The organism is Acinetobacter sp. V115_6 (assembly GCF_031799025.1).
In the GTDB taxonomy this organism is placed as follows: Bacteria; Pseudomonadota; Gammaproteobacteria; order Pseudomonadales; family Moraxellaceae; genus Acinetobacter; species Acinetobacter pittii.
The window spans coordinates 1-57,671 of the sequence record NZ_JAVQNO010000012.1; the positions used below are offsets into that span (position 1 = coordinate 1).

Annotated in this window: 56 protein-coding genes and 1 tRNA gene (1 of these 57 running past the window's edge); 26 read left to right on the forward strand and 31 right to left on the reverse strand. The window is 38.5% G+C overall.

Annotated elements, in window-relative coordinates; translation table 11 throughout:
* Window positions 1–193: 193 nt before the first annotated feature.
* A complete protein-coding gene (locus RMA94_RS19380) occupies window positions 194–724 on the forward strand; it encodes an NMCC_0638 family (lipo)protein (RefSeq protein ID WP_404976515.1) in 531 nt (176 codons plus the stop codon).
* Between the two features lie 62 nt (window positions 725–786).
* Here the strand turns inward: RMA94_RS19380 and RMA94_RS01280 are convergent, their stop codons facing one another.
* Window positions 787–2,160, reverse strand: coding sequence for a dihydrolipoyl dehydrogenase (locus RMA94_RS01280; protein WP_311081517.1), 1,374 nt, complete (start codon window positions 2,158–2,160; stop codon window positions 787–789).
* Window positions 2,161–2,307: 147 nt separating this feature from the next.
* Here RMA94_RS01280 and RMA94_RS01285 point away from each other — a divergent pair, with 147 nt between their 5' ends.
* Entirely contained in the window at window positions 2,308–3,786 is a 1,479-nt protein-coding gene (locus tag RMA94_RS01285) for a hypothetical protein (RefSeq protein ID WP_311081518.1), read from the forward strand.
* A gap of 291 nt (window positions 3,787–4,077) precedes the next feature.
* Here the strand turns inward: RMA94_RS01285 and RMA94_RS01290 are convergent, their stop codons facing one another.
* The gene (locus RMA94_RS01290) at window positions 4,078–4,413 is read right to left on the reverse strand and encodes a TIGR01244 family sulfur transferase (RefSeq protein ID WP_002116083.1); all 336 of its coding nucleotides are present in this window, start codon (window positions 4,411–4,413) and stop codon (window positions 4,078–4,080) included.
* Between the two features lie 192 nt (window positions 4,414–4,605).
* Between RMA94_RS01290 and RMA94_RS01295 the strand changes: the two genes are divergently transcribed.
* Genes RMA94_RS01295 through RMA94_RS01305 form a run of 3 tightly spaced genes read left to right on the forward strand, consistent with a single transcriptional unit; the run spans window position 4,606 to window position 6,358 of the window.
* Window positions 4,606–5,502, forward strand: a complete 897-nt coding sequence (locus RMA94_RS01295) for an alpha/beta hydrolase (protein ID WP_002116064.1) — start codon at window positions 4,606–4,608, stop codon at window positions 5,500–5,502.
* A complete protein-coding gene (gene trxC / locus RMA94_RS01300; protein ID WP_003655112.1) occupies window positions 5,503–5,940 on the forward strand; it encodes a thioredoxin TrxC in 438 nt (145 codons plus the stop codon).
* Window position 5,941: 1 nt separating this feature from the next.
* Window positions 5,942–6,358, forward strand: coding sequence for an acyl-CoA thioesterase (locus tag RMA94_RS01305; RefSeq protein WP_002116010.1), 417 nt, complete (start codon window positions 5,942–5,944; stop codon window positions 6,356–6,358).
* 70 nt (window positions 6,359–6,428) lie between these two features.
* Here RMA94_RS01305 and RMA94_RS01310 read toward each other — a convergent pair whose 3' ends face one another.
* The 3 genes from RMA94_RS01310 to RMA94_RS01320 form a co-directional block, all read right to left on the reverse strand.
* A complete protein-coding gene (locus tag RMA94_RS01310; protein ID WP_130173413.1) occupies window positions 6,429–6,935 on the reverse strand; it encodes an ester cyclase in 507 nt (168 codons plus the stop codon).
* Window positions 6,936–7,009: 74 nt separating this feature from the next.
* Window positions 7,010–7,504, reverse strand: coding sequence for a DUF4442 domain-containing protein (locus tag RMA94_RS01315; protein ID WP_005804736.1), 495 nt, complete (start codon window positions 7,502–7,504; stop codon window positions 7,010–7,012).
* Between the two features lie 34 nt (window positions 7,505–7,538).
* The gene (locus tag RMA94_RS01320; RefSeq protein WP_174724061.1) at window positions 7,539–8,027 is read right to left on the reverse strand and encodes a YajQ family cyclic di-GMP-binding protein; all 489 of its coding nucleotides are present in this window, start codon (window positions 8,025–8,027) and stop codon (window positions 7,539–7,541) included.
* 91 nt (window positions 8,028–8,118) lie between these two features.
* Here RMA94_RS01320 and RMA94_RS01325 point away from each other — a divergent pair, with 91 nt between their 5' ends.
* Window positions 8,119–8,433, forward strand: a complete 315-nt coding sequence (locus RMA94_RS01325) for a rhodanese-like domain-containing protein (RefSeq protein ID WP_002116171.1) — start codon at window positions 8,119–8,121, stop codon at window positions 8,431–8,433.
* Between the two features lie 37 nt (window positions 8,434–8,470).
* Here the strand turns inward: RMA94_RS01325 and mnmC are convergent, their stop codons facing one another.
* Genes mnmC through RMA94_RS01345 form a run of 4 tightly spaced genes read right to left on the reverse strand, consistent with a single transcriptional unit; the run spans window position 8,471 to window position 11,807 of the window.
* A complete protein-coding gene (mnmC, locus tag RMA94_RS01330; RefSeq protein WP_311081519.1) occupies window positions 8,471–10,345 on the reverse strand; it encodes an FAD-dependent 5-carboxymethylaminomethyl-2-thiouridine(34) oxidoreductase MnmC in 1,875 nt (624 codons plus the stop codon).
* Window positions 10,346–10,368: 23 nt separating this feature from the next.
* On the reverse strand, window positions 10,369–10,851 hold the full coding sequence (locus tag RMA94_RS01335; protein ID WP_311081520.1) for a hypothetical protein: 483 nt from the start codon (window positions 10,849–10,851) through the stop codon (window positions 10,369–10,371).
* 4 nt (window positions 10,852–10,855) lie between these two features.
* Window positions 10,856–11,158 (reverse strand): YciI family protein, encoded by a 303-nt coding sequence (locus RMA94_RS01340; protein WP_002116400.1) that lies wholly within the window; start codon window positions 11,156–11,158, stop codon window positions 10,856–10,858.
* Between the two features lie 34 nt (window positions 11,159–11,192).
* Window positions 11,193–11,807: a septation protein IspZ gene (locus RMA94_RS01345; RefSeq protein ID WP_005064166.1), complete on the reverse strand. Its 615-nt coding sequence runs from the start codon at window positions 11,805–11,807 to the stop codon at window positions 11,193–11,195.
* 44 nt (window positions 11,808–11,851) lie between these two features.
* Between RMA94_RS01345 and RMA94_RS01350 the strand changes: the two genes are divergently transcribed.
* Window positions 11,852–12,703, forward strand: coding sequence for a PHP domain-containing protein (locus RMA94_RS01350; protein WP_017482209.1), 852 nt, complete (start codon window positions 11,852–11,854; stop codon window positions 12,701–12,703).
* 5 nt (window positions 12,704–12,708) lie between these two features.
* On the opposite strand, the gene RMA94_RS01355 is transcribed toward RMA94_RS01350, so the two are convergent.
* Window positions 12,709–13,620 (reverse strand): bestrophin family protein, encoded by a 912-nt coding sequence (locus tag RMA94_RS01355; RefSeq protein WP_005064169.1) that lies wholly within the window; start codon window positions 13,618–13,620, stop codon window positions 12,709–12,711.
* Between the two features lie 61 nt (window positions 13,621–13,681).
* On the reverse strand, window positions 13,682–14,401 hold the full coding sequence (gene radC, locus RMA94_RS01360; protein ID WP_182917784.1) for a DNA repair protein RadC: 720 nt from the start codon (window positions 14,399–14,401) through the stop codon (window positions 13,682–13,684).
* Between the two features lie 99 nt (window positions 14,402–14,500).
* Between radC and coaBC the strand changes: the two genes are divergently transcribed.
* Window positions 14,501–15,754 (forward strand): bifunctional phosphopantothenoylcysteine decarboxylase/phosphopantothenate--cysteine ligase CoaBC, encoded by a 1,254-nt coding sequence (gene coaBC / locus RMA94_RS01365; protein ID WP_002116235.1) that lies wholly within the window; start codon window positions 14,501–14,503, stop codon window positions 15,752–15,754.
* 66 nt (window positions 15,755–15,820) lie between these two features.
* On the opposite strand, the gene secF is transcribed toward coaBC, so the two are convergent.
* The 8 genes from secF to queA form a co-directional block, all read right to left on the reverse strand.
* Complete coding sequence (secF, locus tag RMA94_RS01370) at window positions 15,821–16,786, reverse strand: protein translocase subunit SecF (RefSeq protein WP_014207646.1); 966 nt, start codon at window positions 16,784–16,786, stop codon at window positions 15,821–15,823.
* A gap of 8 nt (window positions 16,787–16,794) precedes the next feature.
* A complete protein-coding gene (gene secD, locus RMA94_RS01375; protein ID WP_033850638.1) occupies window positions 16,795–18,696 on the reverse strand; it encodes a protein translocase subunit SecD in 1,902 nt (633 codons plus the stop codon).
* Window positions 18,697–18,747: 51 nt separating this feature from the next.
* Window positions 18,748–19,077 carry a preprotein translocase subunit YajC gene (gene yajC, locus RMA94_RS01380; RefSeq protein WP_002116168.1) on the reverse strand — a complete coding sequence of 110 codons (330 nt, stop codon included), beginning with the start codon at window positions 19,075–19,077 and terminating at the stop codon, window positions 18,748–18,750.
* 97 nt (window positions 19,078–19,174) lie between these two features.
* Complete coding sequence (gene tgt, locus RMA94_RS01385) at window positions 19,175–20,308, reverse strand: tRNA guanosine(34) transglycosylase Tgt (protein ID WP_002116306.1); 1,134 nt, start codon at window positions 20,306–20,308, stop codon at window positions 19,175–19,177.
* Window positions 20,309–20,460: 152 nt separating this feature from the next.
* A complete protein-coding gene (locus tag RMA94_RS01390) occupies window positions 20,461–21,030 on the reverse strand; it encodes a LemA family protein (RefSeq protein WP_199113827.1) in 570 nt (189 codons plus the stop codon).
* Between the two features lie 85 nt (window positions 21,031–21,115).
* Entirely contained in the window at window positions 21,116–22,144 is a 1,029-nt protein-coding gene (locus RMA94_RS01395; protein ID WP_311081526.1) for a hypothetical protein, read from the reverse strand.
* A gap of 92 nt (window positions 22,145–22,236) precedes the next feature.
* On the reverse strand, window positions 22,237–23,238 hold the full coding sequence (locus RMA94_RS01400) for a hypothetical protein (protein ID WP_311081528.1): 1,002 nt from the start codon (window positions 23,236–23,238) through the stop codon (window positions 22,237–22,239).
* An 84-nt stretch (window positions 23,239–23,322) separates the two neighbouring features.
* The gene (queA, locus tag RMA94_RS01405) at window positions 23,323–24,360 is read right to left on the reverse strand and encodes a tRNA preQ1(34) S-adenosylmethionine ribosyltransferase-isomerase QueA (protein ID WP_199977994.1); all 1,038 of its coding nucleotides are present in this window, start codon (window positions 24,358–24,360) and stop codon (window positions 23,323–23,325) included.
* A 182-nt stretch (window positions 24,361–24,542) separates the two neighbouring features.
* Here queA and RMA94_RS01410 point away from each other — a divergent pair.
* The 9 genes from RMA94_RS01410 (at window position 24,543) to RMA94_RS01450 (ending at window position 34,760) form a co-directional block, all read left to right on the forward strand.
* Window positions 24,543–24,629 (forward strand) — tRNA-Leu (locus RMA94_RS01410).
* Between the two features lie 522 nt (window positions 24,630–25,151).
* Entirely contained in the window at window positions 25,152–26,423 is a 1,272-nt protein-coding gene (locus RMA94_RS01415; RefSeq protein ID WP_311081531.1) for a HAMP domain-containing sensor histidine kinase, read from the forward strand.
* 67 nt (window positions 26,424–26,490) lie between these two features.
* A complete protein-coding gene (gene glnE, locus RMA94_RS01420) occupies window positions 26,491–29,241 on the forward strand; it encodes a bifunctional [glutamate--ammonia ligase]-adenylyl-L-tyrosine phosphorylase/[glutamate--ammonia-ligase] adenylyltransferase (protein ID WP_311081533.1) in 2,751 nt (916 codons plus the stop codon).
* Between the two features lie 24 nt (window positions 29,242–29,265).
* Complete coding sequence (locus RMA94_RS01425; protein WP_086265231.1) at window positions 29,266–30,192, forward strand: branched-chain amino acid transaminase; 927 nt, start codon at window positions 29,266–29,268, stop codon at window positions 30,190–30,192.
* Window positions 30,193–30,260: 68 nt separating this feature from the next.
* The gene (locus RMA94_RS01430; protein WP_311081535.1) at window positions 30,261–31,151 is read left to right on the forward strand and encodes an ELM1/GtrOC1 family putative glycosyltransferase; all 891 of its coding nucleotides are present in this window, start codon (window positions 30,261–30,263) and stop codon (window positions 31,149–31,151) included.
* Between the two features lie 22 nt (window positions 31,152–31,173).
* Entirely contained in the window at window positions 31,174–32,202 is a 1,029-nt protein-coding gene (locus RMA94_RS01435; RefSeq protein WP_017385643.1) for a glycosyltransferase, read from the forward strand.
* Window positions 32,199–32,954, forward strand: a complete 756-nt coding sequence (locus RMA94_RS01440; protein WP_069031060.1) for a polysaccharide deacetylase family protein — start codon at window positions 32,199–32,201, stop codon at window positions 32,952–32,954. The genes RMA94_RS01435 and RMA94_RS01440 overlap by 4 nt, the downstream gene beginning before the upstream one ends.
* The gene (locus RMA94_RS01445) at window positions 32,951–33,718 is read left to right on the forward strand and encodes a glycosyltransferase family 2 protein (protein ID WP_311081541.1); all 768 of its coding nucleotides are present in this window, start codon (window positions 32,951–32,953) and stop codon (window positions 33,716–33,718) included. The genes RMA94_RS01440 and RMA94_RS01445 overlap by 4 nt, the downstream gene beginning before the upstream one ends.
* A 7-nt stretch (window positions 33,719–33,725) precedes the next feature.
* Entirely contained in the window at window positions 33,726–34,760 is a 1,035-nt protein-coding gene (locus tag RMA94_RS01450; protein ID WP_311081542.1) for a glycosyltransferase, read from the forward strand.
* On the opposite strand, the gene ghy is transcribed toward RMA94_RS01450, so the two are convergent.
* The gene (ghy, locus tag RMA94_RS01455) at window positions 34,757–35,647 is read right to left on the reverse strand and encodes a glycosyl hydrolase Ghy (protein WP_233734590.1); all 891 of its coding nucleotides are present in this window, start codon (window positions 35,645–35,647) and stop codon (window positions 34,757–34,759) included. The genes RMA94_RS01450 and ghy overlap by 4 nt on opposite strands.
* Before the next feature lie 68 nt (window positions 35,648–35,715).
* On the opposite strand from ghy, the gene RMA94_RS01460 reads away from it, so the two are divergent.
* A complete protein-coding gene (locus RMA94_RS01460) occupies window positions 35,716–36,471 on the forward strand; it encodes a glycosyltransferase family 25 protein (RefSeq protein WP_069036214.1) in 756 nt (251 codons plus the stop codon).
* An 8-nt stretch (window positions 36,472–36,479) separates the two neighbouring features.
* The gene (locus tag RMA94_RS01465; protein WP_311081545.1) at window positions 36,480–37,430 is read left to right on the forward strand and encodes a lipooligosaccharide outer core biosynthesis glycosyltransferase GtrOC6; all 951 of its coding nucleotides are present in this window, start codon (window positions 36,480–36,482) and stop codon (window positions 37,428–37,430) included.
* Window positions 37,431–37,467: 37 nt separating this feature from the next.
* Here the strand turns inward: RMA94_RS01465 and RMA94_RS01470 are convergent, their stop codons facing one another.
* Window positions 37,468–37,686: a hypothetical protein gene (locus RMA94_RS01470; RefSeq protein ID WP_014207632.1), complete on the reverse strand. Its 219-nt coding sequence runs from the start codon at window positions 37,684–37,686 to the stop codon at window positions 37,468–37,470.
* A gap of 207 nt (window positions 37,687–37,893) precedes the next feature.
* Between RMA94_RS01470 and RMA94_RS01475 the strand changes: the two genes are divergently transcribed.
* The gene (locus RMA94_RS01475; protein WP_311081547.1) at window positions 37,894–38,922 is read left to right on the forward strand and encodes a stealth conserved region 3 domain-containing protein; all 1,029 of its coding nucleotides are present in this window, start codon (window positions 37,894–37,896) and stop codon (window positions 38,920–38,922) included.
* 59 nt (window positions 38,923–38,981) lie between these two features.
* Here the strand turns inward: RMA94_RS01475 and aspS are convergent, their stop codons facing one another.
* Both aspS and RMA94_RS01485 read right to left on the reverse strand, forming a co-directional pair.
* Window positions 38,982–40,766 (reverse strand): aspartate--tRNA ligase, encoded by a 1,785-nt coding sequence (aspS, locus tag RMA94_RS01480; RefSeq protein ID WP_005064200.1) that lies wholly within the window; start codon window positions 40,764–40,766, stop codon window positions 38,982–38,984.
* A 170-nt stretch (window positions 40,767–40,936) separates the two neighbouring features.
* Window positions 40,937–41,701 (reverse strand): DUF4184 family protein, encoded by a 765-nt coding sequence (locus tag RMA94_RS01485; RefSeq protein WP_311081549.1) that lies wholly within the window; start codon window positions 41,699–41,701, stop codon window positions 40,937–40,939.
* A 136-nt stretch (window positions 41,702–41,837) separates the two neighbouring features.
* On the opposite strand from RMA94_RS01485, the gene znuD reads away from it, so the two are divergent.
* Window positions 41,838–43,913, forward strand: a complete 2,076-nt coding sequence (gene znuD, locus RMA94_RS01490; RefSeq protein ID WP_130173396.1) for a zinc piracy TonB-dependent receptor ZnuD — start codon at window positions 41,838–41,840, stop codon at window positions 43,911–43,913.
* A gap of 75 nt (window positions 43,914–43,988) precedes the next feature.
* Entirely contained in the window at window positions 43,989–45,452 is a 1,464-nt protein-coding gene (locus RMA94_RS01495) for a phospholipase D family protein (protein WP_130173395.1), read from the forward strand.
* Between the two features lie 249 nt (window positions 45,453–45,701).
* Here RMA94_RS01495 and RMA94_RS01500 read toward each other — a convergent pair whose 3' ends face one another.
* A complete protein-coding gene (locus RMA94_RS01500; protein ID WP_002116392.1) occupies window positions 45,702–46,148 on the reverse strand; it encodes a hypothetical protein in 447 nt (148 codons plus the stop codon).
* A 165-nt stretch (window positions 46,149–46,313) separates the two neighbouring features.
* Here RMA94_RS01500 and RMA94_RS01505 point away from each other — a divergent pair, with 165 nt between their 5' ends.
* Window positions 46,314–46,697 (forward strand): RcnB family protein, encoded by a 384-nt coding sequence (locus RMA94_RS01505; RefSeq protein WP_005064209.1) that lies wholly within the window; start codon window positions 46,314–46,316, stop codon window positions 46,695–46,697.
* Window positions 46,698–46,735: 38 nt separating this feature from the next.
* Here RMA94_RS01505 and RMA94_RS01510 read toward each other — a convergent pair whose 3' ends face one another.
* Both RMA94_RS01510 and RMA94_RS01515 read right to left on the reverse strand, forming a co-directional pair.
* Window positions 46,736–47,218 carry a phosphate-starvation-inducible protein PsiE gene (locus tag RMA94_RS01510; RefSeq protein WP_057070605.1) on the reverse strand — a complete coding sequence of 161 codons (483 nt, stop codon included), beginning with the start codon at window positions 47,216–47,218 and terminating at the stop codon, window positions 46,736–46,738.
* Window positions 47,219–47,379: 161 nt separating this feature from the next.
* Window positions 47,380–48,090, reverse strand: a complete 711-nt coding sequence (locus RMA94_RS01515) for a glutathione S-transferase family protein (RefSeq protein ID WP_311081553.1) — start codon at window positions 48,088–48,090, stop codon at window positions 47,380–47,382.
* A gap of 123 nt (window positions 48,091–48,213) precedes the next feature.
* Here RMA94_RS01515 and RMA94_RS01520 point away from each other — a divergent pair, with 123 nt between their 5' ends.
* The gene (locus RMA94_RS01520) at window positions 48,214–49,092 is read left to right on the forward strand and encodes a LysR substrate-binding domain-containing protein (RefSeq protein WP_080973434.1); all 879 of its coding nucleotides are present in this window, start codon (window positions 48,214–48,216) and stop codon (window positions 49,090–49,092) included.
* Between the two features lie 72 nt (window positions 49,093–49,164).
* On the opposite strand, the gene RMA94_RS01525 is transcribed toward RMA94_RS01520, so the two are convergent.
* The 3 genes from RMA94_RS01525 to RMA94_RS01535 form a co-directional block, all read right to left on the reverse strand.
* Complete coding sequence (locus RMA94_RS01525; protein WP_069030789.1) at window positions 49,165–50,946, reverse strand: acyl-CoA dehydrogenase C-terminal domain-containing protein; 1,782 nt, start codon at window positions 50,944–50,946, stop codon at window positions 49,165–49,167.
* A 167-nt stretch (window positions 50,947–51,113) separates the two neighbouring features.
* The gene (locus tag RMA94_RS01530; protein ID WP_005804712.1) at window positions 51,114–52,916 is read right to left on the reverse strand and encodes an acyl-CoA dehydrogenase C-terminal domain-containing protein; all 1,803 of its coding nucleotides are present in this window, start codon (window positions 52,914–52,916) and stop codon (window positions 51,114–51,116) included.
* A gap of 289 nt (window positions 52,917–53,205) precedes the next feature.
* Entirely contained in the window at window positions 53,206–53,583 is a 378-nt protein-coding gene (locus RMA94_RS01535) for a hypothetical protein (protein ID WP_167563048.1), read from the reverse strand.
* 132 nt (window positions 53,584–53,715) lie between these two features.
* Between RMA94_RS01535 and baeS the strand changes: the two genes are divergently transcribed.
* Both baeS and RMA94_RS01545 read left to right on the forward strand, forming a co-directional pair.
* Window positions 53,716–55,374: a sensor histidine kinase efflux regulator BaeS gene (gene baeS / locus RMA94_RS01540; protein WP_270907473.1), complete on the forward strand. Its 1,659-nt coding sequence runs from the start codon at window positions 53,716–53,718 to the stop codon at window positions 55,372–55,374.
* Between the two features lie 21 nt (window positions 55,375–55,395).
* The gene (locus RMA94_RS01545) at window positions 55,396–56,082 is read left to right on the forward strand and encodes a response regulator (RefSeq protein WP_002116101.1); all 687 of its coding nucleotides are present in this window, start codon (window positions 55,396–55,398) and stop codon (window positions 56,080–56,082) included.
* A 70-nt stretch (window positions 56,083–56,152) separates the two neighbouring features.
* Here RMA94_RS01545 and RMA94_RS01550 read toward each other — a convergent pair whose 3' ends face one another.
* Together RMA94_RS01550 and RMA94_RS01555 are read right to left on the reverse strand one after the other, a co-directional pair.
* Window positions 56,153–56,734: a L,D-transpeptidase family protein gene (locus RMA94_RS01550; RefSeq protein WP_311081557.1), complete on the reverse strand. Its 582-nt coding sequence runs from the start codon at window positions 56,732–56,734 to the stop codon at window positions 56,153–56,155.
* Between the two features lie 71 nt (window positions 56,735–56,805).
* A protein-coding gene (locus RMA94_RS01555) for a protein adenylyltransferase SelO family protein (protein WP_311081558.1) crosses the window boundary here: on the reverse strand, window positions 56,806–57,671 show its 3' portion. The gene runs 577 nt beyond the window's last position; 866 of the gene's 1,443 nt are visible here — the last part of the coding sequence; its start codon lies off the right edge, out of view; it ends in the stop codon at window positions 56,806–56,808.

Below are 57,671 nucleotides of genomic sequence, written 5' to 3' on the forward strand. Positions count from 1 at the left end.
CCTCTTAGCGCTGATGGTAGTGTGGGGTTACCCATGTGAGAGTAAGTCATCGCCAGCTCATTATTCTAAACACCCCCATTCCAATGAATGGGGGTGTTTCTTTATGCGCTAAAAAAATCTAAATCCCCAAGTAACTTTAGAATGAATTATGATATAAATCACATTATTTAAAATAATAATAAGAGTATTAATCATGAAATTTTCAGAATTTAAAATATTTTCCTTCATATTGTCTACAATACTCAGTTGTAGTTCTATATATGCTAATGAAACTGTGAAAAGTTTGTATAGTACAAAAGCCTTTTTAAATATTTGTGTAAGTTCTAGAGGAAACCCTGAATTAATAAATAAACAAGCAAAAAATATGGGATTTATTCAAATGCCTGATGAATATGCTGCGCATTTTTTAAAAGATTATAATGGTCATGCTTGGATGATAAGTTCCTCTGAAGGAAAATTTGTTATTACTCAACTCGATAATGGCGTATGTTCATTATTTATAAATAAAGGAAATTCAACTGAAATTCAGAAGAATTTAGAAAGCTGGCTACCTCCAGAATCTACGGGCCTAACTTATAAAAAAGAAGTATATAAAGATAAGAATTTGACCACAACAAATTATATTATTTCTAAAAATGGGAAGGCTTTAGAAACATGGATATATACTAGTTCATCTGAAAAGAATGCTTCATTAGTTGCGGTTATTTCCCATCAAATGAATTAATTAAAGCAATGTGAAGTAGAGAAGAGCCAATTTTTATTAATAAAGAGCTCTTCTAAAATCGATTATTTCAGTTGTCTACGCGCATGCTTTAGAGCAGTGCGAAGACCTTCTTCTAAAGTCGGATGATAAAAGGGTTTCTCTAGAATATCATTTAGCGTTAATTCTTCACCGATTATCCAGCTTAATAAATGGGCCATATGTTCAGTTGCTTCTGTAAATAGCTCAGCACCTAGAAGCTTTTGGCTTTTTCGTTCTATATAAACTTCAATAGCACCTTTATTTTTTCCAAGAACTATAGCTCTTCCTTGTCGTTCATAAGAGGCTTCGCCTGTAATAAAATCTATACCTTCATCTTTTAATTGCTTATAACTTTGACCTACGATCGCCATTTCAGGATGACTAAAGACAATTCCTAATGGAGTAAGTGTCTTAACTGAGTTTACCTGCGGATAATTTAAGCAGTTATAAACAACTTTTTTACCTTCATGAGCTGCTTCATGTTGTAGTGGTGTTGAGGTGTAAGCGTCACCGACAACAAAAATTGGATATGTATCTAGCTGCTTAGTTTTAGCATTTACAGGTAATAACTTAATATCTTTGAATGAATTATCAATATTTTCTAGTTTTAAAGTATCAATTAAACTTGTACGGCCGGTTGCAGCTAAAACATATTCAACTTCGAGAGTTTTCTCTGTTTCATCAAATTGGTAAGTTAATACAGCGTTTTCCTGACTGCATTTAACTTCATTCGGTAAAGTCTCGAATAGAATTGTTAATTCTTTTCCTAGCTCTTTTTGAGCAAGCTGTTGAAGTCTAGAACTAGTTAGGATTCCAATTCGTTTACTGCGAGCGAAGATTGTTGTTTCTACACCTAGACGATGCATAGCTTGTGCGATCTCAAGAGCGATCACACCACTACCAATTACAGCAATAGATTTAGGAAGTGTTTTTAACTCAAATATTTGGTCTGTTGTTATAAGCCGGTTTCCTAATTCTTGCTTCCAAATTTGATCATAATTAGGAGTTGAACCAACAGCCAGAATAAAACTTTTTGATTTATACCGTTTTCCGTTAACTTCTACAGTTTGTGCATCAATAAAATATGCTTTGCCAGAAATTTTATGCTCAGTCGGCCATTGATCTACATCTTTTAAAGTTGCTTGTGTAAATCTGTTACGTAAAGTTTGTACATGCTGCATCACTTGATCAGTATTAATATTTGCAGATACATCTAAAGCAACCTCTTGAGCATTTTGAATGTCAAACATACGGTTTGCTGTAGAGATGAGAACTTTACTTGGCATACAGCCTACACGGGCACAAGTGGTATCCCATGGTCCATCATTTATAATTAAAATATTGTTGGTATGTTTAACGGCTTCTTTGTATGCGCTAATACCAGCAGTACCTACGCCAATGATAATAATATCGAACATTATAAATTCCAATATCTATAAGTTTTTCACTTAATAAGTTACATAATAAAACACAATGTAATTTATGTTTACAGAGTATGGTGAATATGATTACACTAATAATATAAATAATTAAAAAATCTTATACCTTTAGGAAAGATTGGGGAAATGAAAAGTATGTATAAAAAACAACTTACCTTAAAGTTGTCGGCTATTGCTGTGTCAATTATGTTAGCAAGTTGTGGCGGGGGAGGCGGTGATGGCTATTACCAAAATGGTTCATCAAATAGTAACTCATCATCTGGAAGTAATAATAGCGGATCTCAGCAAGCGACTGCTACAGCTTTAAAGATAGAACTAGATAAATTATCAGTTGCTGCAACGAATGATACTTTAACTGTTACTGTTAGAGCTTTAGATAAGAATAAAGGCGGTGTTGCTGGTGCTAATGTCACTTTGGAATTAGATGATCCAACAAATAACGTATCTATAGAAGGCGTATCTACTCAAACTACTGATGCGGCAGGTAATGCTATATACATTATAAAAACACCAAAAACATCGAGTTCGATAAATGAGTTGGTGAAAAATGGTTTTAAATTAAAAGTCTCTACGAATAATGGTACACTTACTCAAGAACAGACAGTGACAGTAACAGGTAGCAACAGTACTGTCGAAGCTGATACTATGAGTATTGTATTGTTTGATGCTACAAAAACCTCTCTAAATGTTAGAGGTGATCAAACAACCGTCACATTAACAGCTGTAGATGCAAATGGTGCAACTTTAGCAAACCAAGCGATTACACTTAAAGTTAAAAATTCGGTTTTAAATGGTGTCAAATTTACTCCTAATTCGACACAAACTGATGCAAATGGTCAGATCACCTATACTTTATCTTTTAGTGAAAATCAAAGAACTTCATCATATAGTGCTGCTCAGTTCGTAACAGATGATCTTGTTTTAGAAGCAAACTTTGGCCAATCTACAAAAATTTATACTTATAAACTTGATGTGGTTAATTCTGATGTACCAGTAGCAGTAGGCGCTATTGCCGTAGCATATAATCCGACCACAATGGAAGATTCAAGTGATGGAGTCTACTACTATAAAAATATTTCAGTACAAGTGACTGATGTGGATGGTAAACCGATACCCAATCAAGATGTAGTCATGGGCGTTAATGCTCTTGCGTATTATAAGGGGCGATATGGGTTTGTTGATACTTCTAATCCAACTGATGGTAAACCAGATGAATATCTTCCTGTTATTAGAACAGCCTGTACATCACCAGTCCAAGCTGTAAATGTGAATGGGGACGTTATTAATCAATTAAAGCCGCTTAAAGAAAATTCTACAGTCCAAGTTGTATCGTATATCAACAGTGCAGGTACCGCTGCAACCAATAATAAATATACGACAGATGCAAATGGACGTTTTGATCTTAAAATTCAATATCCTAAAATTTATGCATCATGGTTAACTGTTCAGTTAACTGCTAAATCTACAGTTTCGGGAAGTTTAATTAAAGGATCTACATCTTTAACTTTAGGTTATTTATCGAAAGATGTTAATCTTACTGATCTTAATGGGCCAAATATAGAAAGCCCATATGGAATAGATCCAAATTGTTCAAATGGTAATTAATATAAAAAGAAGCAGCATTTAAGCTGCTTCTTTTTTTAGAGTTGTGTTCCCATACTAACTCCTATGGTAGGTCGGACCTGCATAGATGAGCATGCACTAAGAATAAGACAACTGACCAATAAAAATATAAGTTTATTCATAAGAGAACTGAGAAATTTAATGTGATTTGAATACTTTAGCTGAAAATTATTTATATATCTGTTGAATTGATACAGTTGTATATTTTCTTTTTATTAATAAAAGCTCTACTTTTTAGGAAAAATAGAGCTTCTCGTTGGCTCATTCAATAATTTAATCGTCTAACAAATCCATTTGTTTCGCTAATTGATATAGATTATTTGAACGGTTTCCTGTGCGGCAGAACATCAGCACAGGTTTTGGCAATTCATTATAATGATTAGCAAAAGTACGTACATCTAGTTCAGTAATTTGTCCAGCTACAACAGGTTGATACACATAGTCTAAGCCTACCTGACGTGCAGCTTCTTCAATCTGAGCGCTTGTAGGTTGTTCTGGGCCGCCTTCCATATCTGGTCGGTTATTAATAATAGATTTAAATCCTTTTTCTACAACTTGGCCAACGTGTTCTGGACCAATTTGACCTGCGAAACCAACATTATCTGACATTTCGTCACTCCAAAATTTAACAAAACCTCTTATGCTGTATCATAGCATTAAGCTTAACCTGAGATACAAGACACTAAAACGTTGTTCCTACATAGATAAAACTTATGTCATAGAACAGCTCTAGATTTTTAAAAGGCGATCAGGATGTTTTTTGTAAATTCATTACTTTGACCATAATGCCACGGAGCACATATGCACGCTTATACGGTTGAGCCTTTATATGTTCCATGTGATCAGGAAATGATCGCAGCTGACTTTTATATTCCAAAAACAAATAATAAATCTGCGGTAATTATCATGGCGCATGGTTTTGCTGGATTGCGTCAATTTAAACTTATTCAATATGCACAGCGATTTGCACAAGCAGGTTACGCTGTTATTTTATTTGATTACAGATATTGGGGCGGAAGTACTGGCAAGCCTAGAGAAATGGTCTCAATCAATTCACAATTAGAAGATTGGAAGACGGTGATTCAGTATGCTTCGACTTCTAAACTCGTAGATAACCGAAGGATTGTGCTTTGGGGAACTTCTTTAAGTGGGGGATATGCACTAAGCCTAGCTTCTGAGTTAAAGAATATTCAAGCGGTTTTAGTACAAATTCCTTATGTAGATGGCGCTGAAACTGCCAAGCTCTATCCTTTGCAGCGCTATCCGCAAGCATTAAAGCTATCGAGTCAGGATTATATGGGATCAAAGATGGGGCTTAATCCAAAGCGATTACCTGTTGTTGATCAACATAACCTATGCTTTATGCCTACCGCAGATAGTTATTATGGCTATTTATCGATTGTAAATCCTGATTATTATTGGAGTGGGGAAGTCCCAGCTCGTGTCTTCTTTAATCTGATGCGCTACCGTCCAATTCAAGTTGTGCGCCAGATTAATATTCCTGTTTTATTTATTGCTGCTCAAAAAGATTCACTTATTCCTATTGAGTCAAGCCGTGAAGCTGCCACAAATATTGCGCCTTTTGTGAGTTATCATGAATGGGATATGAAACATTTTGATATCTATCACGGTTCATGGTTTGAAAAAGCAGTGACAACCCAATTAGAATTTTTACATCAGCATATAGGAGTGATGTAAATGATTATTGTATGTGCATCGTGTGGTGCTAAAAACCGAGTTCCGGAAGAAAAACTTCCGGAGCAACCAAGCTGTGGGCAATGTCATCAGCCATTACTACCGCTTGCCCCTATTGAGCTAAATGAGCAAAATTTTAGTAACTACATCACGAATAGTGATCTACCTATTCTTATAGACTTATGGGCAGAATGGTGCGGACCTTGTAAAATGATGGCTCCACATTTTGCGCAGGTCGCAAAACAGAATCCAGGCGTTATCTTTGCCAAGATTGATACCGAAGAATCTCCTCGCTTGAGCCAAGCTTTTCATGTGAGAAGTATTCCGACACTTGTCTTAATGAATAAAACGACAGAGGTCGCGCGTATTAGCGGTGCATTACGTGCGCCTGAATTGCAACAGTGGCTCGATCAACAACTTCAAACGAATTTCGGGAGCTAAGGTGTCAGAAGCTTATACCAAACCAGAAGGAATTTTATCCTTACAAACGATTGCCATGCCAGCAGATACAAACTGGAGTGGTGATGTATTTGGTGGATGGATTGTGTCACAAATGGACTTGGCTGGAGCAATTCACGCAGAACGTTTCAGTCGTGGTCGCTGTGCTACGATTTCTATTAATCAAATGACCTTTTTGGTTCCGGTAAAAGTTGGCTTTGTCATTAGTTGCTATACCAAAATCTTAAAAGTTGGAAATACTTCTATTCAGATGCAAATTGAAGTTTGGGATAGTCATGATGACTCTCGTGAGCCAATACGCATTACAGAGGGAGTGTTTACCTTCGTAGCAGTAGATGTCAAAGGTAATAAGCGTCAAATACCTGAAGAAGCGAAACAAAAGTTTTTAGAAACTCAATAAGAATTAGAAAGCCTGAATATCCGTATTCAGGCTTTAATTTTTATTCAAAAGAAAAACTATTTTTTAGAAATTAAAACATCGTATTTGTATTTTTGCTTTGCTCAGGAATATTTTGTATCACATCCCAATGCTCTACGATTTTTCCATTTTCAACACGGAATATATCAACAATCGCTCTTCCTCGATCTTTTTCGTTTTCCGTCGAATGAACATGTAAAACGACAAGATTACCTTCAGCAATTGCACGTTTAATCTCATTTTTAGCTTGCGGATTTTTTTGGAATTTTTCAGTGAAAAAATTAACAAAAGGTGCTTTCCCATCTGGAACATTAGGATTGTGCTGAATGTATTGTTGACCAATATAGCGGTCTGCATATTCTTTGACTTTATGTTTTAAAAAGACACCTTCATAAAAGTCGGTCACTATTCTTTTGTTTTGAGCACTTACTTGATCAATAGCTTCTGATTTAGCCGAAGTTACTTTACTGGTTTTAATGTGAGGTTCAGTCGCGTGAGAACTTATTGTTGTAAATATTAAACTAGTAAATAAAGAGGAAAGAATCAGTATTTTTTTCATTTTGACCTCAAGATACAAAAATAATTTTTATATCTTGAGGTAAATAACCATCTAAAAATACTTTAGATTAGTTATTATTTCTTACGTTTAGGTAACCATGCCCACAGCATTTGACATTGAATTGGCTCATTGCCTGCGTCATCAATCACAGTAACAGGAATCACAAGTTCACCTTTCTCATTATCTGCAATAAACTTTTGTTGTTCAGCAGACAATGTCGCTGTAGCAGTCAAACCGCCTTCAACCACTTTTAAATAATCTACATGTAATGATTTGATTAATAAAATTCGATTATCAGGAATATGTAAACCGGTTAGAAAACCCGTTGCAGTTTCTGCTAAAAGCGCCATAGCCGCAGCGTGGACGCCTTTAATATGATTCTGCATATTTTTTTGGTTATCTAAACGGACAGTAACGTGGTTTGAGTCTACTTCCAGATAGCGGATGTTTGCTGTACCCACCATTGGCACGATACGACCAAACGCCTTGCTCCAAAGCGTGCTCCGAATACCTTTAGGGAATTTTGAAGTTGCTTTTACCAGTTTTGATAGACGGTTGGATTGAGACATGGGATTACCTTAGCTTTAAATGGCCGACAAGATATTAATCTTTAAAGTTATTAAACTGTAATGGCACACCGAATTGTTGTTCACGTAAAAAAGTCATAACTTGTTGTAAAGTGTCACGCTTTTTATCAGTTACACGAATTTTGTCGCCTTGAATAGAAGATTGCACTTTAACGCCACTTTCTTTAATGGCTTTATTAATTTTTTTTGCAGTATCAGAGTCAAGACCATCTTTAAGTTTAATGATTTGTACAAAATTTTTGCCTGAAGCAGAGGCTTTTTGTGGATCAAGTGCTTGAACATCAATTTTTCGTTTATAAAAATGATTTTCTAACATGTTATAAACTTGTTCACACTGGAAATCACTTTCTGTACTGATTTTGATTTCTTTATTTTTTTCATTTAATTCGATAGAAACATCGTGACCACGAAAGTCAAAGCGTGTGGCAATCTCTTTTTGTGTGTTTTGTACAGCATGATTAACTTCAAATAACTCTAATTCAGAGACAATATCGAAAGAAGGCATAGTTTAGACCTTTACAAAGGGAAAGAATATTTGAGATGCTAAGAGGGTTTTCTTCATTTGCCAAGTGTTGTTTACATCAAAGGAGTGCACAATGATCCGTAAACAAGAAATTACAACATTTGAGTTCCCAGAAAATGCTGTTATCTGGGATGTCCGTGATACTAATGCTTATGCAGAAGGGCATGTTAAAGGTGCGGTGAATCGCCCAATTAATGATTTGAATGCTGATATTTTGAACCAGGTCTCTGCGGGTCAGCCGATTTATATTTTATGTGGTGGTGGTAGCAAAGCTCCTCGTGCAGCTGAGAAACTAGAAGGATTGGATGCCTCGCGTGAATATGTCGTGCTGATGGGCGGGACACGTGCAGCTCGTGATGCCGGCTTGCCTCTAGAGCAGGGCGCATAAAAAAAAGCACCTTCGGGTGCTTTTTTATTGAAGTGAATTATTGCGGTTTAAAATAAGGCTTTTTAGGTTTCACTTTCTTTTGAAACCGTTGAGGATTCAATTTTTGTAATAGGCGGTCCGGTACCGGGCAAGCTTCTCCTAATATTTGAGCAACTAAGATTTCACTGCACAGGGGTGCAAATAAGAAGCCTTTAGAGCCAAGCCCAGCAAAAGTAGCAATTCGGCTATTCTCCTGCATTTTTCCAACCAGAGGAAAATAATCCAAGCTTTGAGCCCGTATAGATGCACGGCCTTGCCATGTCGAAGGTAATGGTAACTTTTCAGCATATTCAGGGAATACACTGTGGATTAATTCAAAGTTATGCACATGGTCTTCGGGAAGTACATCTTGATCTTCACGATTTGGGTAGAAAGACGCACCTAAAATCATTTGTGAAGCATCAAGTTGCATGCAATAGCCGCCATAGCTATACGCTTCATTTAAAGGCAGAGGAGCAAACGTATTATCAACCCAGCTCACTTGTCCACGTATTGGTTTTAACTGCGGATAGCTGTCAAATAAGGCAGCACTTTCTCGAGCACAGCACACAACGACGTGATCTGCTTCTGCAATAATTTGATTATTGGTTTGCAATTGAACTTTATTTTCAGAAGAAACAAGTGCTGTGACATGGGCAATTTTGAGATTGATATATGGATGCTGCAAAATTTCATCACGTAATTGATGTGGTGAAACGGAACCAGCCTCAGTTAGTAATATGCTTGAATAATCAGTTTCAAGTAAGTTCGTTGAGTGGGTAACAACTTCTGCTGGATACTGATTTACCAAATCGAGAAGTTCTTCTGCATTTTTCAATGCAATTTGTTGAATTTGAAGTGGACGGAATGCATTAAAATTTTTATAAAAATTTAAAGCATGTTGCCAACTTAAGGTCATGAGGTGTTCATGACTTTGTTCAATTGGGCATAGTTTCGGATTAAGTAATGCCAAAGGGTTTCCAGAGGCACCCGATAATGCATTGTTTTGCTCGTATAAGGTCACTTGGTGGCCACGTGTTGCAAATGCCCACGCCGTGCTTAAACCTGCTACACCAGCCCCTATAATCGCAATATGCTGTTGCTCTGTAGCCAATGCGTGAGTTTGCCCTAATTCTAAGGAACCTTCATCAGATTCAGGCAGATTCCAGACTGCTTTGAGCATTTCTCGTTTATGGCCAAAACCACGTGGACGAGAAATATCAATACCATGTGCTTTTAGTCCACGTTTTAGAATGCCAGCAACACTAAAAGAGGCAAATGTAGTGCCATAACCTGAAAGACGGACAATATTGTTTAAAACATTTTGTTCCCACATGTCTGGGTTGCAAGACGGTGCAAAGCCATCTAAAAACCAGGCATTCACAGCTTTAGTTTTAGCCATGCTTGGAAAAATTTCTTGCGCATCTCCAAGCCATAAATCGATGCTAAAACGTTCTTTAGGGAAAGTTAAACGATGACATCCGGCAATAGGCAGGGGATATTGTTCAATTAACTGCTCTGCAAGCGGTTTAAGTTCATCCCAGACATTTAAAGCGCGAATAAGATCAGCTTTACTTAATGGAAACTTTTCAACGCTAATTGCGTGTAAATGGCTTTGATTATTAGGGCGAACTTGTTGCCAAAGTTGCCAGAGTGCAAGAATATTTAAACCTGTACCAAAACCGGTTTCTCCTACACTGAAATATTCAAAATCTTTTAGATTGGCTAATCGTTCTGATAAGTCGTTACCATTTAGAAAAACATGTCGTGTTTCAAATAGGCCATTATCTTTAGAAAAGTAGACATCACCAAATTGTTTAGAAATGGGAATCTCGATACCATCGACAAATTCCCAGTCCAGCTCTGCTGTTTGGATACGGTTTGATACGTTCATTGAATTTAATAGATCGCTTGGTATTACCACTGGCGTCGACGTTTTGTATGAATATAACTAGCAATAAAGAAACCTAGCAATACACCACCCGCTAAGGTAACAGCACCATATAAAAACATTTGCGCACTTCGTTCACTTTGTAAGACTTGAACCTGAACAGAGAGATTATCATTTTTTAGCTGTAACTCTTGGTTCTGAGCCAATGCTTCAAGGTTGGCATGTTCTAGCTGTTTTAAGCGAGATGCTTGATCTTGAACTAAGGCTTTGATTTTTGCGTCTTGCTGTTGCTTGTTCTTTGCGAGCTGTTCTGCTGTAAGTGGTTGTGTTGCAGTTGATGCTGTCATCGCTGCTGTTTTGACTCCAGTTGCAGATGTTGGAGCTGGTTTAGCGGCTTGAGTTGAAGGCGCACTTGGGGAAGGAGTTGCTGGTGTCGCAGCAGGTTCAACTGCTCCAGCAGTTGAACATATCAAACACAAGCCAAGAAAGCTTTTGATTGCAAGCTGCATGCGATTACCCTTTTGGAAATGCTTTATTAAACGGTTTTACATCAACGTGAGCATAAATGCCTTCTTTAAGAAATGGTTCTTCTTTTAACCATTCATCTAATGCTTCGCGACTGTCGAATTCAACAATCATGGTGCTACCATAGAAGCCTGCTTGCGGATCATTAGGATCTTTTGGCATAGCACCCGCTGTAACAAGGCGGCCTTCATCATCGAGTTTTTGTAAGCGTTCGATATGCTGAGGGCGTACTGCCAAGCGTTTTTCTAAAGTTCCTTCGTTATCGGTACAGCTTAGAACAAAAAAAGGCATGTAATCGTATCTCTATAATCAATCTGGAAGCACATTAAGCGTCTGGTGACTTAAAATGTTTGCGTAAAATAATGAACTGAATAATGATAAATGAAAACATCACGATCATGTCACCAAATGCAGTAAATTCGCCCCAATATTTTCCACCGTGAAATAAAAATGCGAAGAATACATGCAGACAAGACATCACGACAAACATCGCAGCCCAAGCGAAATTGAGATTTTTCCAACCTTTTTCACTCAAATCTAAAATAGGGTCAAATAAGCGTTGAATGAGCGGTTTACGGTCTTTACCAAACCAAGGTGAAACCAAGAATGCGCCTGCGAAAACTAAATTTAAAATCGCAGCTTTGAGACGAATATAGAAATCGTCACTTAACATGAGGGTGATACCACCAAAAATGACAGTCATAAACAATACAAACCACTGTTGTTTATCAAGACGGAATTTTTGGAAAACGAATAGGGCACCATATACCACAAGCATTGAAATAATTAAGCCAGTCGTCGCTACAAGAATATTATTATTATCGGCACCACCAGCAGACCCGATCAGTTTCAGTAAAGGATGCTGGGTGTCAGTTGGATCAACTGTTTTATATAAATAGAAGAAAATAATTAATGGAACAAAGTCCAGAAGTGCTTTCATGTTAGAGTATCTGATCAGGTTTGGCGAATGGCATAGTATAAAAGATGCAAGGCATAGATTTACATACACATAGCAATATTTCTGATGGAACTTTGTCTCCGGAATTGCTGGTGCAAGCTGCTATTGATGTAAACTTGCATACGTTGGCTTTGACTGACCACGATACAATGGATGGGTTGCAGCGTGCAAAAATTGCTGCACAAGGTCATGATTTAAATATTATTTCTGGTGCAGAGATTTCTAGTCAGTGGTCGCGCCCAACCACTAAGAAGAGTTATGGTGTACATATTGTTGCTTTAAATATGCAAGATGAAGCACCAATTTTAGAAGCATTAGAACAACAAAAAAGAATTAGAGCGCAAAGAGCTAAAGTGATTTGTGAGCTATTAGAAAAATGTATTGGTTTTCAGATTTATGATGATGTTCTTGCCAAAGTAGAAAATCAGGCGGATAGGGTAACAAGAACTCATATTGCTAAAACATTGGTCGAGAAAAATGTCGTAACTCGTCCTCAACAAGCATTTGATCGTTTCTTAAAAGAAGGAAAACGTGCTTTTGTAAAGTTTGAAGGACTAGGCTTAAAAGAAACTATTGATGTGATTCATCAAAGTAAAGGATTCGCAGTATTAGCACATCCGACGCGTTATGATTTATCTGCAACCAACGTTCGTTATTTAATCGAATTGTTCGCAACTTCAGGTGGAGACGCAATTGAGTTACCTCCACCAATGGAACCTCTATCTACTCGCCAAATGATTGATCGAATGATTGAACAATATCAGTTGGCAGTTTCAATTGGCAGTGATTTTCATGGTGAAAATATGCCATGGATTAAACTAGGAAATACACCTAAACCCACTGATAAGCAGCATGGGATTTGGGAACGTTTTGTTTAAACTCTTTACAGTAAGTTGTTATCTTGAGCCTGAATGGGTGGTGGAGTAGGTTTACCGAGCGTCCCTAATAGCTCAATCTCGATACTACGTACCATTGCATCTAGCGGTAAGTCATTACTTTGCGTACCGAAAGGCTCTTCAATTTCAGAGCTTAGAGCATCCAGACCCAAAAATGTGTATGCCAAAATTCCGACGAGTAAAGGTGTTGCTAATCCAAGCAATGAACCCAGACTAAACGGCAACATAAAACAGAAAAAATAAACTGTGCGGTTAAGTAAAACTGAATAAGCAAATGGAATAGGTGTATTGGCAATTCGGTCACAGCCAGTTTGTACGACACTTAAGTCGGCAACATTCTTATTCATTTGTGCATAGATGATGTCAGAAATTTCACCTTCTTTAAGTGCCTGCAACAATTCCCAGTGAATGAGACTGAGCGTGTACTGAGGGGCATTATTTTGTTGGTAGAGTTGAGTGAGAGCTTGCTGACTCATACCACTGGTTTGAATCAACTCAGTTGGGTTCGCCGTCTGACGACGTAAACGGTCACGCAATACATTAGCAAAAACAATCACATGTTGAATAACGCGCTCGCGGCGAGCTTGAGTTAAAATACGGCAGTCACGGTCAAAATGGCGTGAAGTTGCAATTAGAACACCCCATAATTTTCGGGCCTCCCACCAACGGTCATAACACGCAGTATTTTTAAATCCTAGGAAGATTGAAAGTACGACACCAATGAGCGTGAAGCCAACCAAAGGAATCTCTGGAAAGCGATAAAGATTGATGTATTCGACTCCACCAATGATTGCCGAGATCAGCATCACAACGCCTAGGGATGGCAAAATTTTGGGTAAAATTGTGCCTCGCCAAGAGAATAATACTTTGAAAATACTAGGCTGTTCCCGAACAATCATTTTATTTTAAACGTCGCTATTTTTGTTTTGATCTTCTAGGCTTAGTAGTACTTTGTCAATATCATTGAACTGATATTGTTGCTGGGTTGAGCAGTTGTTGTTCAGCAAAGGAAAAGCTCCCTTCTGGTGAGATAATAAAGTGGTCAAGCAGACGAATTTCGACAAGCTGACAAGCCTGTTCAAGTTGCTGAGTTAAGGCAATATCTTCGGAAGACGGTTGTGGAGAACCAAAGGGATGATTATGTGCAATAACGAGCTGACAAGCATGTTGCTGTAAGGCGTAGCGTAGGGTTTGATTGACCGAAACTGCGCAATGCTGAACTGAACCAAAGAATAGCTTTTTAAAATGAAGCTTTCTTAATTCGGGATCTAGACACAAAACCGCAAAGACCTCTTGTTTTTCGCCTTTTAATTCATAGCGCAGATAATCCAAAACTAAATCTGATGAATGAAAGCTGAGATTATTTGTCTGGAAATGATGATCGAGATAACGCCGTCCAAGTTCTTTGACTGCCAGTAATTGTGAATATTTCGTTGCCCCAATGCCATTAAATTGAGTTAACTCACTAAATGAGGCATCAAACACGGCATTAAGATTACCGAAGTGCTGAATGAGTAAACGAGATAACTCGACTGCTGAATATTGCCGTGAACCTGAGCGAAGAAAAATCGCGAGTAGCTCAGCATCTGATAAACTTTGTGGACCTTGTTGTAATAACCGTTCTCTTGGCCGTTCTTGTTCAGGCCAATTTTTAATAGAAGTATTCATATTCCCCAGCATTATTCGCTTAAAATTTTATTTTGTTTGCCCAATCAATCTTGGGTCTGCGCGTATTTAATGCTATTGTGAGCGCCACTGCAACAGAAAGGTATCCTGTTCGTGAGCTTTGATCTAAGCGTTATTCCTCATAAAAACATTGTTTTAGCTGTTACTGGCGGAATTGCTGCCTATAAAAGTGCCATCTTAGTCCGCCGCCTCAAAGATTATGGCTTTGACGTGCGAGTAGTGATGACACATGGTGCTCAGGCATTTATTACACCACTAACTTTTCAGGCTCTTTCTGGTAATCCTGTTCATACTGAACTTCTAGACCCTGCGGCTGAAGCGGGTATGGGTCATATTGAATTAGCACGTTGGGCTGATTTATTACTAGTCGCACCTGCAAGTTGTGACACATTGGCTAAATTTGCGAATGGTTTGGCAGATGATTTACTCAGTACAGTTTTTTTGGCAACAAAATCTCCTGTTTGGGTAGCTCCGGCGATGAATCAGCAAATGTGGGCTGCTAAAGCTACACAACGTAATTTGCAAACCTTGGTCGAAGATGGCGTACATGTAATTATGCCGGATGCGGGTGAGCAGGCATGTGGTGATGTTGGCTTAGGCCGTATGCCTGAGCCAGAAGAAATTGCTCGCCAAGTCGCTGGCTATTTCCATCAAGCTCAACGTGCCATCGCTGAGAAATTTGGACTGTTGGCAGGTAAGCGTGTAGTTATTACTGCTGGGCCGACACGTGAAGCGATTGACCCTGTCCGTTATATCTCAAACCATAGTACTGGAAAAATGGGCTTTGCTTTAGCCGCTGCCTGTTATGCTGCTGGCGCGCAAGTGACTCTGATTGCTGGACCTGTAAGTTTAGATACGCCAAATGGTGTTCAACGTGTAAATGTTGCCTCAGCACGACAAATGCTTGACGTCAGTATGAGTTCACTAGAAACAGGCTGCGATATTTTTATTGCCACTGCCGCAGTCGCAGACTATCGCGTAGCAGAAGTTGCTGAGCATAAAATTAAAAAAGCAGGGGATGAGTTGAATGTTTCCCTTGTCAAAAATCCAGATATTGTGGCAACAATCGCAGGTCAGGAAAAACGTCCATTTATGGTGGGCTTTGCAGCCGAAACGCAAAATGTTGAAGAATATGCTGCAGGTAAACTTGTTGCTAAAAAATTAGACATGATTGCGTGTAACGATGTATCACGTGCTGATATTGGATTTGCTTCTGATGAGAATGCGATGACAGTTTTCTTTGCTGAAAGCTATCACATGAAAAAGCGTGAGTTGGAGAAAGCATCTAAACAGGAAATTTCTCAACAATTGGTTGAAGCTATTTCGGATGCATTACGCCGTAAATAATTTTTGAATCAAATAAAAAAACCGCGATTCATTCGCGGTTTTTTTATTTGTCTTGTTTTAGACAGCTTAAGGAATTTCATCCTCAAATTCAGGCTTAACCTGAACAATGAAGTCTTGACGGTTAAGACCACGCCATAATGCAAATGCAGTACCGATATAAATCGAAGAATAAGTACCGACAAATACACCAACAAACATTGCCACAGAGAACCAGTGTAGACCATCACCACCTAAGAACATCATTGCTAGTACAACCAGCAATAAAGTCATTGATGTATGAATGGTACGACGTAAAGTCTCAGTTAACGCAATATCGACGATTTCACGAGGAGTCGCACCGCGAATCTTACGGAAATTTTCACGAATACGGTCTGACACTACAATGTTATCGTTAAGCGAGAAACCAATAACAGCAAGTACCGCAGCTAACACTGTAAGGTCAAATGGCCATTGAAATAATGCAAAAGCACCAATAATAATGATGATGTCGTGGAATAAAGACATTACGGCACCCATCGCGAGTTTGAACTCAAAGCGGATGGTTACGTAGATCAACATTAAGATAAGTGCAAGCGCAACCGCGCCAGCAGAACGAACATAGAGTTCGTTACCTACCTGACCACCTACAGAGTCCACTTTATGAACTTCAGCAGCATTATTTGGTAATTGTACAGCCTTAGTGATCGCGTTATTAAGGTCTTCAACCTTAACTTCTTGTACTGGCATGCGCACAAGTAAGTCTTTATTACTACCTAAGGTTTGTACTACAGCATCTTTAAAACCAGCTTTATCGAGTGCCTGAATAACTTCAGACTGATTGGCTGGTTGAGCATAGTTAAGCTCAGCTGAAACACCACCTGTAAAGTCCAAACCGAGGTTAAGACCTTTAGTCGCAATAAAGAAAATACTTGCCAAAGTAATAAGGATCGAGAAGATCGCTGCAGGTTTGGCAATCTTCATGAACGGGATGATTTTTGCATCATCCGGACGACCATATTGTTTTGAATCTTGTTGAGTCACTTTAGTCATCATCGATCTCCTTAAATGCTCAACTTTTTCAAATTACGACGTTTGCCATAAATGATTTGTACGATTGCACGAGTTACTGTAATTGCAGTAAACATCGAACAAATAATACCGATCATTAATGTCACGGCGAAACCTTTGATTGGGCCTGTACCAATTGCAAACAAAATGAATGCAACAAGGAACGTGGTTAAGTTCGAGTCAAAAATGGTGTTATAGGCTCGATCATAACCGGCCACAATGGCCTGTTTTGGTGAGGCCCCCCAGAGCATTTCTTCTCGGATACGCTCACATATCAATACGTTGGCATCGACCGCCATACCAATGGTAATAACGATACCGGCAATACCTGGTAAGGTGAGGGAAGCTCCAATCCATGACATTACGGTTAAAATCATTGCCAAGTTAAACACAAGAGCAAAGTTCGCGATTAAACCGAATAGACGGAAGAAGACCACCATCCAGATTGCAACGAGCAAGAAGCCGATTTGAGTAGACAATACACCTTTATCAATGTTTTCTTGACCAAGGCTTGGACCAACTACACGCTCTTCAACAAAGTACATTGGTGCAGCCAAAGCACCAGCACGAAGCATTAATGCAAGTTCAGATGCTTCTTGAGGAGAACTTAAACCAGTAATACGGAAAGTCGAACCTAAAACAGCTTGAACTGTTGCAGCGTTAATAACTACAGATTCAGTGTATGGCGTACGAACTTCTGTTTGTGCACCAGTTTTTGGATCTGTGACATAGTTAATTTTTTGCTTGTTCTCGATGAACAATACCGCCATGCGTTTACCAACAGCATTACGGGTTGCATCGGACATCAGCTTACCGCCAGCACTGTCGAGCGTAATATTTACTTCGGCACCGCCAGAGTCCTGACTAAAGCCAGAGCTTGCATTTTGAACACGCTCACCAGTCAAGATTCGGTTACGTTGCAACAAGAGTTGACGGCCGCTATCTAGAGACTCATAAGCAAAAACTTCTGTGCCCGGAGGTAAAGGTTGACCATTATATTTACCGGTATATGGATCGATATATTGATCATTTAAGTCAGAAACTAAACGGAATTCGAGGTTCGCAGTACGTCCTAAAACACGTTTAGCTTCAGCTGTATCTTGTACACCCGGTAATTCAACAACAATACGGTTGCTACCCTGACTTTGTACCAATGCTTCTGCAACACCAAGTTCGTTAATACGATTACGTAATGTTGTTAAGTTCTGATTTACCGCATATGACTGAATTTCTTGGCGACGTACATCGGTATAAGTAAGCTTTAAAGTAGAACCTGTAGAGCTTGCTAATGCCTGTTGGGTATATTCATTCCCATTACGACGTAAAAAATCCATTGCTGCATCACGGTCAGCATTGTCAGCAAATTGAACAGTGATCACATTATTCGTTAATGCAAGACTGTTAAATTTGATCTTGTTTTCACGGAACTGACGACGCAAATCGGTGGCAGAGGTTTCCATACGTTGGGCAACGGCTTTGTCCATATCTACTTCAAGCAAGAAGTGGACACCACCACGTAAGTCCAAACCAAGTTTCATTGGTTTTGCCCCAATCTTTTGCAGCCATTCCGGTGTGGTTGGTGCAAGGTTTAGGGCGACAACATATTCATCACCTAAGTCACGACGTAATACTTCTTTTGCCTTTAACTGCGCTTCAGATGAACTCACACGCAATAGGGCAGCATTATTTGTAAAAGTATTGTCATGGCTCGCAATATTTGCTGTTTTTAAAATTTGCTCTGCTTTTTTCACCACACTTTGATCAATTTGGGTACCAGCTTTGGCACCGGAAATTTGAACAGCGGGCTCATCCGGATATAGACTCGGCAGTGCGTATAATGTACTGATTACCAGAACAACCAGAATCAGTAAATATTTCCATGCAGGGTAACGCATTCGCTTTCTTCTTAAATGAAAAAGCCGTGCTAAAGCACGACTGTTTTATGATTAAAGGTTATTTAGAGTGCCTTCAGGTAATACTGAAATTACGCTGGCACGCTGAATTTTTACTTCTACACCACGGCTAAGTTCAACAACTGCATAGTCACCTTCAATTTTGGTTACTTTGCCCATTAAACCGCCAGCGAAAACAACTTCACTACCAACACCTAAGCTCTCGATTAAAGAACGGTGTTCTTTAGCGCGTTTTGCTTGAGGGCGCCAAATTAAGAAATAAAAGATTGCAACGAATACAACAATCATCAAGATGTTTGGCAAAATACCATTAGTTGGGCCAGCTGCTGGTGCTGCATGAGCAGCAGAAATTAAAAAGCTCATTTTGATTTCCTAAAGTTAAAAATATGAGTCAGATAACTGACATAATCCTAATTCGTTTTGCAATTTACCTTGTCTTGAGGTTGAGCGCAAATCTGGCTTATTCATCAACCGGACATGGCGGAACTTCTAAACCACGACGGGCATAAAAGTCCTGAACAAATTCGTCAAATGTGCCATTGTCTAATGCATCACGCATACCTTCAGTCAAACGTTGGTAATAACGTAAGTTATGAATAGTACCGAGCATAGATGCTAACATTTCTCCACATTTTTCAAGGTGGAATAGATAAGCACGGGTAAAGTTCTTACAAGTGTAACAATCGCAATGTGGATCGAGCGGGCTCTGATCATGGCGATATTTACTATTACGAATACGTACCAGACCATCAGTGACAAAATAATGACCGTTTCGAGCATTACGAGTCGGCATTACACAGTCAAACATATCGACACCGCGGCGCACTGCTTCAACGATATCTTCTGGTTTACCAACGCCCATTAAATAACGTGGTTTGTCATGTGGCATTTTATTTGGTAGATAATCTAAAACTTTGATCATCTCTTCTTTAGGTTCACCTACCGATAAACCGCCAATTGCGTAGCCATCAAATCCGATTTCAAGTAAGCCATTTAAAGACTCATCGCGTAAGTCTTCATACATGCCACCTTGAATAATGCCAAATAACGCATTGTGATTCTTGAGCTCATCATGATGATGGGTTTTACAACGTTTTGCCCAGCGTAAAGAAAGCTGCAATGATTTTTGAGCTTCTTCATGTGTCGCAGGATAAGGTGTACATTCATCAAAAATCATCACGATGTCAGAGTTCAATACCTGCTGAATTTCCATAGAAATTTCAGGAGATAAAAATACTTTTGAACCATCAATCGGTGAGCGGAAAGTAACACCTTCCTCTTTGATTTTGCGCATTGCGCCAAGACTAAAAACTTGGAAACCGCCAGAGTCAGTCAAAATTGGCTTATTCCATTTAATAAAGTCATGCAGGCCGCCGTGTTCTTTAATCACTTCAAGACCCGGGCGCAAATATAGATGGAACGTATTTCCTAAAATAATTTGTGCCTGAATGTCTTCGATGTCACGAGGTAACATGCCTTTGACTGTGCCGTAAGTCCCCACTGGCATAAAAACAGGTGTTTCAACAACACCATGTTCTAAAGTTAAACGACCACGACGGGCGCGCCCCGACTGACCTAATTTTTCAAACTTCATCTAAAAATCCTGAACACGAGCAGAGGCGAAGAAACAGTTCGCTGCTAAAAAGAGGGCTATTTTCCTTGATTCTGCGACGTAGTTCTACTACTAAATGTAGCTGGTTATAAAATAGATAAATTTCCGATAACTTGGAGACTATTTTCTTCCTATTAAAAATTAGGTTTATAGTCAAAATTCTCATTAACAAGATTATCCTTAAAAGGGCGAATCGCTTTCTTGGATAAAGTTAAGGTGTTAATGAGATTATTAGGGAATACTTCAATCTGGTTGTTGAACAGCTCGACATTACGGTTAAAAATGCTAATTGCTGCACCAACATTTTCATTTTGTTCCTGAATATCATCCATCATTTTGCTATAGAGTGAATCAGCTTTAAGCTCTGGATAATTTTCAACCACAACGTTTAAGCTTCGAATAAGTTCTTGGCTCATTTTCTCGATCTGTTGTAGCTGAGAAATATCAGTGTTATTCACATTTAAATTAAGAATTTGTTGACGTAATTGAGTAACCTTTTCTAATGTCGATTTTTCAAATTGGGTATATTGATTGAGCGTTGATTCGAGAGATTCCAAGGTCTTTACTTTTTGACGCTCGAAATTGGCAACTTCAGCCCAAGCTCTTTTAGTCGCATTAAAGTAACGTACGATGGTGTTACGGATGTGAACGCCCCAGACAATCAGTACGACGAATATCCCCAAGAAAATAAATAAACCTGTCATTTTCACTCCTCTTATTTTTATTCTCTCATTGAGCCTTTTAACTTCTTATTTTTTGATAAGTTGCCAGTTCAGCGCTACGAGAGATTTATTTAATTAAATTAAGCATTAATTGCTGAAATTTTTCATATTGCGGCATAGTCATGGTACGTAAGTGTCCACGTAATGTTGAAACATCATGAATTTCAATTTGCTTGCTGGTGGTCTGAAAAAGATCTTGTTCACCGAGATAACACAAAATTTGCTCTTCATGATGATAAATTAAATCACCTTTAAAGTGCTGAAAAAAATCATTTAATTTTAAAGTTAAACTCGGACTGACTTCTTTGGCTAACTGGTGTTGATTAACCCCGAAAATATTAAGTTCTTGGTTAATTAAAATATCGCTACTTTGCCATTTACTGCTGTAGGGAGTAAAAAAACGAGAACGTTGGTTACTTATAGCAATACCTAATGCAGGTATTTGAAATATAAAAGCGCCCCATAGATCTCTATGGATCTCTTTAACTATTTTTTTATCACTATCTTGATTTTGAAGAATGGGTAAATTATTTACATAGTGATATTTGAATAGCAGAACTTGATGTTCCGTAATTCCATCATCCCACGTAGTGGAAGCAAACTGAGTAATTTCATTAGATTCATTACCCCGATTAAACAGTGGAAAGTGTTGCTTTAATTTGCTTAAGACTAAAATTGGTTGAGATTGAATAGGAAGATAGGCCGGTAACTGTTGAAACCGTAATCCATAACGTAAAGTGGTGATACGTTCTTCTAAATAGTGAATGACTTCGCTTAGAGGTTTTTGCGGTTCATAGAGCAAATAGGCCAGAAAACCAGTTAAAAATGCCCATAAGAGGCTCAAAATATATTGAATATGAGGATGAAAAAAGTATCCAAATAGTAAAGTCGTAATACTGCAAATACCTAACAAATACGGTAATACATTAACAAAACGAAGGTTAGGATCTTCACGCCATGGATGTAACGCATTTAAGAGCTCTTGATCTGTTTGTGACTTTTGTCCAGCATCCCAAAGTCGAGCAATATTGCGAAAAACCTGTGTATTTTTCTTACGTCTTATATGCAGAGCTTCTTGTAAGGTATCAATTGGCATGGAAGTAATGAGGTCATTATCATAAAGTGCTATTTTTAGATTATCTTTTAAATTGAAAGAGATAAATAGAAATAAGTTATAAATAATTACTTTTATGATTTCGGCATTTGAGTTTCATTAATGAAATGCTGCAATTTATTTGCAAATTGCTCAAACTCTGGCATTAAAAGTGTTGTAAGACATTCGGCAAGCTCGCGTACACTAGCGCCATATAAACTTTGCTGGCGTAAAAGATTTACATTACAGAGCCAACATAATGCAGATGTTTCAGGGTGTACATAGAAATCCCCAGGAAAATCTTCCAACATTTTTTCTAATAATAACAAACGGTCAGGGCTTAGAAACTTTACTAAATCCAACTCATTAATTCCGCTCTGTTGATATTTTTGATTAAAACGGATATCACTTGATTCCCAAGCTACACCTAAGCGACAAGCCTTTTTCTGTTGACTTGAAATACTGACTCCGCGAACTGGAAAATTCTCTAAAATGACGCCGTATAAATTATAGCTAACATCTTTTAGTTCCCATTTACCTTTTGAATTATAGGCCATCTCTCGATTGATATAATGGTATCTAAAGATTTTATAGGGATGAATTGTTTCTCTTACTTGCCACTTGCCGTGTATTGCAGTTAAAACTGAATTTTGTTGATTGCCTAACTTAAACAAAGGAAAGTCTGAAGCGGATGTTCCTTCTTTTGTTAGGTTATCTTCAGTTGCAAATTTGAAATTATATTTATGTTCATAATAATAAATTTGGATATCTTGAAGTAGGCAAATCAGTTCGGCCGTCGATGCTCTATGGTAAAAACCATAAAAAATCGCAAGAATGGCAAAAGGGAAGAAGTAAATCGAAATCAAAAAGCCTAAGGCCATACAAACTAAGGCGAAAATTGTAGCATTCCAAAAAATATAATTTCGAATATCAAGTTGTTGGGTGCCTGTCCAATTTTTTAATGAATGAATAAGTATTTCGGGAGGTAATTGCTGGTTAAGTAAATTTCTTAACGCCTCAATATTTCTTAAAGTGATTTTGTTATGTGTATTTTGATTATCAAAGGTACTTTGAATTTTTTGAAAAAGCAGTTTCATAAATTTTATTATTAGTCGAAATTGTAGTTGGGTCAGCTGGATTAAACTTTAAATGAGCTTATAAATTTAACCCAGCTTTAATTTTTAAACTTCTAGCTTATCAATCAGCATTGCATCGCCATAGCTAAAGAAACGGTAGCGGCTTTTAACTGCATGTTCGTAGGCAGCTAAAATGTTGTCTCGATTTGATAGCGCTGATACCAACATGAGCAGGGTAGACTCTGGTAAATGGAAGTTGGTAATTAAACGGTCCACGATGCAGAACTCATAGCCCGGATAGATAAAGATTTGTGTGTCGCCCGTCCAAGCTGCAATTCTACCGCCATGAGCTTGAGCTGCACTTTCTAAAGCACGTGTCGCGGTTGTACCAATGGCAATCACTTTATTGCCGCGTGCTTTAGTCGCCAAAATTAAATCAATAGTTTCTTGAGGAACATCACACCATTCACTATGCATGACATGATTGGTAATGTCATCAGTACGAACTGGCATAAATGTGCCAGCACCGACGTGTAAAGTCACAAAAGATTTTTGAACATTTTTTTGCTCTAACTTTGCTAGTAACTCTTCGTCAAAGTGCAAGCTCGCAGTAGGAGCGGCAACACTGGCAATTTTTTCAGGATTATGGAAAACAGTTTGATAGCGTTCAGTGTCAATTTCTTCTGCTTCACGATTAAAGTAAGGCGGAATAGGTAACTGACCATATTGCTCAAGTACAGGCAAGATGTGCTGTGAAAACTCAACCACAAATAAGTTTTCGTGACGGCCACGTACAATCACAGGAATATTATCTGCACCAACAAAAAGCTCGGCACCTGCTTTAGGTGAGTTGCTAGATTTGATATGACAATACGCTGTGGTGTGGTTTAGCATACGCTCAACTAAAATCTCAATCGCACCGCCTGTAGAGCGTTTTCCTTTAAGTCGAGCTTTCATGACTTTGGTGTCATTAAGCACCAACAAATCACCTTCTTCGAACAGATCGATAATGTCTGTGAACATGTGATCGTGATATTGACCCTTTGAGTCTAAGTGCAACAACCGCGAAGCACTGCGTGATTCAAGAGGGTAACGGGCAATAAGTTCATCAGGTAATTCAAAGGAAAAGTCAGACAGTTGCATATTTGAGAAAAAACACCACAAAAATTGGGCCTAGTATAAACTTTTTCGCTTTTTTATGGCTGTGCTTCTGACCTAAATCATGAAAAATGTTTAAATGATCTAAAAGTGAACGATAATATTCACTTAGGGTTTGACAAGTTTTACAAACGCGCTAATATACGCAACACAAACATACTTCCTCTCCCGAGGTGGTGAAATTGGTAGACGCGGCGGACTCAAAATCCGCTGTCAGAGATGACGTGTCGGTTCGAGTCCGACCCTCGGGACCATATTCAGAATCTTATGATTCTACGAAAACCCTTAAGTTAACGGCTTAGGGGTTTTTTGTTAGGTATAAAAAGTGGATAGAGCTTAAGAAATTATGAAATGAGTATTTGATCCCGAGGGTCGGACTCGAATTTCTAGCTATAAATTTAGAGTTTATAAAAATCTTTCATTTTTAAGCTCAAGAAGTTCTTGTTTAAATACCAAACACGTTTGATAAAAGCGGAACTGAGTAAGAATCTAACCTCGTGCTCAAAATAATATTTTTTGACCATCTTTTACGAGTATTCTGAACTCGCATTTCTAACATCTTACAACTGTTTACCTTCAAATATTTGTTGTATTTTCCTCAAGCATACCCACTTTATGTATCTGGAAATCTTTAATTGAAACTTCACATTTCTATTTTGAAAAGAACGTTGCTCTTTTAATGTACTGTGTTAAAGTTTGTAGTAGATCATAATGATTATAAGTACATTTATTGAGAGCGGTTCCGACCAAAAACGACATAATCTGTGAGGCGGGCAATGACATTCCAACGTTTAGAACTAAATCAGGTTGAGCAGTTAAGTGCTTGTAGGATATCTCTGTTGCTTGGATTAAACGCCGAGCAGAACTACATCGAGCAATTTTTCCGGTTTAGTCTTCGTCTTTTGAATTGTAAAAAAGCCTTATTGACTTTTAATCAGGAACCCTACTTTTGGCACCGTTGCCCTGAAGGCATGACGGCAATCTCGTTTAAACCATCAAAGCATTTAAAACAGTGCTTCGCCAAACAACAGACCATTAATCACTTACATCCTTCATATCAAAATTTAATCAACTATTTAAAAGAATTAAATATTGAGTGCAGCAGGGCATTGGCCGTGCATCTTTTACACCCTGATAAAACCTCAATGGGTTTTGCTGTCTTTTTTGATGACGATGCGGCAACGTTTGAAGATGATGATATTCAATTATTGCTCGATTATTGTTCTAGTTTTATGCAACAAGTCGAGTTGAAGTTTAACTACGAAGAGTTAAATGAATTATACGAGCAACAAGTGGCACTTAATTCGAGTAAAACAAAATTTTTCTCGATTATTTCGCATGACTTACGTGCGCCTTTTCATGGATTGCTCGGATTTTCTGAGGTACTCGCTAAAGAGCGTGAAACTTTAGATGAATCTAGTATTCAAAATATTGCAGACTATTTATATGACACCTCACAATCGACCTATAACTTGCTTGAAAGCTTACTAACATGGGCGATGGCCGAGGGAGGGCGTTTTGTTTATCACCCAATTAATTTTAAGCTTAGACAAGTCAGCAATATCGTTTGCGATGTACTGCACACATTAGCTTTAAAGAAAAATATTGAACTGGTGAATGGTGTTCCGGATGATTTAAACATCTACGCCGATATCAATATGATGACCTCTGTAATTCAAAACTTGGTGTCAAATGCGCTGAAATTTACCGATGTTAATGGATCAGGCAAAGTCTTTATTGAAGCTCAACAAGCGGATACAAATGTAGAAATTACTGTTCGAGACACAGGTCTAGGCATGACCGAACAACAAATGGCAAATTTATTCCATCCACGTATTACTGCTAGCTTTAAAGGCACTGCAGGGGAAAAAGGTGCTGGTTTGGGTTTGAGTCTTTGCAAGCGTTTTGTCGAGATTAATCAGGGGCAAATTACTGTTGATTCTAAAGAAGGGGTAGGAACGACATTTAAAGTTCTATTACCTTCAGCTCAAGAAAGTCATGAAGTACATACCGAACATCATTCTTCATCAGAAGCAAAATTAGTCTAATCCCTTTTCCTTCCACTACTCGAACTGCTATAACTAAAAACAGAGTACGAGGAAAAGAGCTTTTTATATGAATGCGGAGCAGTTACAAAAAACATTGCGTGCCAGTCAGTACGCAGAACAAGTTTTAGGTTTGCATCAAGCTGTTTTAGAACAAGATTATCAAATAGATCAATTTACTGCACCGCTCTCGACCGAACAGATTTACCAGTTTGTACAGACCACGCTAGATGGGATTGGTGATGAAACGCTTTGGATGCGCGGAATGCGCATTTTACGTAGCCGTTTAATGTTCCGCTGGATTTGGCAGGATGCCAATCAATTGACCGATGTTGTCACACTCACTCGTGAACTTTCTGATTTTGCCGATGCCAGCATTTGTGCAGCAAAAGATTTTGCGCGTGTAGCACTTGTGGCGAAACATGGTGAACCTGTGAGTTACTCTGGCAAAGTTCAAGATTTGATTGTTGTTGCCATGGGTAAGCTTGGTGCTCAAGAGCTTAACTTATCGAGTGATATCGACTTAATTTTTGCCTTTGATGAGCAAGGTGAAACCGATGGTCGCAAATGTATTGATGTACAGCAGTTCTGTATTTTGTGGGGACAAAAACTCATTTATTTGCTTGAACACATTACTGCCGATGGTTTTGTATTTCGAGTTGATATGCGCTTACGTCCTTGGGGGGATGGCTCGGCATTAGCGATTAGTCATGCAGCTTTAGAAAAATATTTAAGTCAACATGGCCGTGAGTGGGAGCGCTATGCTTGGATTAAAGCGCGCGTTGTCACTGGGGGAAAAGAAGGACAAGACTTATTGGAAATGACACGTCCTTTTGTATTTCGTCGTTATGTCGATTACACCGCTTTTGCTGCCATGCGTGATATGAAAGCGATGATTGAGCGCGAAGTCTTACGTCGTCATATTGAGGATGATATTAAACTCGGAGCGGGTGGTATTCGCGAAATTGAGTTTATTGTTCAGGTCTTTCAGCTTATTTATGGTGGGTCTAAACGTGAGTTACAAGACCGTCAATGTTTAGTTAGTCTTGAGCACATTGGTGAAGCAGGTTTGTTAGAAAGACAAGCTGTATTAGAACTTGAAGATGCTTACCTATTTTTACGCCGTGTTGAACATGCAATTCAAGCGCTCAACGATCAGCAAACCCAATTATTACCAGAAGAATTGGACTTAAGACAACGCATTATTGATACCTTAGATTTCGCTAGCTGGAATGAGTTTCTTGATGTTCTTAATGAGAAACGTCAAAAAGTAAAAGTTCAATTTAAGCAACTCATTGAAGATACTAGTTCAAATGCCGCAACTGAAAACTTTGGACAGTTAGAGCAGCAGTTAGATGAAGTGTTGGATGACAATGCGAAAAATCTGATTCATGAGTTTTGGCATGGTCATGCACTTAAAAAACTTCCTTCAAATGCTGTGCAGCGTTTAAAAACCTTCTGGCCTCATTTAATTGAAGCCATCTTGCAATCAGAACAACCACAAACTGCACTGTTGCGCTTAATGCCATTGATTGAATCAGTCATGCGTCGAACCGTGTATTTGGTGATGTTGATTGAAAGTAAGGGGGCACTGCAACGCTTAGTGAAAATGGCGACGGTGAGTCCGTGGATTTGTGAAGAGCTAACGCAATATCCAGTACTGCTGGATGAGTTCTTATCGATGGATTTTGAGTTACCAAAACGTAAGGACTTAGAAGACTCATTACGTCAGCAATTGCTTCGTATTGAGATTGATCAGGTCGAAGATCAGATGCGAGCACTTCGCCTGTTTAAAAAGAGCAATGTACTCACTGTTGCGGCAAGTGATGTCTTAGCTGAAAGCCCATTAATGAAAGTATCTGATGCATTAACTGATATTGCTGAAGTGAGTGTTAATGCAACCCTACATTTAGCTTATCAGACAGTGGCGAAGCGTCATGGGTACCCAAAGGACGTTGATGGGAAACGCTGCTCACTCGACTATAAAGCTTTTGCTGTCATTGGGTATGGCAAAGTGGGGGGGATTGAACTGGGCTATGGTTCTGACTTAGACCTTGTCTTTATTCACTATCTAGATGAACAAGCAGATACTGATGGAACCAAGTCAATTAGTGGCTTTGAGTTTGCTATGCGTGTCGCTCAAAAGTTTATGTCACTCATGACTACTCAAACCCTTGATGGCCGTGTCTATGAAATTGATACACGCTTAAGACCTTCAGGTGAGGCAGGTTTACTGGTAACGAGTCTGAAAGCCTATGAGCACTATCAGTTGAAAAGTGCATGGCTTTGGGAGCATCAGGCATTAGTTCGAGCACGCTCTATTGCTGGCGATGAAGCGCTCTGCCAGAAATTTGAAATATTTCGCCGCGAGATATTGACTCAATCTAGAGATGAGGCTTATGTTCGTGAAGAAGTGTTGAAAATGCGTCAGAAAATGAAAGACCACCTAGGTTCGTCTTCTGAACAAAAAAAACATGGTATTTTTCATTTAAAACAGGACGCAGGTGGTATCGTCGATATCGAATTTATGGCACAGTATGCTGTACTTGCATGGAGCGGGACGAAACCCGATCTCGCCCATTATTCTGATAATGTAAGAATATTAGAAGATGCTGCTAAAGCAGACTGCTTATCCAGTGAAGATGCCACAGCATTAATTCGAGCCTATCTTAGTGAACGTGCCGAAAGCCACCGTTTAGCCCTTGCAAATCAATCCATGCAAGTCAGCGCAGCGGACTGGCGTAGTACCCGTGCGGTCGTTTGCAATTTATGGCAAAGATTAATAGACCCAACCGCTTCGGTTGAGTTGGATAGTGAATGATTTTATAACAATTTGGAGTGTTCCATGAATTTGGCTGATCGTGATGGTTTTATTTGGCAAGATGGAAAATTAATTGATTGGCGTGATGCAAAGATTCACGTTTTAACCCATACATTACACTACAGTATGGGCGTATTTGAGGGTGTTCGTGCTTATGAAACGCCTAAAGGTACTGCCATTTTCCGTCTTCAAGACCACACAAAACGTTTGTTAAATTCAGCAAAAATTTATCAAATGAAAGTGCCGTATGATCAAGCAACCCTTGAACAAGCACAAATTGATGTTGTTCGTGAAAATAAATTAGCTTCTTGCTATTTACGCCCGTTGATCTGGATCGGTTCAGAGAAACTAGGTATTGCAGCAACAAATAACACGATTCATGCCGCTGTTGCTGCATGGGCGTGGGGTGCATACCTTGGTGATGAAGCGATGGCTAAAGGTATTCGCGTTAAAACGTCATCATTTACTCACCATCATCCAAACGTGACGATGTGTAAAGCAAAAGCATCTGGTAACTACACGTTGTCAATTCTTGCTCACCAAGAAGTTGCACATTCTGGTTACGATGAAGCAATGTTAATGGACCCTCAAGGTTATGTATGCCAAGGTTCAGGTGAAAACGTATTCTTAATTAAAGATGGCGTTTTACACACTCCAGATATCGCTGGTGGTGCGCTTGATGGTATTACACGTCAAACTGTAATGACAATCGCTAGAGATCTTGGTTACCAAGTTGTTGAGCGCCGTATTACACGTGACGAATTCTATATTGCAGACGAAGCATTCTTCACAGGTACTGCTGCTGAAGTAACACCAATTCGTGAATACGATGACCGTCAAATCGGTTCGGGTACTCGTGGCCCAATTACCACTGAAATCCAAAAAACTTACTTTGATGCGGTTCAAGGTAGAAATCCGAAATATGAACACTGGTTAACTTACGTAAAATAAGTTAATCCGTTAACATAAAAAGGCGAACATAGGTTTCGCCTTTTTATTTTTTGGCTAAGGGAGCTTCTATGCATATTGTCTATGTGTCTGATGGAAAGGCAGGACACCGCTCACAAGCATTAGGCTTGTTTCAGGCAATGCAAAGACAACAGCCAGAAACAACTTTTGAAGAGGTCCTAATTTCTGATTTACCTATTATTTCTCTGATTCAGGCACTTTTCTCTTCAAAAAAATCTTTGTTTAAACAAGCGCCTGATTTTGTATTTGGGGTGGGAAGCCACACACATTTTCGTGTTTGGTTACTCGGTAAAATTTTCAAAAAGGCTAAAACGATTATTCTAATGAAGCCGAGTTTACCTATAGGTTGCTTTGACTATGCTGTTATTCCAGAGCATGACGGTATTCACGCCGATAGCCATGTGATTGTCACGCGTGGTGCATTAAACCCCATCCGTAATGAAAACTGCCATCAAAAAGACCGAATTTTAATTGCTTTAGGTGGTTCATCTAAACGACATCAATGGAACCAATATAAAGTATTAACCAGTGTTCAAAAAATTGTTGAGAATAATCCAGACGCTGAAATTATTCTGACCACTTCACGTCGAACCCCAGCAGAGTTTGTCGATATTTTAAGACAACAAAGTTTTGCCCAGCATTTACGCATATTTCCAGTTGATCAAACACCCCAAGGCTGGATTTTCGAGGAAATGCAAAAAGCAGAAGCTGTCTGGGTAACAGAAGACAGCGTCTCTATGATTTTTGAGGCCCTTACTGCGGGTTGTCGAGTCGGGGTGATGGCAATGGACCGTTTGAAAGACGACCGGATTACGCACTCAGTTGATCAAATGTTAGAAACAAAATTAATTTCACAGCAGACTTGTGTTGTACAGTTACCACAACCTTATGCTTTTAAAGAAGCAGACCGTGTGGCAACATATCTTTTATCAAAAAATTAAAATTTTTATTTTGAGTAAATAAATGAAAATATTGCATATTGCAAATTTTGGCTTTAATAAACAAGGCGCCCATTTTTACTGCACAGACCGTAAAATTTCTGCCGGATTAATTGAAAATGGCCATTTCGTTTATGATTTTAGTTTTCGCGATATGGCTCGAATGGGCACCATTTTTAAAACAAAAAAACTGGGTGCCAATTGGGCTAATAAAGAAGTCCTAAAAGTCGTTAATAATATTGAGCCAGACTTGGTACTGATTGGGCATAGTGACTTAATGAGTCCAGATGTTCTAAGACAAATTAAAGAATCTTATCCAAATACTAAAATTGCATTTTGGTATGTTGACCCGCTTTATCTTGAAAACAAACTCGACTTTGTTAAAGCATTCTCTCCGTATTTAGATGCTATTTTCTGTACAACAGGTGGTGAATATCTACAAAAGTTAAAGCAACCCCATTTAAGTGTGGCCTATTTGCCAAATGTCGGTCACCGTAATGTAGAAACACTACAGCAATTTTCAAATGCTAATACGGATAAGACCTTTATTTTTTGTGGCGTGGTTTATAAAGAACCTGAGCGTGAGAAGTTCTTAAAAGATTTGGCAGATGCTTTGCAACAAGGCCATGTGAACTATCAATATTATGGTTGTTTTGAACAACCGGGTGTTTATGGTAAAGCGTATTATAAAGTTCTATCTGAAACAAAAATGGGACTTAATTACTCACGCCGTAATGATGTAACCTTGTATAGTTCTGACCGTATTGTACAGCTGACTGGTAATGGTTTACTCACTTTTAGCCCAAGAATTCCGGGCTTTGAGAAGCTCTATACTGAGCAGGAAGTGGTTTACTTTGATGATCAGTTTGACTTGGCCAAGAAGATCCAATTCTTTGATCAAAATCCAGAACAGGCTGAAAAAATAGCGAAAGAGGGCTGGGAGAAAACACGTAAATCTTTCAATGCTAAACGCATCACCCAGTTTATGGTTGAGGTAACATTTAAGCAGCCCCTTTCAGAAGATTATGAATGGTCACATGAGGTTTATGCATGATGTGGTTTTTGTACGTTGCGGTGGGCCTATTAGTACTTGCTGCACTGTTATATGTGCTGGGTAATTATACATTCTGGCTTCCGTTCCGTTCGAGTAAACTACCTCGCATTGTGATGTTGCATCAGGTTACCCCTAAAGATGCAGCCTCTGGTATGAACATGCCACCTGAAAAGTTTGAACAACTCTTACAGTTGTTGACGCGGAAGGGGACTACTTTTTGCTTTGTTTCTGAGCTTGAGCAATATCGTAATCAAAAGAATGTCGTTGCTTTAAGTTTTGATGATGGATTTATGGATAATTATCTCTATGCTTATCCATTACTTAAAAAATATAACGCAAAAGCAACGATTTATTTGGCAACTCAAATTGAAGGCATCGAAAAGCTTACTCATGAGCAAATTCATGAAATGGCGAATTCTGGTTTAATTGAGTTCGGTGCACATACCCAACATCATGTGAACTTACTTAAGCTTGACGATCAAACCGCTTTTGACGAAATGCTTCAGTCTAAGCGTGATGTTGAAGCATTAGTTGGCAAATGTCCGAGCTTTGCTTATCCATTTGGCCGTTTTAATGAAAAGCACCAGAAAATGGCGCAAGAAATTGGCTTTAAAAACGCAGTATCGACACGTAAAAAAATCGAAGCGTATGAAGCAGATAACCAATTTAATATTCCACGTGTTAGCACGCATGGCGCCATGAATGCTTTACAGATGCGTATCGCCCTTGCTAAAGGACGTTATAAGTTATGAATAAAATTCCATGTAGTGTCTATATCGTCACTTTAAACTGTGGTGCTTGGTTAGAGCGAACTTTGCAAAGTGTTAGTGAATTTGATGAAGTTATTATTTTAGACTCTGGCAGTACTGATAATACTTATGAAATTGCTCAGCACTTTGAAAATACGCAAATTTCTCATCAAGACTGGCAAGGTTACGCTGGGCAAAAAAGTTTAGCTTTAGAAAAATGCCGAAATGATTGGGTGCTGAACCTAGATGGCGATGAAGTTTTATCTAACGAGTTAAAGCAAGAGATTGTTGAGACCATTCAACAGAACAAGCTTGATGCATTAATCACACCAATTAATGATGTGTTCTTAGGTGTTCCAAACAGCAAACATACTAAAAAACATGCAAAGGTACGTTTTTTCCGCAAGTCTAAAGGGCATTATGACCTTGCTAATAAAGTTCATGAAAATGTGATTGTAGATGGTGAATCTCAGCGTGCTCAACATGATATTTATCATTATGGTGAGTCGAGTATTTTCGTTAAGGTCGAAAAAAATAACCAATATTCCAACTTAAAAGCATTAGAGAAATACCAAAAAGGAAAGTCTCCGAGCGTTGCTAAATTGGTTTTAGTGATGCCTGTGACTTTTATGAAGTCTTATTTTATTCGCCGTAGCTTCTTAAATGGTTGGCGTGGTTTCGTAAATAGTATGATTAATGCATTTTATGCATTTCTAAAAGAAGCTAAGCTTTTTGAACAAACCATGAATAAAGATAAAAATAAGTAGGCAAGCTATGAAAATTGTTCAGGTATTGGCAACGAGTGGTGGAGTTGGTGGATTAGAGCAGCACACTTTTAACCTTGTTAATGAGCTTGCTTTAAACCATGAAGTACATGTGATTGCACATCCTTGCTATGTAGACAAGTTTAGCCAACAAGTACATTTTCATGCTGTCGATTTTGCGCGTAGCCGTTGGAATATTTTTTTACTTTGGCAACTTAAAAATCTTATTCAGCAAATTCAACCTGCTATTGTTCATGCACAAGCAGGAAAGGCTGCTGAGCTGATTGCCCGCATTAAGCCATTTTTATCTGGCCCAAAATTTGTGACAACAGTACATGGTACCAAAAAGAATAAATCTGCTTATTTAGCTGGTGATGCGGTTATTGCAGTGAGCCAAGCACTAACGCAAGGTATTCCTGAGTCTAAAGCACACGTGGTTTATAACGGTGTATATCCTCAACCCGTACTTACAGTTGAAGATAAAGAAAAGTTACTTCAATCGATTCAAAAAGATTTTGCTGAGCTAGACACAAGCAAAAAAGTTGTTATGTGTATTGGGCGTTTAGAACCAGTAAAAAATATCAGTTTATTGATTGAGTCGATGCAACAGATCGATGCCAATTTATGGATTATTGGTGACGGTTCACTTCGAGCAAGTTTGGAAAAACAAGTCAGCGAATTGAATATGCAAAATCGGGTCGCTTTTCTTGGGTTTAGAACTGATGCGCGTGATCTGGTGCAACTGGCTGATATTGTAGTTTTATCATCAGACCGTGAGGGTTTTCCACTTGTTATGGTCGAAGCTTTACAGGCCGATAAAGCAATGGCTTCAACCAAAGTAAACGGTGTGGTTGAGTGGTTGCCAGAGCAATATCTAGCAGAAATTGGAGATGCACAAGGTTTAGCAAAAGCGATTGAATATGCACTGCAACCTGAGGCTCAAAACGACTTTAGCCCTTTGTATGCAAGGGCCAAGGCTGAACTCACTGTACCAGCCATGGCTGAGCAGACGCTTAATATTTATAAAGGCCTGCTGAAGACTTAATTATTTTTTGGCGTAAGGCGGATGGCATCAAGTACTACGAAGTTATCTTCGACATTAATAGTATGGCAACCGTCATCTGCTTGATTCCAGTCTGGTAAAACTACTTCTAGTAATTTTTCTTCATAAGCTGTTGGGCTAAGCTGAGTAATCGCTTTTAATTCGATATTGCCGCCATACCGCTTTAAAGAATCTTGGCTTGGTCGAACCAGCTGCCCTTTATAAATAAAAGGTTTGCCTGCCATACGGAACTGTTGACTGCCTCGGCACACTGGATTCATTGGGTGCTCTTGCCAGTTCGGATTTAAAATATCTTCGGTAAAGAACAGGTCTAAACGGTCACCAAATTTCTTACAATCACGACGCGTTGAAGTAAAAAGATACCATAAGCCCTCATGGTAAAAAGGGGTGCTATCGACTGCTTCGATATTCTCAATCAGATTAGAATGCTTTTCCCATTTCAGTGGAAATTCAGCACATTTCCAAAGTTCAATCGTCTTGTTGGCAGAAGTCTCTGGGATCATGTACCAAGTGTCTTCTAACTTAAATACACAAGGATAAGAAAGGTGATAGTCGAGCTTTAAGATTGTCTCTGGTGGTGTGTAGGTGCCATTTTTAAAGACTTCTAAAACAGAAAGAAAACCTACTGGATGCTGGTCATCGACTTCTTCAAAAAAAATGAAATGACGCTCATTTTCATAAGCATAAAAGCTATCTGCAAATGTAAACTTTCTAGGGGAATGTATCTCAAAGAGTGAATCTAATTGCTCAAGTGTAGTAAAAGGTTGCTCTAACCAGCCAAAACGCATATACCAATGGGAGTCAAAAGTTTTCGCTTTTTTTGCTTGTTGGTACTTGTACCATTTTTTTTGGATTAGGCGATTTAGCATTAAATTTTACACTCGATATAACTATAATTAGATAGACTATCCCTGACTCATTTTAACATTTGAATGAAATGAAAAAATATTTAATCAGTATTGAATCTGCTAATAGTGAACGTTTAAAAAAGTTGTACTCTCAAGCAACATTTTACAAATATCGCGATGAATTTAAGCAATTTGGGGTTATAGGAAAAAATTTAAGTGTTAGTGAGTATTTTCAACAGGGTGTAGCAGGTAAGAAGAAACCGATGACACCAGGTGAGCTTGGTTGTGCAATGTCACATATAGCTGCATTAAAAGATTTTTTAAGCTCTGATGAAGAATATGCAATTATTTTTGAAGATGATGTGATCGAACGTTTTGAAATTGATTTCCAAGATTTAGAAAAACACATTCATTCTTTGAGTTTAGGTCCTTGCTTTTTCTTAAGCTTGGGCGGTATTCAAATGAAAATATGCAATCGTGTTCGTGGAAAATTTTTACCCGAAGAATTGTATAACCAAAAAGTCTTAAAAGTTGATTACGACTATCTTGAAAAACTTGCCTATGCTTATGCCTATGTTGTAGATCGTAAAATGGCTCAAATGTTGGTTGATTATCATCAACCGATAAAAATTTATGATCATTGGCAGGACCTTGTTGGGCGAGGGGATTTTAGTTTCTATGTCAGCTTTTTATTCGATCACCCAATTATTGAAAATAATGATGCATTAAGTTACTTAGAAAAGGAAAGGAGTCTAGTGACGCCTCTTTCTCAAGATGATAGTGATTTATTACGTTACTTAAGAGTTAAACTAAAGAAATATATACTTAATAAATATATAATTTAGTCATTTTTATGGGTTTTATTGATAATTTTATGATTAAGCAAAAAAATATTATTATCGGGTCAGCTACTGGATATGATGCTGACCTCATCTCTTCTTTTGTATATTCTTTGGAAAAAGCAAACTTTGATGGCATATTGGCTTTAATTATATATAAAGAGCAAATGACAGAATTTGTTAATGCATTTTCAGATATCAAAAATTTTAAAATTGAATTTAAAGTTTCAACTATTGGAAAATTTAAATCAAAGTCAAAATATTCAGGTGTTTATAAATTCAAGTTTGTAAAAAATATTCTTAAGAAAATTATTGGCTTAACTGTAAATGAAGAAAACGCTGATTCAAAAATAAAAGCACTTAAAATCACAGGTTATCCGCATGTGAGCCGTTTCTTTGAATATAAGGAAATTGTAGAAAGCCATCCTGATGCATCACATGTATTGCTGAGCGATGTTCGAGATGTTTTTTTCCAAAGTAACCCTTTCAAAAATCTTGGCAAAGGACTATTGGTTGGGATGGAAAATCCAAATTTTACCATAGGTACTGAGCAATATAATAAAAAATGGATCTTGGATGCATACGGTGAGGACTTTTATAATCTTGCAAAAGATGAGCAAGTTTCTTGTTCAGGTGTCACTATTGGTGATCATGAATCAATTAGAGTCTATATCAATAAGATGATCGAAGAATTCTGCAAACAGCCATATCAAAAAATGTCTGAAAGAATTTATGATCAAGCTATGCATAATAAATTATTAATTACTAATAATTTAGCTGATGTAACATGCTGTCAGCCATTTGAATCCATTATTGTAACCCTAGGGTTATACCCAATAGATCAAATTGCAGTTAATGATCAGGGATTTATTATCAATCGCAATCAAGAAATCATTCCTATTGTCCATCAACATGACAGACATCCGGAACTGATTCAATTATGTGATAATTATATTGGGAAATAAATTTAAGATTTTCTAAATTTTATGTGGGATGCGGATATTAATTTTTATCCGCATTTCCTTTTAAAACCATATAAATCAATGCAACAAATATAAGCAATGCACCAACCAAGCTACTTACACAGAAAAATAAAATTCGTTGATTTGTAGTCATATTAAATAATTCATTTGCAAGAATATAGCGCATGAAAAACCATTGTGCGAGAGAGAATACAATCACGACTAAAGCATGTCGACGAACGTCAGGACGCATTGCCATAATGAATTACCAAGGGAGAAAAGAAAGAGTGGGGGTATTATGCCATTTGCCTACTACCATCTCAATAGAGTCTTAATTAAGCAAATTCTGTAGAAAAAGTAAAATTATGGATAAATTATGAAGTTTTATTAACATTAATAAACTTGGTATCCGATTTTTATCGAATTTTATCTAGTAAATTGCTGAATTTATTTGGATATATGTTTGATGCAGCCTATAGATTTTGTAATGATTTGGGTGGACTCAACCGATACGAAATGGCAGCAACAATATCTATATTATAAATCCAAAGAAACTAAAACTAAGATCGATGAACTCGCTGACCAATGTCGCTATCGTGACTGGAATAATCTTCATTTTTGGTTTAGATCTGTTGAAAAATTTTGTCCTTGGGTTAGAAAAATTCATCTTGTGACCTGTGGTCATTTCCCAGAGTTTTTAGTCAAGAATCACCCTAAGTTAAATCTAGTTACCCATGATCAAATTATAGAACCAGCCTGTTTACCGACCTTTAACTCACATGCCATCGAAATCAATATTCATAAAATAGAAGGCTTAGCAGAACACTTTGTCTATTTTAATGATGACACTTTTATTAACAGCTCTTTAGAGCCAGAGTTCTTTTTTAAAAATGGTTTACCTTGTGATGGTATTCAGCTACAACCTTTAATGGTCGTGGGTGAAGAGAACTTTTTAGGCGCAGTTGCATTGACTGATGCCGCAATCATTAATAAGTATTTTGATAAGCGGAAATTATTTCATAACAATCCCTATGCACTTTTTAATCATCGCTACTCTATGAGTAATAATTGGGGGAATTTTTTAAGTTTATATAACCGAAAATTTTCGAGCTTTTATAGTACTCATTTGCCTCAACCATTTTTGAAATCAGTGTTTGAAGAAGTTTGGCAAACTGAAGAGAGTTATTTAAAAGAAGTATCAAGTCATCGCTTTAGACAGCCTTTAGACGTTAACCAATATTTGTTTAGGTTATGGCAGTTATGTTCAGCCCGTTTTTATCCTGTAAATATATTTGAGCGCGGCCAAAATTTTAATTTAAGACTGCAAAATCTCCCCGAAATTAATCAGATTATTAAAAGTGAACGGCTTCCACAAATTTGTCTAAATGACGATGAACAAGTGGTCGATTTTGAAAAACTAAAAACAGAAGTTATTCAAATTTTTGAACAAAAATTTAATACGCTTTCAAGCTTTGAAAAAGAAATGTCTCATTAAATTTTTCTTAATAAAAAAAACCCTGCATAAGCAGGGTTTTTTCATGGAAAATATAAAAATTATTTAGATTCTTCAGCTTTTGGCTTTTCACGTAAGCGGATACCCAAGTCACGAAGCTGGTTTGCTTCAACAGGAGCAGGTGCTTGAGTAAGTGGACATTCAGCAGTCTTAGTTTTCGGGAACGCAATAACGTCACGAATTGAAGTCGCGCCAGTCATAAGCATAACTAAACGGTCAAGACCAAATGCCAAACCACCGTGAGGAGGAGCACCATAACGAAGCGCGTTAAGTAAGAAGCTGAATTTCTCTTCTGCTTCTTCATCAGAAATACCAAGCGCTTCAAAAATCGCTTTTTGCATTTCTAATGTGTAAATACGAAGTGAACCACCGCCAACTTCAGTACCATTCAATACCATGTCGTAAGCAACAGAAAGTGCTTCACCTGGATTGCTCTTCACGTCTTCTACGCTAGATTTAGGTAGCGTGAATGGGTGGTGAACAGAAGTCCATTTACCATCGTCAGTTTCTTCAAACATTGGGAAGTCAACAACCCAAAGTGGAGCCCACTCACAAGTTGAAAGGTTCAAGTCGTGACCAATCTTGACACGAAGCGCACCCATTGCGTCATTTACAACTTTAGCTTTATCAGCACCGAAGAATACAATATCGCCATCTTGCGCGCCAACACGTTCCAGCAGCTCAAGTACAATCGGTTCAATGAATTTCACGATTGGAGATTGAAGACCTTCAATTCCTTTAGCGAGTTCATTAACTTTAATGTACGCTAAACCTTTAGCCCCATAGATGCCAACGAATTTGGTGTATTCATCAATTGCACTACGTGGCAATGATGCTGCACCTGGAACACGTAAAGCAACAATACGACCTTTAGGATCTTTTGCAGGGCCAGCGAATACTTTGAACTCTACTTCTTGCATTAAGTCTGCAACGTCAACGAGTTTCAACGGAATACGCAAATCTGGTTTGTCAGATGCATAGTCACGCATTGCTTCGCTATATGGCATACGGCGGAATTTTTCAAATTTTACGCCAAGCAAGTCGTTAAATAATTTAACAGTCATGCCTTCCATCAAATCCATGATTTCATCGTCGTTTAAGAACGATGTTTCAATGTCGATTTGAGTGAATTCTGGCTGACGGTCAGCACGTAAGTCTTCATCACGGAAACATTTCGCGATTTGGTAGTAACGATCAATACCACCCACCATCAATAATTGTTTAAACAATTGCGGTGATTGTGGAAGTGCGTAGAAGCTACCATTTTGTACACGACTTGGTACTAAATAGTCACGTGCGCCTTCAGGAGTTGCACGGGTTAAAATCGGAGTTTCAACGTCTAAGAAACCGTGATCGTCTAAATAATTACGGATCAAGTTAGTTACTTTAGAACGGAAACGTAAGCGATCTAACATTTCTGGACGACGGATGTCCAAGAAACGATATTTTAAACGGTGTTCTTCTGACACGTTAATTGTGTCATCATTTAACGGGAATGGCGGAGTTTCAGAAGCAGCAAGAACTTCGATTTCTTTGCCTAAAACTTCGATTTGACCACTCACCATATTTTGGTTTTCAGTACCTTCATAACGGCGACGAACACGACCTGTAATTTTTAATACATATTCAGAACGTGCTTTATCTGCTGTTGCAAATGCTTCTGGAGTATCTGGGTCAATAACCACTTGAACGAGACCATCACGGTCACGCATATCAAGGAAAATAACACCGCCATGGTCACGGCGACGATGTACCCAACCGCATAGTGTAACGGTCTGGTCGATTTGGGCTTCAGTTAAAGAGCCACAGTAATGAGTTCGCATCATGATGAAGATTATCCAAACTATATTGGCTGAAAGGACGGATGCGTAAACCGCGCACCGTCAAAAAAGTAAGTTTTCGATTATGCCTTGTTGGATGGTTTGCCACAAGAACTAGATCAAAAAACCGCAGAAATTAAGCTGAAAATGAGCAATTTGGCAGCAACTTTAAGTATTCACCCCATTCTTTTTTGCCGATCTAAAACCAAGAATAGTAAGCATCCTAAGCTAAAGGTACTTAGCCAGCCTTGCATAAATTCATTAATAGAACGACCAGTGAAATAATAGGTATCGACATGCCAAACTTCATGAGGAATGTAGCGGGCATAATCCCAAAAAGAGAATAAACCTAACACTGTAGATAGAATTAACAGACACCATGCGAAAATTTTAATTTTATAGTTTACTTTCCAGTGTTGTTTATAGCGCTGATAATAATGAACACACATCCAAGCAATAAAAGGTAGCGCAAGAGCAGAGGAGCCTAGCTGTAAAAGACGATGTAAGGGATAAGGGTGTCCCAAAAGATGAACTGTGGTCGCTAATACATCTTTAAATATAAAAGTCCGAAAGTCAGAATGTGTTAGGCCATCCCAAATTAAATGAGTGGCAATCCCTAAAATAAGCGCGAGTAATGTTCCAACCAAAAATAAAAAAATACGTTTTAAAGAGTTGAGGCCAAGATCATGCTGAATACCGAAAAAACGGTAAATTACAGGTCGATATAGAAAGTACCAAATAGCACAAAAAATGAGGCCTAAAGTAAGGTTGGGATAAATCAGGCCTTTCCATTGATGTGTCAATATGCTGGCGTGAACTGTAAATAAGCGGTAAAGATCGGGTGTCATACTTCCAATTGCTAGAGCTGCAACTGGTAAAGTGTTTCGGCTAAGCTTTGAAAGAGGGGGTGCTATAACGGCATGAGAGATTGTAAAAGGCATTATAAAACAGAGATTACTCACATCATTTAATTGCCCAGTCTAACGAATCAGCCGATTAGAAATGTTTTTTATTGCAAAAAGACTGAAATGTTATAATATAACAAAACAAAAGGCGTAGCGATCAGAGAATCACCTCATGTTGTTCTATAAAAATATTTTGACCTTATCCATTTTAGCTGTCATATCCGTACCTTCGTTTGCAGCAGAAAGTGAAAATGTTGAAAAGCTAGAAACTATCCGAATTAAGGCTCATCCACTTGAGCAAACTTCACAAGATTTTGCTGTGGCAGATACTGTTGTTGATCAAAAGCATCTGTCGCAAGGCGCTGCTACCATTGGGGATGCACTCAGTAGTGAAGTGGGAATTTACGCGAATCAATTTGGGGCTGGTTCGAGTCGTCCAGTGATTCGTGGACAAGATGGACCACGCGTTAAAGTACTTCAAAATTCATCAGAAAATATTGATGTCTCGACGTTGTCTCCTGACCATGCTGTTACTGTAGATCCTGTGCTTGCGAAACAAGTCGAAGTAATTCGCGGCCCTTCAACTTTACTGTTTGGTGCGGGGACCGTCGGTGGTTTAGTTAACGTCATTGATAACAAGATCCCTACGCAAATGCCTGAAAATGGTTATGAAGGACAAGTTGGCTTACGTTACAACACTGGAAGTGATGAAAAACTGGCGAGCGCTGGCGTAACTGTTGGCTTGGGCAGCCAAGTTGCTTTACGTGTTGAGGGGTTAACTCGTGATGCGAATAATTATATTGCTCCCAATTATATTCATGAAGGTGAAAAAGAGCGCCGTGTAGACAATACTTTTGCGCAGGGTGACTCGGTTAATGTTGGTCTATCTTGGATTTATGACCGTGGTTATACGGGTATTTCTTATAGCAACCGCAGAGACCAGTATGGCTTACCGGGGCATAGCCATGAGTACGAAAGTTGTAGCGCTCATCTAGGTGGAAGACCGCATTTGCATTGTGGAGACCATGAACATGAAGAGGGTGAAGAAGCTCACGATCATGAGCATGAAGAACATGAGCACGAGCATGGCGGCCCATGGATTGATTTAAAATCTGAGCGTTACGATTTTAAAACCGAGTTAAATGATCCATTTGCAGGCTTCCAAAAGTTACGTGCGCAAGCGAGCTATACTGACTATCAGCATGATGAAATTGAAGAGGGAGCAATTGCAACCCGATTCCAAAACAAAGGTTATGATGGACGTATTGAGTTGGTGCATAACCCGATTGCAAGTTGGGAAGGGGTAATTGGTGCACAGTTAGGTCAACAGAAATTAGATTTAACTGGCGAAGAAGCATTTATGGCCCCGACCACTACCAAAAAGTGGAGTTTATTTGCTTTAGAACATAAACAATGGAAAGACGTACATTTTGAGCTTTCTGCCCGTGCAGATCAGCAAGAAATTGATGTAGACGACAACTCTAAACAGGATTTTGATGGTTCGGCATTCTCTTACGCAGGTGCTGCGAATTGGGAGTTTGCACCGAACTATAAACTTTCTTTTGTCGCTTCACATCAAGAGCGTTTGCCTTTAGCTCAAGAGTTATATGCAAATGGTGGACATTTTGCGACGAATACTTATGAGTTAGGAAATGATCAACTCAGTAAGGAAAAATCGAATAATGTTGAGTTAGGTTTGCATTTTGATAATGACAAACTTGATTATCATCTTCATGTGTACCATAACTGGTTTGATGACTACATCTATGCACAAACCCTTGACCGTTATAAAGACTTCCGTTTAGTTCAATACACTCAAGATAAAGCTCGTTTCTATGGTGCCGAGGGTGAAATTGGTTATCAAATTACCCCAATGTACAAGATCAGTGCTTTTGGTGACTATGTACGCGGTAAAATTGATGCAGAGGGTAATGCTCCACGTATTCCAGCGGGACGTTTAGGTACTAAAGTTGATGCAGACTTTGGCGATGGCTTTAGTGGTTCTGCCGAGTACTACCATGTCTTTAACCAAGATAAGATCGCAGCTTACGAGACCGAAACTGAAGGCTATAACATGCTCAATCTTGGTGTGGCATATTCTGGGCAGTATGGTGCAAAAACAGATTATCGTGTTTATATGAAAGCGAACAACCTGTTAGATGACACGGTTTATCAACATGCTTCATTCTTATCAAATATTCCACAAGTTGGACGTAATTTTACGGTGGGTGTTGATTTTAGTTTTTAAGGCTTTAACACGAAACTAAACTTGAAAAATCAATCCAAAAGACCTAATTTGAAAGCATCAAGTTAGGTCTTTTTTATGCGTATTTTTCAACGAATTCATCAAAAAATAAATTGGTCAGGGCGTCGTTATATGGCGGTATTACTTTGCGTTGTTGCTATTGCATATCTTGCATCGGCGATTTACCACACAGTAAAACCATTACCACAAGGGATTAACTTTAGTGGCAAGCTTAGACATGCCGATGTCAAATTTTTAGCTGATAAAACTTATCTTGATGCAAAAGGGCAACAGCAGGTTGACCAGCATATTTTTGATGAAATCTTGAAAATGATTGATGAGGCAAAAACCACGATTGTGGTGGATATGTTCTTGTTTAATTCAGAAGTGGGTGACTCGAAAATCAAGCAAAGACCGTTAATGCAAGAGTTAACCGATGCATTAGTAAGTAAGAAAAGACAAAATCGCCAAATTCAGATCGTTATGATTACCGACCCGATTAACTCGGTATACGGTGGTATCAGCCCTGAACACTACCGTCAGTTACGTCAAGCAGGTGTTGATGTGATTGAAACGAATTTAGCCCCTTTGCGTGCTTCTAACCCGTTTTGGTCTGGGTTCTGGTACATCTGCTGTCAAAATATTGGCAATAACCCTGAAAAGGGCTGGTTACCGAATCCATTCGGTGATGAAAAAATTACACTGCGCAGCTATCTAAACTTATTTAATTTTAAGGCCAATCACCGTAAGACTGTTGTGGTCGATACCGATGCTGGTTGGAAGTCATTGGTGACCTCAGCAAATCCACACGATGGTAGTTCTAGACACTCTAATGTCGCGTTGGTTGTAACAGGGGCAACAGCTGCTGATGTTCTTCAAACTGAAGCTGCAGTTGCACAAATGTCAGGCAGTAGCTCTCCATCGCTCATTTTAGGTGACTTTGAAAAAGACGTTAGCAAGCCTCAAGTGCAGGTGTTAACTGAAGGCGCAATTTATCAATCTGTATTGAAATTGATTAATTCAGCGAAGCCGAAAGAGCATCTTGATTTAAGTATGTTCTATTTATCTGAACGCAAGATTATTCAAGCGCTAAAAAATGCTCAAGAACGAGGCGTTATTGTTCGTGTTTTACTAGATCCGAATAAAGATGCATTTGGTCGACAAAAGAATGGTATTCCAAACCGTCAGGTGGCTTCAGAGCTACACGCTGCGGGCATTCCAATCCGTTGGTGTGATACACATGGCGAGCAGAACCATAGCAAAATGATCTTGAAATATAATGCCCAACACGCTGAGTTGATTGTAGGATCTGCCAACTTTACGGCCCGTAATTTAAAAAATTACAACCTTGAAACGGATATGTTGGTCATTGGCAAAGTTCAAGATCAAGTTTTTAAAGATGCGCAAGATTACTTCAATACCTCGTGGTCAAACCTAAAAGATAGACAGATGAGCGTGGATTACGCGAAGTATGCAGATGAGTCTAAAGTGAAGTATTGGATTTACCGTTTTATGGAATGGTCAGGGTTATCGACTTTTTAATCACTATCTTTGGAGTTTCCTAAAAAATGGCTGTGCCTAGAGTCATCCACAACCTGCCCAAAATCTGCGATTAAATTGTTTTTGCAATAAAATTAGATAAACGAAAACAGTGAACAGGTTTTGTGGATGACAAATGCTTTTGGTTACTTTGGGCGAAACCAAAGTAACGAATTAGCTACTACAAGTGGAACTTAAAGCGGTAAGACCCCGTCGTGCTAATTAAAAATAGAGAGTAAAACTTTGAATATTTTAAGGCGCTGGCGGAATCAATTGATCCAACGCTTTATCATCAAGTTTTTCGATTTCACTCAAATCCGTCTTAATTTTCCACTGCGACTCGTCGTCAACAGGATTTGGCAAACGCGCTTCAAGCCAATCACAGACCACATCGGGAGAAAATTCAGGATGGTTACATTGAATAATCCATGATAAAAAATCTTTGGCTTCACCATTCATGTAAGGTGGCGGTGAAACAGGGAAGAATAATGTGGGTAGGCGTTCATTTGTCGATAGATAATTTAAAACATGACCTAATTCTTGAACTGTTTGCCATGCAAGTGCATGCTCTACGTCAATACTGAACTTAAACCACCAAGCATGTTCGCCATCTGCTCCATGAGCCATAATACGGGCTTCTTGTACACTTGGAACTTTGCAAAAAAATTGATGAAGACGCTCAAAACTGATTTCAGACACAGCAATTGACCTAGTTTGAAAAATGCTAATGGTAGCACAGATACAGATTCTTCATATTTTCTTTATAGTCATTACAAAGTTTAGCAATCAAAGCGGTTTTATTCATGGTTTCTCCTTGAGTCTCTTTTAATCTAGCTTCATATCAAGATTAAAAGGAAATAGGCCATGAAAAAGCCAATCGTTCTTGTACTTTCGACATTAATGTTAGGTATATCAGCTACCGCGATGGCCGATTCTGGACACCGTTGGAACAATGACCATGGTAAAAACTATGATCGATATGAGCATCGTGATGACCGCCGTCATGATTATCGTAATGATCACCGAGCGCCAGTTTGGTCAAATGCTGATCGTGGTAAGCATTATGGTAACTATGTTGCTTTTAAACGTGGTGAACGTATTCCTGCTCAATATCGCCATAGCCGCTATTATGTTTCGGACTGGAGAGCGCACCGTTTATACGCGCCACCACGTGGATACCACTGGGTTAAAACCCCTAATCAATACTTATTAGTAGACTCAAGACACAACATTTACCGAGTTCGTTAAATGTAAAAATAAAAAGGCCTCGATATTGAGGCCTTTTTTTATGCCAACTCGTCATCTTGCGGTTGAGGGGTTTTCAAATTATTAGGAGTTTTTGCATGTTTCTCTTTCATCACTGATGGGTAGTGCCATGAAGCAAATCGAACGACTAAAATAGATAAGGCTAAAATCAAAATTGAGCCTGTAATAATGACTTGATCAATATCTGCTTTATGATCATGTTGAATATCTGAAATGAGTAGACGGGTTAAGGCCGTAATCGCAACATAAATAAGAAATCGTACAGGCATGTGATTGGTTTTAAAGTAAATTCCAACCATTGCTCCAAGCTCTAAGTAAATAAATAATAATAAAATATCATCAATTGAAGCATACTTTTTGACGGTCAGAATTTCAAAAACCGTATTGGCTGCTGACCATGCCACCATACACCCGATAATAAATAAGGCTAAATAATGGAAGGCTTCTACGGCGTAATGTCCGAAACGGTCGAGTATTCGTTCGTATTTTTTAGGATCAGGCATAATAAGATCTTTTGTTCACTTCGTAATGTTTAGAAATTAAACAAATTTTGTGCCAATGGAAATAGTAAATACAAAATAAAAAACGCCTGATTATTCAGGCGATTTTATGAAGATTTAATTCAACTCAGGTAGTAAGGCGATATCCACTATAAATACAAAGACTATTTCAAATTTTTATATTCTTGAATGACATCTTCAAATACAATATGGCCTAAAAAGTTGCCTATACTCTTTACGGATTGTTCTTGTTCAATTGCATGTGCAAATTTAACCGCCGCCTCATTTTGTAATTGTTCATAAAGACGTTTGCAGTTTGGAAATTCATCAATATCAATAACATTATGATATTTCAACCATCGTGCGATACCTGCGTAGTATCCGTCCACAAAAGACAATTGATCGCCCATTAACCAAGTTTGATTTATCAGGCTATTCTCTAAAGCTGTAAATGCTCTTTTAACTTGGGCTGCTCCATATTCACGTAATGCTTGTTTATTACTTTCTGAGGACGAGTGTTCAAGGCTATACCAGAGAGGGCTAAATGCATTGAATAAAGTCGTATTCAAAAAAGCTAGTTTCTGATTAAAGAGATTAAATTGTTCTGTTCCTTGTTCATAATGAAAAGCCGCATTCAGGCTTTTTGCCATGACATGGTTCAAGATAGCCATGCTTTCCGTTAAAACTTTACCATTATCGTAGAGCAGTGCAGGCGTTTCACCCATTGGATTAATTCTGCGATATTCCTCGGTGTTGCATTGAGCTGGCATCTCAATTCTACAGAGTTGATAAGGTAAACCTGACCATTCCAAGGCAACAATTGAACCAAATGAGCAGCCAGAAGGGACGCCATAAAATAAAGTGAAAGTTGACATGATGATTACTCTTTTTTGATGTGTAAAATCATCATAAGTCGACAGAAAAGTTTCTAGTAGTCATGTATTATGAAACTTATTGTCTACATATATGGACATTGAAGAATGCTACTTAGACAAAACTTGAATGATGTTTATCTCTTTGTTGTTGCTGTAGAGCATCAAGGATTTTCTGCCGCAGCTAAACAGCTCAATTTACCTAAATCAACTATTAGTAAGCGTGTTGCAATATTAGAAAATAAGCTGGGCTTAACGTTAATTCATCGTAGTTCACGTAGTTTTGTCTTAAGCGAATCAGGAAAACTGTTTTATCAACATGCCAAAAATGCAGTAGATGAGTTTCGTTACGCAGAAGAAAATTTATTAATACAACAACAAGAGCCAAGTGGTGTAGTCAGGCTCAGTGCTTCTGTACCCATTGCTCAGTATCTTCTATCTGATTGTTTGCCTGAACTTGCAGAACGTTATCCTAAGCTGTTATTACAAGTAGAGGTAACTGATCGTTACGTTGATGTTATGAGTGAAAACTTTGATATTGTGATCCGTAGTCATTTTCAACCATTGCCGGATTCTGGATTAATTCAACGTGTGCTTAAAAATGATAAAATCATTGCTGTTGTAGCGCCTACCTACTTAATGAAATCGGCTCCTATACATACACCAGAAGATTTGCTTAAACACGAAGGCTTATGGCCTGAATTGCAAATGAATCCATGGCATTTTCAAAATATAAATGGTCAGAAAGAGATAGTACGTCCAAACATCCGCTTTGTAGCAAATGAGTCGGAGATCTTAAAGGGGGCTGCAAAAAGGGGATTGGGTATTACGCTTTTACCTGAAACTTTTTGTATGAATGAACTATCTGAGGGTAGCTTAATTCATGTTTTGCCAGACTGGTCTGCTGGTAGCGTAACGACAAGTTTATTGATGTTGACAAGACGAGGGCTTTTACCCAGTGTCAATATTACAGCTGACTTCTTGGTCGAGAAATTAAAAACTTAAAAGTTATCTATCTTTTATGATTAGAAATAAAAAAACGCCTGATTATTCAGGCGTTTTTTATAAAGAACTTAATTAAGCTTGATTTGTAAAGTAATCTTCACTAAAGCTCATAATTAAGTCAGAACCAGCTTTGATTTTAGCAATACGCGCATCAATATCTGGCAAGATACGTTCAACAAAGTACTGAGCCAAAGCAAGTTTGTTCTGATAGAAATCACCAGACTTATCTTTAGCAGCGGCAGCAATTTTTGCAAACATATATGAGAAGCTGAGTAAACCAACCGCATGTAAATAATCAACCGCAGCTGAGTTCGGGAACTCTACATTTTCAGCAGCTTGCTCAATAATAAACTGAGTGATTGCTTCGATTTCAGTTGCAGCATCTAAAGTTGCATCTTTAATGAAGTTCAAATCAGTGTCTAAATCATTTGCAAAGTCACGAATTTCAGTGATGTATTCAGCAATGAAAGCGCCGCCACACTTAATGGTTTTACGACCAATTAAATCTTGAGACTGAACGCCGTTGGTTCCTTCGTAGATTTGAGCAATACGAAGATCACGAATACATTGTTCCATACCCCATTCACGGATGTAACCGTGACCACCGAATACCATTTGAGCATCTAAAGTTGCTTGGAATGCGGTATCTGTGAGGTAAGCTTTTGCAATTGGAGTTAAAAGCGCAACACGGTCATTGGCTTTTTTCACTGCCGCTGCATCAGTTGAGAATTTAGTGATATCGAGTTGTTGACCTACATAGACTGCAAATGCACGAGATGCTTCATTATTTGCACGCACATTTAACAACATACGACGTACATCACCATGCACTAAAATGCTGTCAGCAGGTTTATTTGGCGATTGAACACCAGCTGCACTGCGGCCTTGTAAACGGTCAGTCGCGTATTGAGCAGCATTTTGATAAGCAAATTCAGAAGCGCCTAAACCTTGAATACCCATTGATAAACGTTCGTAGTTCATCATAACGAACATTGCAGCAAGGCCTTCGTTTTCTTTACCAACGAGGTAACCTTTAGCTCCATCAAAGTTCATTACACAAGTTGCAGATGCTTTGATACCCATTTTATGTTCAATAGAACCTGGGCCAACATGGTTACGGTCGCCTAAAGAACCATCTTCATTTACAAGGTATTTTGGTACGATAAATAACGAGATACCACGTGAACCAGCAGGGGCATCTGGAGTTTTAGCAAGTACCAAGTGAATGATGTTTTCTGCTAAATCGTTGTCACCACCAGTGATGAAGATTTTAGTACCGGTAATGTTATATGTACCGTCTTCATTACGTTCTGCTTTGGTTTTGATAATCCCTAAGTCAGTACCTGCATGTGGCTCAGTTAAGCACATGGTACCTGACCATTCACCTGAATAAATCTTAGGTAAATAAGTTTCTTTTTGTTCTTGAGATGCGTAGCTGCTTAAAGCCATACCTGCACCCACTGAAAGTAGCGGGTAAAGCATGAAAGATGGGTTAGTCGCAAATAACATTTCATCAGAAAGAACGGTGAGCATTTTTGGCATGCCTTGACCGCCCCATTCTTCATCGGCACCTAGGCCAATCCAACCACCTTCTGCATATTGACGAAATGCATCTTTAAAACCAGCTGGTGTGAATACTTCGCCGTTTTCATAGCGAGCACCTTCTTCATCACCAGTACGGTTTAATGGATGAGTCACGTTCTGAGCAAATTTAGCCATTTCTTCTAAAATTGCTTCAGCTGTTGCAGCATCTACATGAGCGAGTTTCTCATTAGACTGCCAAAATTGTTCTGCTTTAAATACATCATTTAAGATGAATTTCATATCAGCTAAAGGAGCATTGTAAATTGGCATAATCGTTCACCTTTTTTGTGCACATTGGCCTGTGCTAGATATCCTGTAAAACGAAATGGATATGGAATTTAAAGTGTAAATTTATCATTGATTTTATAAAAAAAGGACCGTCAAAACTGAGCAGTCCTTTTTTGTTTTTTAACATTGCATATCGCAACTAACTATGGTTAGAAAGCGAAATGTTCAGCGTCTAATGACATTAATGGATCTAGACCACCAGCGATCACATCTACGTGAGAACGTACACGTGGCAAGATTTTCTTGAAGTAGAAACGAGCAGTAGTTACTTTCGCATTGTAGAAGTCAACATCGGTTGTACCTTCTGCTAATTTCTCTTGTGCTACAAGCGCCATACGAGCCCATAGGTAAGCTAAAGTGATATAACCTGCGAAGTAGAGGTAATCTACAGCAGCAGCACCGACTTCATCTGGGTTTTGCATCGCACGCATACCGATTTGCATAGTAAGATCGCCCCATTCTTTGTTAAGCGCCGCAAGCGGTTCAACAAATTCTTTCATAGCAGCGTTGTCTTTGTTTGCTTCTACGAATTTATGGATGATCTTAGTGAAGTCACGTAGCATTGCACCTTGAGTTTGCAATACTTTACGACCTAACAAATCAAGTGCTTGAATTTCAGTTGTACCTTCGTATAAGCAAGCAATACGTGTATCACGTACGATTTGCTCCATGCCATGCTCAGAAATAAAGCCATGACCACCGAAGACTTGTACACCGTGCTTAGCAGATTCAGAACCTGTTTCAGTTAAGAATGCTTTTGCAATTGGAGTCAATAAAGACAAGATGTTGTCAGCAAACTTACGCTCTTCTTCAGTTTCGCCTTTTTCAACGATATCTGCGTATTGAGCAAGTAAGTAAACAAGAGCACGACCGCCTTCAGCAAAAGCTTTTTGAGTTAAAAGCATGTTACGAACAGCAGGGTGAACGATAATTGGATCTGCTTCTTTTTCTGGAGCTTTAGGACCAGAAAGTGAACGCATTGCTAAACGTTCTTTCGCGTAAGTTAACGCACCTTGGAAAGATGATTCAGACGCTGCTAAACCTTGAACAGCAGTACCAATACGTGCTGTGTTCATGAAGGTGAACATACAGTTCAAACCACGGTTTTCAGGTCCAATCAAGTAACCTTTAGCTTGGTCAAAGTTAATGACACAAGTTGCGTTACCATGAATACCCATTTTGTGTTCGATAGAACCACAACGTACCGCATTACGTTCGCCAATAGATCCATCTGCATTTACATTGAATTTAGGAACGATGAATAATGAGATACCTTTAGTACCTTTTGGTGCACCAGGTAGGCGAGCAAGAACGATATGGATGATGTTCTCAGCCATGTCATGTTCACCAGCAGAGATAAAGATTTTCTCGCCAGAGATTGCATAGCTACCATCAGCATTTGGTTCTGCTTTAGTACGGATAATACCCAAGTCTGAACCTGCATGAGACTCAGTTAAGCACATCGTACCTGTCCAAACACCTGAAACAAGGTTTGGTAAATAAGTATTTTTTTGTTCATCAGAACCGTGATGCTCTAATGTACGTACAGCTCCGTGAGACAAGCCTGGGTACATGCCCCATGCCCAGTTAGAGCTACCTACCATTTCAGAAATTGCGATACCTAAAGAGTTAGGTAATGCCTGACCACCGTATTGTTCTTCTGCTGATAAAGACGGAAAGCCAAGTTCAATATATTTTTGATAAGCTTCTTTAAAACCTGTTGGAGTGGTAACTACGCCATCATTCCAAGTACAACCTTCGCGGTCGCCAACTTGGTTTAAAGGAGAAAGCTCATTTTCACAGAAGTCCGCCGCAGCTTCTAAATATTGATCAACCAATTCACGGCTTACGTTACCTTGGAAATCAGGTAATTTTGCATAGTGTTCTTCAGCATTTAATAATTCATGCAAAACGAATTGCATATCACGTAAGGGCGCTTTGTATTGTGGCATATCGGGTTCCTCAATACTGGTGAAACCAGAGTTATAATCTTAATCTATGATAATGTGCCATGAGGCACCTTGGACTATTACATCGTGCAACAACTTGCATAACTGTACAAGCACCTCAGGACCTTTACTTTGTGACTGCAAAGTCAAGAAAAAAAAGCTGAAACTATGTAAGTGCTTTGAGTGTAAATACTTTTGGTTATGTTTATATGATACAAATAGTCAAAATCGTAAACACTTATGTATAAACAAAAGGCGCCTATAGGCGCCTTTTGTTTTATGATTTTTAGAATTATTTTGCTTGAACTGGTGCAGGAACAGGGGCATTAACAGGTGGTTGAGGGCGTTTTGGTTCAAAACGAAGGTTACAAGTACCTTCAAGTGTCTTATCCCCAACTTGAACACTTACGGGTTGTCCATTGGCCTTACCATCACATGCTTTTTGAATTTGTTCAAAGCGAGCTTTACGTTCTGCGCGGTGCTGTTCCCATGCAGCTTTTTGTTCTGGAGTAAATTCACGGTGCTTCATACGGTGGTGCCCCTCACGTGGGCCATCTTGCATCATTCCATGCTCTGGTTTAGGTGGTTGAGTTGTCGATTGACACGCAGCCAAACTTCCCATTGTTACAATTGCCGCACTGAATAATGCAATTTTTGCCGTCATTTTCATATTTAAAGCCCTTTAATGTTGTGTTTTCTGATGGCTTAAAGATTAGATAATAAAGATGTAGAAACAATGGAGAGTTTTTCTTTTCGTTGTTGGTTACAATGCAAAATATAGGGTAAAAATGAGAGAGTGCTTTTGAACGTTCTACGTGTTCCCATTGCATTACGGTTATTTTTGACAGTCTTGCTCACCACATTACTTATTGCGACTGCAAGCTTGAGCGTTTTGCACTGGACAATGCAAAAGAACTTTGCCAAATATGTGGCTGACGTTGAAATGCAGAAACTAGACCGCCTCATTACCAATCTGGGCGATGTCTACACGGTGTACCATGATTGGGGGAATGCGATTCAGGCACAGATTTTACAAATCGAAGGAACTGCGGCTCCCGATGACTACGATCGTCTCTCGCAGTGGTGGCTCCGTCGTCAATATGACATTGCAATACAACAGCATTCTTTCGATGAACATGCCCTTATTAATATTTCACCGCAAGTTGCACCGACCAATAAAAATACTATTTTTAGTGATGAGGAATTAAGAGCACTCGAGCAAAATTTACCTTCCCAGTATCAACCCTTTGAAGGGCTAAGATTCCCTTTAAGCGCAAATCAGTTTCGCCCAAGTGATGATAAAAATAAATCAAAGAAGGGAAGCTTAAAAGATATTGAAACCCAAAATGGCAAGAAACGTTTTATTGCTTTACCAGACCGTTTAGGATTGAGTTCGCGTTTATCTCTATATGATGCACAGCACCAGTTTGTGGTAGGTGAACCGCCTTCATCAGATCAGATGTCATTTCGCCCAATTATTTTAAATAATAAAGTCGTGGGATATTTAGGTTTAAAGCCTGTTTTAGATAAAGAAGACGCTTTGAGTATTAATTTCTTTAGTAATCAAAAGCGTTATTTACTCTTAATCTATGCTTTAACCTTACTATCAAGTTTAGTTGCAGCACTGTTAATGGCGACTTATTTTAAAAAGCCAATTCAGCGTTTATTAAATGCAACCAATGAATTAACCAAAGGAAATTATCAACACCAAGTGGTCATTAAGCGAAATGATGAGCTAGGTGATTTATCAACCCAGTTGAACCATTTGGCAGAGATTTTACATCAGCATGAAGAGTCACGACGTCAATGGGTGGCAGATACTTCCCATGAATTAAAAACGCCTTTGGCTGTATTGCAAGCACAAATTGAAGCCATGCAAGACGGGATTCGAAAAGCCACACCTGAACATTTAGATGCAATGATGCGTCAGGTTTCAAGTCTGAAAAAATTGACCCAAGACCTTGCAGACTTGGCACAGGCAGATGCCCAGCAGCTTAAGTGTTATTTGAGTTCTGTTAATCCATGGGAAGTGGTACTACAAGAAGTTGAAAACTTTAAACCAAAACTTGAGCAGGCTGGTCTCGAAATTCAGGTTGAAGGAACAAGTTCTCCGCTATTATTAGACCGTGACCGGTTTAAACAGATTATTGTTAATTTAATTAGTAATAGTATTCGTTACACAGAAACAGGTGGCAAAATTCATATTCATACAAGTCAGAATCCTCAAGAGTGGACTTTGTATGTCGATGATAGTCCTTATGGTTTAAGTGATGAGCAGTTAAACCGTTTAGGTGAACGTTTCTATCGCGTAGATGATTCGCGTACGCGTAGTACAGGTGGAACAGGGCTGGGCTTAGCTTTGTCTTGTAAGATTGCGCAGGCGCTTGGTGGTACACTCAGTTTTGAACATTCACCATTAGGTGGTTTACGCTGTGTACTTACTTTTAAAAAGCAGAGTTAAATATAAAAGGGAAAATATCTCATGAAACATGTGATGTTGGTTGAAGATGAAGTCGAATTAGCGCATTTGGTGCGTGATTATCTTGAAGCTGCCGGTTTTGAAGTAAGTATGTTTCATGATGGTCAAGATGCCTATGCAAGTTTCCAGCAACGTAAACCAAATTTGATGATTCTGGACTTAATGGTTCCACGAATGGATGGTTTAACGATTTGCCGTAAAGTTCGTGAACAGTCAGATTTACCGATTATTATGGTCACTGCCCGTACCGAAGAAATTGACCGAGTATTAGGTCTTAACATGGGCGCTGATGATTACGTATGTAAACCATTTAGCCCAAAAGAGTTGGTGGCTCGTGTACAAGCTGTGCTACGCCGTTTAGAGCGTAAAGCAGAGCCTGAGCAAAATGATTCTTTCCGAATTGATAAAGCACAACAAAGAATTTGGTATCAACAAAAATCGTTGAGCTTAACGCCAACCGAATTTCGCTTACTTGAGCTATTTTTAGAGCATGTGGGGCAAGTTTATTCACGTGCACAATTATTGGATCATATTAATCCAGATAGCTTTGATGTTGCCGATCGTGTGATTGACAGCCATATCAAAAACTTGCGCCGAAAAATTAGTGAAGCAGCAGAAACTGGTAACCGCCATGAGTGGATTCAAGCAGTTTATGGTGTAGGTTATCGCTTCGAATATCCTGAAGAGTAAGTCTTCATAAAAGTTATTCTGTGGATAACCACAATGTTATCCACAGAAAATGTGGATAGTTTTAAAGATTTTATGGATAAATTATAATCTTGGTTTGATTGGGTACCAATTGCCAAATTTCATCTATATCTACATTTCTAACCGCGATACATCCTAACGTCCAATCCTTATGGGGCATATAAGTCGAGCTAAAAGGCATCGAGAGTAATGATTTCGGAACAGATCCATGAATCATGATATCTCCTCCTGTTGGTTGATGATGTTGCTTGGCATAAGCAATATCTTTCGCATTGGGATAGGAAATATGCAAAGATTTATAGTAAGCACTTTGTGAGTTTCGCCAATCTATAGAATAAATCCCTTCAGGTGTTCTACCATCATTTTCAAAGTGTTTATGTCCTTTGGGATTAAAGCCGAGACGAATCGGATATTGCCGAATCACGTCCTGATTACTCTTGAGCAGAAGTAGGCGTTGGTTTTTAAACACTTCAATTGAGGTGACGGGCTTTGTCTTGATTAGTTCCAAGATCTCTTTACTTGAAAGCGCTTTATGGGATGAGGTAAAAGTCGGTAAAAATTTTTCATATTTATAAAAAGCGATTCCGAGTGGAACTATAAGAAGTGTACAAATAATGATAGGTCTAATTTTCATATATTATTTTTTATACTCAATGAACTCTCTTAAGTGTTGAGAATGACTTAAGAGAGTTTAGTTTTTTAATATTAAGATGAACAGCTTACTGCTACATCTGGAACATCACTTGGTAATGGTCCTAAGTCTTGTGGTTGCTCAAGCTCTGGTTGTCTTGTGTATGGGTGATTAAGTAGCTTAAATAAACGATCTACTTCACTAAAATCATCTCGTTCAGCTGCTTCAATAGCACGCTGTGCCATATGATTACGTAAAATATAAATCGGATTTGCTTTTTGCATATTTGCATCAAGTTCATCAGTATCTTGATGTTCACGAATACTTTGATATTGGCTAAGAAACTCATCAAACTGTCGAATATCAAGGCAATCATCTCGTAGAGTTTTATATTCTTTATTTTGAAGACGAATAAAACTTTGAGTGTAATCGAGTTGTTCAGTTTGTAAGATTCTTAAAAACGCAAAACTACAATCAAGGCTGTCTTTGTGGAAATGGGGAAGTCCCATTTTTTGACATAAACCTTGTCCATAGTGTTCTAAAAAGATTGGTTCAAATTGTTCTAAGCAACGTGCTAACTCTTCTTTAAACTTATCTTTTTGTTCAGGTTCAGCGAGAGGAATTAAGTTGTTTAGCCACGTCCATAAGTTCCAATGGCCTATACTTGGTTGATTTTGGTAAGTATAACGACCTTGATAATCTGAGTGGTTGTTGATCCAGTTCGGGCGAAAACGCTCCATAAAGCCATATGGACCAAAATCGAGTGTTGAACCTGTAATATTTAAGTTATCGGTATTCATAACGCCATGAGCAAACCCAACCAATTGCCATTTCGCAATCATAATTGCAGTCCGTTCAACTACCTTTTTGGCAAAGGATAAAATTGGATTTTCAGTTTCTAAGCATTCTGGATAATGCCATTCAATACATTTTTGAGTGA

Bases quoted from the DNA above. Each gene is read 5' to 3' on its own strand.
- RMA94_RS19380 (WP_404976515.1), top strand. From the start codon at position 194: ATGAAATTTTCAGAATTTAAAATATTTTCCTTCATATTGTCTACAATA.
- RMA94_RS01280 (WP_311081517.1), bottom strand. From the start codon at position 2,160: ATGTTCGATATTATTATCATTGGCGTAGGTACTGCTGGTATTAGCGCA.
- RMA94_RS01285 (WP_311081518.1), top strand. From the start codon at position 2,308: ATGAAAAGTATGTATAAAAAACAACTTACCTTAAAGTTGTCGGCTATT.
- RMA94_RS01290 (WP_002116083.1), bottom strand. From the start codon at position 4,413: ATGTCAGATAATGTTGGTTTCGCAGGTCAAATTGGTCCAGAACACGTT.
- RMA94_RS01295 (WP_002116064.1), top strand. From the start codon at position 4,606: ATGCACGCTTATACGGTTGAGCCTTTATATGTTCCATGTGATCAGGAA.
- trxC (WP_003655112.1), top strand. From the start codon at position 5,503: ATGATTATTGTATGTGCATCGTGTGGTGCTAAAAACCGAGTTCCGGAA.
- RMA94_RS01310 (WP_130173413.1), bottom strand. From the start codon at position 6,935: ATGAAAAAAATACTGATTCTTTCCTCTTTATTTACTAGTTTAATATTT.
- RMA94_RS01315 (WP_005804736.1), bottom strand. From the start codon at position 7,504: ATGTCTCAATCCAACCGTCTATCAAAACTGGTAAAAGCAACTTCAAAA.
- RMA94_RS01320 (WP_174724061.1), bottom strand. From the start codon at position 8,027: ATGCCTTCTTTCGATATTGTCTCTGAATTAGAGTTATTTGAAGTTAAT.
- RMA94_RS01325 (WP_002116171.1), top strand. From the start codon at position 8,119: ATGATCCGTAAACAAGAAATTACAACATTTGAGTTCCCAGAAAATGCT.
- mnmC (WP_311081519.1), bottom strand. From the start codon at position 10,345: ATGAACGTATCAAACCGTATCCAAACAGCAGAGCTGGACTGGGAATTT.
- RMA94_RS01335 (WP_311081520.1), bottom strand. From the start codon at position 10,851: ATGCAGCTTGCAATCAAAAGCTTTCTTGGCTTGTGTTTGATATGTTCA.
- RMA94_RS01340 (WP_002116400.1), bottom strand. From the start codon at position 11,158: ATGCCTTTTTTTGTTCTAAGCTGTACCGATAACGAAGGAACTTTAGAA.
- RMA94_RS01345 (WP_005064166.1), bottom strand. From the start codon at position 11,807: ATGAAAGCACTTCTGGACTTTGTTCCATTAATTATTTTCTTCTATTTA.
- RMA94_RS01350 (WP_017482209.1), top strand. From the start codon at position 11,852: ATGCAAGGCATAGATTTACATACACATAGCAATATTTCTGATGGAACT.
- RMA94_RS01355 (WP_005064169.1), bottom strand. From the start codon at position 13,620: ATGATTGTTCGGGAACAGCCTAGTATTTTCAAAGTATTATTCTCTTGG.
- radC (WP_182917784.1), bottom strand. From the start codon at position 14,401: ATGCTGGGGAATATGAATACTTCTATTAAAAATTGGCCTGAACAAGAA.
- secF (WP_014207646.1), bottom strand. From the start codon at position 16,786: ATGATGACTAAAGTGACTCAACAAGATTCAAAACAATATGGTCGTCCG.
- secD (WP_033850638.1), bottom strand. From the start codon at position 18,696: ATGCGTTACCCTGCATGGAAATATTTACTGATTCTGGTTGTTCTGGTA.
- yajC (WP_002116168.1), bottom strand. From the start codon at position 19,077: ATGAGCTTTTTAATTTCTGCTGCTCATGCAGCACCAGCAGCTGGCCCA.
- tgt (WP_002116306.1), bottom strand. From the start codon at position 20,308: ATGAAGTTTGAAAAATTAGGTCAGTCGGGGCGCGCCCGTCGTGGTCGT.
- RMA94_RS01390 (WP_199113827.1), bottom strand. From the start codon at position 21,030: ATGACAGGTTTATTTATTTTCTTGGGGATATTCGTCGTACTGATTGTC.
- RMA94_RS01395 (WP_311081526.1), bottom strand. From the start codon at position 22,144: ATGCCAATTGATACCTTACAAGAAGCTCTGCATATAAGACGTAAGAAA.
- RMA94_RS01400 (WP_311081528.1), bottom strand. From the start codon at position 23,238: ATGAAACTGCTTTTTCAAAAAATTCAAAGTACCTTTGATAATCAAAAT.
- queA (WP_199977994.1), bottom strand. From the start codon at position 24,360: ATGCAACTGTCTGACTTTTCCTTTGAATTACCTGATGAACTTATTGCC.
- RMA94_RS01415 (WP_311081531.1), top strand. From the start codon at position 25,152: ATGACATTCCAACGTTTAGAACTAAATCAGGTTGAGCAGTTAAGTGCT.
- glnE (WP_311081533.1), top strand. From the start codon at position 26,491: ATGAATGCGGAGCAGTTACAAAAAACATTGCGTGCCAGTCAGTACGCA.
- RMA94_RS01425 (WP_086265231.1), top strand. From the start codon at position 29,266: ATGAATTTGGCTGATCGTGATGGTTTTATTTGGCAAGATGGAAAATTA.
- RMA94_RS01430 (WP_311081535.1), top strand. From the start codon at position 30,261: ATGCATATTGTCTATGTGTCTGATGGAAAGGCAGGACACCGCTCACAA.
- RMA94_RS01435 (WP_017385643.1), top strand. From the start codon at position 31,174: ATGAAAATATTGCATATTGCAAATTTTGGCTTTAATAAACAAGGCGCC.
- RMA94_RS01440 (WP_069031060.1), top strand. From the start codon at position 32,199: ATGATGTGGTTTTTGTACGTTGCGGTGGGCCTATTAGTACTTGCTGCA.
- RMA94_RS01445 (WP_311081541.1), top strand. From the start codon at position 32,951: ATGAATAAAATTCCATGTAGTGTCTATATCGTCACTTTAAACTGTGGT.
- RMA94_RS01450 (WP_311081542.1), top strand. From the start codon at position 33,726: ATGAAAATTGTTCAGGTATTGGCAACGAGTGGTGGAGTTGGTGGATTA.
- ghy (WP_233734590.1), bottom strand. From the start codon at position 35,647: ATGCTAAATCGCCTAATCCAAAAAAAATGGTACAAGTACCAACAAGCA.
- RMA94_RS01460 (WP_069036214.1), top strand. From the start codon at position 35,716: ATGAAAAAATATTTAATCAGTATTGAATCTGCTAATAGTGAACGTTTA.
- RMA94_RS01465 (WP_311081545.1), top strand. From the start codon at position 36,480: ATGGGTTTTATTGATAATTTTATGATTAAGCAAAAAAATATTATTATC.
- RMA94_RS01470 (WP_014207632.1), bottom strand. From the start codon at position 37,686: ATGGCAATGCGTCCTGACGTTCGTCGACATGCTTTAGTCGTGATTGTA.
- RMA94_RS01475 (WP_311081547.1), top strand. From the start codon at position 37,894: ATGCAGCCTATAGATTTTGTAATGATTTGGGTGGACTCAACCGATACG.
- aspS (WP_005064200.1), bottom strand. From the start codon at position 40,766: ATGATGCGAACTCATTACTGTGGCTCTTTAACTGAAGCCCAAATCGAC.
- RMA94_RS01485 (WP_311081549.1), bottom strand. From the start codon at position 41,701: ATGCCTTTTACAATCTCTCATGCCGTTATAGCACCCCCTCTTTCAAAG.
- znuD (WP_130173396.1), top strand. From the start codon at position 41,838: ATGTTGTTCTATAAAAATATTTTGACCTTATCCATTTTAGCTGTCATA.
- RMA94_RS01495 (WP_130173395.1), top strand. From the start codon at position 43,989: ATGCGTATTTTTCAACGAATTCATCAAAAAATAAATTGGTCAGGGCGT.
- RMA94_RS01505 (WP_005064209.1), top strand. From the start codon at position 46,314: ATGAAAAAGCCAATCGTTCTTGTACTTTCGACATTAATGTTAGGTATA.
- RMA94_RS01510 (WP_057070605.1), bottom strand. From the start codon at position 47,218: ATGCCTGATCCTAAAAAATACGAACGAATACTCGACCGTTTCGGACAT.
- RMA94_RS01515 (WP_311081553.1), bottom strand. From the start codon at position 48,090: ATGTCAACTTTCACTTTATTTTATGGCGTCCCTTCTGGCTGCTCATTT.
- RMA94_RS01525 (WP_069030789.1), bottom strand. From the start codon at position 50,946: ATGCCAATTTACAATGCTCCTTTAGCTGATATGAAATTCATCTTAAAT.
- RMA94_RS01530 (WP_005804712.1), bottom strand. From the start codon at position 52,916: ATGCCACAATACAAAGCGCCCTTACGTGATATGCAATTCGTTTTGCAT.
- RMA94_RS01535 (WP_167563048.1), bottom strand. From the start codon at position 53,583: ATGAAAATGACGGCAAAAATTGCATTATTCAGTGCGGCAATTGTAACA.
- RMA94_RS01545 (WP_002116101.1), top strand. From the start codon at position 55,396: ATGAAACATGTGATGTTGGTTGAAGATGAAGTCGAATTAGCGCATTTG.
- RMA94_RS01550 (WP_311081557.1), bottom strand. From the start codon at position 56,734: ATGAAAATTAGACCTATCATTATTTGTACACTTCTTATAGTTCCACTC.